Here is a 56,327-nt window from a genome sequence, read left to right as displayed (position 1 = left end):
CTGCGTGCCGAGTGGGCGCAACTTCTGCTCACGCTTCCCGAACCCCCCCTCTCCGACATCCTGACGGCCCTCTGGCGGGCGCCTCGGGAAGACCTCCTCGAGAAGGTCCTGAAGGCCCAGCCTCTGGAGGCCTACCGCGAGAATTCTTTCTGGAAGGAATGGCTCCTCGCCCGCCCGAGGAACGAGGAGGGACCCGCTTCCGAGGCCCGGAACCTCATGACCCTCAAGGCCATTCGGGTGCTGACTCCCTATCTTGACCGCCACACGCTGGAAAGCCTGCGGGATGAGTTGTGGGCGGGCATCACCGAACACCATCGCCGCTCACGGGAGAAACCTTCCCAGAGGGAGTACGAGCTGACCCCCTTCGTCGAGGGGCGCAGGTACACCGTGTCCTACGCTGTCGACGCCCTGGTCGCGGTCGCCGAGTGGGAGGCCCTGACCGCCGAGCAGGTGCGTGGTCTGGTCGAGGTTCTCGCGGGCACGCCCTTCGACCGCATGGGGGGCTGGAAGGTGCTTGCACGGCATGGCTGGCGTCCTGAGGACCTCCCCGCCGCACAAAGGCTTCTTGACAATCTCGATCTTCCCGCCACACGCTGGGACCTGGACGACGTGGTTGATTTGCTGGGCGATCTTGCCCGGGTCTACGCAGAGGAACCTGCCTTCGGGAATTACCTGCTCGCCGCTCTTCAGAACGAGGAGTTGAGGCAACTCGACCCGCGAACGCGCTGGCTGGCCCTGCTTCAGACCTCCCGCGCACAGGCGACCACCTACGTGCGGGAAAAGGCGTTTTCCTACTTTGCGGGCATCGTCGACGATCTCAAATGCACGTCCGGGGAAGAGGCCATCACCCTGAACTGGACGCACCCTGTGCGCTTCCTTCCCCTGCTGCTGGAGAACTATCCCGAAGCGCTCGGCGAGGAGCAGCGGCGCGACCTCGTGGAGGGACTGTTCGACGCGCTCCCGAACGAGAACATCTATGTCACCCACAAGGTCGCCATGCTCACCGCCCTGCGCCTCTCCTGGAAGGACCTCAGCCCGGAGCTTCGCGAGTCCGCGACCGGGCGGCTGCGGCAGTTGCCTGAGGCCGCCGCCCTGGTTCGTGTGATCGACCGGGAGGGCCCCGGGTATGCCCCGACTCCCGCACCCGTGCAGTTGCAGCGTCTCCTGCTCCACGCGGAACTGGGACTGCTGCTGCTCCCCGGGGATGAGCTGACCCTGAGCTCGACCCTGGTGACAGGCCACGATCCCGACCTCACCAGCGCCCTCGAGGCCCTGGGCCTCCTGCTCCAGAAGGGCCACGTGGGGCTGGACCGCTACCTGCCCGGGCTTATCGCAGCCAGCCAGGGAGAGGGCCGTCCGGCAGGCCACGCGCTCTATCTGCTCATCCGCTTCATTCCAGAACACGGTCACCCGTGGCGAAGCGTGATCGAACAGCTCATGTCTGCGGCAGCGCAAGCTGTGGACGAGCACCTCGCGTTGGCCGTGATCAGCGGCCTGAACGCGTTGCCCGGGGATCATGACCTGCGCCGCAGTTCGGCCGGTCTCGTGCAGAGGCTGAAGGCTCACGCCCACCGGGTCATCCGTGAGGGCGCGGAAGCCTTGGACCTCTCCCCTGCTCCCGGATGACGGGATGGGTGGTCGGGTCGGCCCTTAAACGAATTAATAAAATTGAAGACTGAGGGATCGGGTGACCTGCCCGCCTTTTTCTTCCTCCCCCCGTAGTCTGCTTCTGCTGAGGCTCCCGCTTCCGTTGCTCACGCCCGTGCTTTGTGAGTGATGCTTGGTCTTAGGTGCACCGGTTTTCGTGGCAGGGGGAACTCGGTGGCCCGGCTCTCCCAGCGTCCTCCCGGTTTCGTGCCGGGGAGGGGAGAGGCGCTGTCCTTGTTTTTGGTGTGGAGTGTGTGGCAGGGGTAGCTCTGGGGGCGGCGGAGCCTCGCGCTGGTGCCCCTGCTTCTGGTGTTCTCCTGGGCACGGAGCAGGTCTGGGAGGCGCCTGTGGGGACCGGGCGCGTGGGGTTTGCCGCTTCTGCGTGCCCCGCTGGCGGTATGGGTGAGGAGGGGAGCGTGGCGGTGCCCGGGCGGGGGCGGATGCCGGAGGCGAGGCTTTTCGCTTGAAGAGGCAGGGGTTTCCGTGACGCTTTTGTTCTCTTTTTTTGTATTAATCGGCTACCCGGGGACAGAGGATCGGCTTGCGCGCGGCGAAGCCAGTCGAAAAGAGGGGGCGTTGCAATGTGCAGTGGTCCGGTTGCGGCCCGTCACCGGCGAGCCGTCGCCAGCGATCAAAGAACCGTGGGCCCTCCCCAGCCTGTTCGGGGCGCGGCGTGGGGGCACCGCCGAGAGCGAACCGGAACCCTGTTCGGACCGCCATCGTCACCGGATCGTCGCGCGGCCCGAGGCAGGGGGACGGTGGCGGGTCGGCCTGGAGCCGGCGCGACTTGCGGTTTCACGCTGCCCAGGGGAACAAGGGCGGGAGGAGACCCGGGTCTTCTCCCGCCCCCGGGCAAGGCGGGCGCCACGGGCTGAGCACTGTCCCGAAGTAGAGTGAGCTGGTGAGCACGCTCGAAACGATGCGAACGCTGGACCACCAGGGGTGCCTGCTGGAAGTCGTCAAGGAACAGCACGGCGGATCGCAGTTCTTTTTCTTGCGGATCGACGGCGTCCAGCTCATGCCCGAGGACTTCCCGCGGGACTTCGTGGACCACCGCGCCTCTGATCCGGTCGATGCCCAGCGGATCACGGACGCGCTGCTGGAACATGGACAGAGGGAGGTGGACGACATCGCGTCTTCGCGGAGCACCCGGCTTCCGGGGGACACCTGGCCCGTTTACAGTCAATTCTCGTCCCTCGATCATCCTCTCGGTGCGAGAGTGGAAGCCCAGCGTGCCCTGAACAACCGGGAGCGCTTCTCAACGGATTGGCTCAGCGGTGAGGAGGGGCAGGTCTGGGTACGCTCACGGCTGCGCGTGGAGGGCGGCCAGGTGTATCTCGATGTCAGTGCCAATCCGGACTACCTCGACCCTGCCGAGTTGTTCGAGCGCGTCACCGAGTTCGTTGATAGGGAAGAACTCGCGTTTGAAAACGACGAGTGGCCAACGTATGACCAGATGATCGAATCTGGCAGGGTTGGCGCCGACCGCGCAGCGGCGGTCAGGCAGGCGATTGAGGGGGCGCTCACGGCAGCGGCCACCGGGACACAACCATTGACTGCCGATTACGTCAACGAGTTGCAGTGGCTGATCCCCCGCCAGGAGCACAGACTGCTGCGGCTCCTGAGGTTCCAACTCCAACCCGTTGAGGACGCGTTGGCCGCCTTCATGGACGAAGCACTTGGCCTTCCGGACGGCACCGTCGCGCCGCTCATCAACCTGTTCTCCCTCCAGAGCTAGTCGGGCAGGCAGGCTCCGTCCAACAGACGGCCCCCTGATTATCCTCGGCTCAAGGTGAACGGCCTGCAGGTTCAGGCGTTCAGGGTCGCGCGGGACGGCCTAGACGTCCAGGACGAAAGACGACGTGACCTCAACCCGCATCACCAAAGGCGCGGCAGACCCCGTGCCCGGTGGTCCTTCGTCCTTGCCGGGCGCGTGGTTGACCGGCTCGTCATGATGTGGCACCCTCATAACGGTTCATTCGCCACCCGCCTCCCGCACCTGACTTCAGGCCGGCAAAGCGCGAATCCAATTCGAAGCGAGATCGTCGTTCTTGTCCCTTCAGAACAGCACAGGGCGGACGAGCGGGAGCTCCTGCCTGGGTGCTATCTGATTGGAGACCAGAATGAAGCGTTTTTCGGACGACCCTGTCAAGAAGCTGGCGAACCGCCTCCGCACCTCTCTTGGAGAGAAGCACAGCCTGGACATCACCCACTGCCAGGCGCTCAACCTGGCCTCCGCCAGCCTGGGATACCGCGACTGGCATGACCTGCGAACCCGGCGGCTTGCCGACACGCCCAGCGGGCAAGCTGTTCCTGTTCATTCAGCGCTGACCGACCGACTTGATCCCCTCTTGCTGCCGCTGTTGGCAGAGCTGCGGCATCCACGCTCACCGCGGAGCCCCGCACTCCCGGAGGCCTCCTTGCCTCTGCTGGTGTGGCCGCCTGACGGCACGCTTCAACTCATCTCACCCGCCGAGTGGCGGATACGGCAGCGTGGTGGAGCGACGCTTAGCCCCTGGCCGCTCTTGCCCCCTGCCGCTCACCCGTATGCGCGAGCGCCGTTGTTGGAGGCCACCAGTTTCTACTGGGAGCGGGGGGAGGCCCTGATGGCGGACGGGTTGCCCATCACGCTCGACGACGCGAACCTGCGCGACGACGGCGACGGGACGCAACTGCTGGAATGGTACGCGAGTCTGAGGGAGGCGACGAGGGGGACAAGTCACTCGGTCCACTTCTTTCACGGTGAGGACGGCTCTCCGAAAGCGGTGCGCCTGCAACGTGGGGTTCAGCGTGTTCCCCGGAAGCTGAAGGTGCCAGATACCCCGTTGACGGTGGTGTACGGCAAGCCGGTGGCGGACCGCGCCACACTGGTGCTCGCCCTGGCGCACGCTCTGCGGCGTCAACGGCGGGTGGTGATCGTCGACGACCCCCTCCTGGTTGGTGATGCGGGGCAAGCCCTTAGCGGAGCATGCGAACTGCTCCAGGTGAGGCCGGGCGCATTCCTCTGGGATGAGGTGCGGAGGCGTCTGAGACCCGACGGCGTTCTGGTCCTCCACGCAAGCGATCCTGGGGATGAAGCCTTTGATGCCATTCGTTTGGCCCTGACGATGAAGGTTCGTGTCATCGCTTCGACGTTCGCCTTATCCTGGCGTGATGCCGAATCGAGGCTTGCGGCAGCGGGAGTGTCCGTCGAGCCCACGACGTATCTTTACGTTAACTGGCGTCACGCCAAGGAACGGGTGGGGCGAGACCGCGACGCCTGGTTTGCAGACCCGGCGGGGGCCAGGCACCAGTAACGCCCCTATGCACCTTGGTCCGCGCGGCGCTGGGGGTTTATAAAGGGAGGCCGCCACGGGCAACTCTTCCGCTGCCCGTGGCGATCATCAGCGTGGCCGAATCAAAATTCCTCGACCTCGCTTTGAACGTCGTTTTCCTCCAGGGCCACGTAGCGGCGGGTGGTGTCGCTGGAGGCGTGCCCCAGGAAAAGGCTGACCCGGGTGAAGTCCTTGGTGGCACGGTAGAGCCGCGTCCCGGAGTGCTTCCTCGCCGCGTGGAAGCCCCGCCAGGCGTCCCCGTGCCCCGCCGCCCGGAAGGCCGTGGACATCCGGTACTTCGCCTGGTGATAGGTCCAGTCGAACAGCGAGCCGCCCGACCGAACGGGGGAGAGGCCCGCCAGGGCCGCCCGGACGCGTTTCCCGAGCGGTACCCGCCGGACCTTCCCGCCCTTCCCGTGCACGGTCAGCCGGGTCCCCTGGATGTCGCCCATCCTCACACCCAGCGCCTCACTCACCCGCAACCCGGCGTGCGCACACAGCAGCAGCAGGGCCGCCAGCCGGGGCTCGCAGTGCGCCAGCACCGCGTCGATCTCTCCCATGTACGGCGGGTTCCTGACGATCCCCGGCGTGGGGTCGGGGGGCACGTGGGCGTCCTCGAAGGGCTGCGCGTCGGTCGCTCCCGCCCAGCGCAGCGCGCGGTAGAGCGCCCTCGCCCCGGCCACGTACTGGGACACGGTCGAGGCGGAGAGCGTGCCCGTCCGCCCACGCCCGTTCGAGGGCCGGGTCTGGAGCTGCGCGACGTACCGCCCCCCATCCCGCCGCCCCGGGCGCAGGAGCTGCACCCCGTGGTCCCGCGCCCACGGCACGAAGTCCCGCACGGCGAGGCTGTAGGCCGCCAGCGTTTTTGGGCTGGTGCGCGCCCCCTTGCGGCTCCCGGCGGTCATGTACGCTCGCGTCACCCCCACCAGCGTCTCCACGTCGTAGGTGCTCGCGGCCTCGACCGCCCGCACCCGCAGCGCCTGGTCGGTGAGGTCGGTCAGCGCGAGGGGGTCACGGGAACGAACCAGGGTCACCCGGGGACCTCCACCATGCGCAAGGCGAGCACGAGATGGTCCTCTTCGCTCACTGCCTCGACGATCACGCCCCGGCAGACGTACAGCTCACCCTCGGTGAAAAAGAGGTCCCCGGGCTCCGGCACCTCGAACAGCCCGGGGTAGGCCACGGCTTCCAGCTCGGCGCCCCCCACGCGGGGGCAGCACGCGTACCGATCCGCCCGTTCCCGCGCCGCGCGCTCGGCGGCCTGCACCCGGAGGCTCACCTGACGCGGGGCGGGCAGGCCCACCGGCTGACCCGCCAGCGCCTGCACCTCTAGCCGGGCGATCTGGGTCCGCTCGCGTTCCGGCAGGTCCCGGGTGTCGGCAAGGGGCTGGAAGAGGTCGCGGGCGGTGGGCATCTGCCCGTAGCCTACACGATTTCTCTCATTTTTGACACTAAAGCGTTTTAGCGTCGTCAGCGGCAGGGGGCAGGGGAGGGTCCCCACCCTGAACCCCATCCTCTCAGCCCTGCTGCCCGCAGGTACCGCCCCGGGCTCCCCCCATGTTTTGTTCCGAAGTCGAGCACCGCGACTGGCTCACCCCGCTGGTCGAAGCCGGGCACCGCGAGGCGCTTATCTTCTCCACCATGCCCGTCCCCGGACGCGGCCTGCGCCCCCGGCGTTCCCCGCAACCGCCAGGGCGAGCACCCCGAGGGGGCGGACAGGTCTGGCACCGATCGGCCGTCGCGTCGCTCGCAGCCGCGGCCTCGGGCCTGATCGGGGACCTGCCCGGCAGCGCCTGAGCGTTCCCACCCCTGCCCTCGCGGCGGCAGCACCCCCGCGTCAGCCTGCTCACCTCTTTCGTCAGTCGACCCACCTGTACCCCTCGAAACAGGTTCGAGGGCCCTTCCTGGCCCTCCTGTCAGGATGCATGAAAAATACCGTCTGGCACGACAAAAATTTTAGCCATATTCTTCTGATGAGGAATTTATTTCTCTTGATTCTGTTTATAGCATAAATTGGAGGCTCTTCCCCAGGGAGGGGCGTCATGTGCAACCGCGTCGAGGATCAATTTACCCCACCTGCCCAGCAGGACCTGGGGCGCCTGTTCAGCGACATCTTGCTCTAGCTTGAGCCCTGGGAGCAGATCAACCTGACGGACCCACCACTGGCCGTCCGGCCTCAGGAGGGCACCTACACCGTTGCCTAGCTGCGCCAGCGGCTGGTGCCCGCCGAAAGACCCCCCAACTCCTGCCCCCGCATGTAGGGACATCGGTGGTCACCACCAGATCGTCGTGGACCGCAAGGTCACAGCGACCGGCGGATCAACACTGTTCTCACCTTGACAAACCCGGCTGCTGCGGGGTTGCGTTGACGGGCCTCAGCCTGCCAAGGCGATTGGTTTCTCTGGGGAGACCAGCACTTCGACATCCTTGCCCTGCGGGCCAGGCTCCCCATCCCGTATCTCCAGCCTATGTCGCTGCCCGGACGGGTGCGCGCGTTCATCACGTCTTGCCGTCTGAGTGCCAGAACTGGTCTGGGCGCGCGTTTCCGTGCGGCGCCGCCGCTGCCCGCGGCGAGGAACCGCGCCAGGACTGGACAGAAACGTAGCCGGGCGTTACCCTCTTGGCAGAGGGGGCGCCGGTTGAACGGCGCTCTCACTCATTTGTCGCAAGGTGTCCAACGTAACGGCTCGTGCGAAGGAGCGTAACTTCTGGCCGAGGTCGCCCTCGCCCCCAGCCCTGCGCAAAGCCAGCTCTGTTGTCACCACACTCCAGATGCCCGGTGTACTCGGCATATCTGACCCGTATTGATACAGCCTCGGGGATATGTATCTGCGGTACCACTGCCCGATGATCTCATCTGCCGCTGTCTGTCGTACAGGACCTGCTCTCCCTCTCTGAAGTTGTGGATACAAATAACGACCTAAGACATAAGAGACAACGTCCGCCGCTTGCAGGAGGGGTTCTGTGTGGCTGTCCGAGAACTGTGGAGGGGTGACCGCTGTAAAATAACCGCGCTCCCTCATAATCTCGTAACAATCAAGGATGGAAAGTCCTTTACAATCTTCGTAATGGTCGCATATTAAACTGCCCTCGACTTTGTTGGAGCGCAGCATCTGCTCGATAGAGTCTAAAACATATGGAAACATGGTAGCATACGGTGAAGAACGTAATCTTAAAAGTTCCCTCTTTATGCTGTGGGGTAGGGACGTGCCAATGAAATCTTCTATCTCCGCGACACTTTCCTCAATTTTCTTCGTCTTTATGTCGACTTGTCCCTTTACATGTATTGTATCTATCGGTGTTACATAAATGTCCGCTTCAAAATGTCTTACGATTTTGAGGGCTTCCTCCAGCCACGCATACTGTCGGAGATAGTATTTATCTCCACTTGGCCTCCGCAATCGGTAGTAGTGGTCGCTTTGAAACATTGAGACGGCATGTATCTCTGGCAGACCGTCCTTCGGCCAGTGTTTGTGACCGGTAACGCCGGGGTCATCCTTAATGAGTTGTTCCTTTATAGAAAGACGTAGCTTGTTCCATTTGCGCACAAAGCCTGCATACTGCTTCGATTTGAGAATAACGGTGCCGAAGAGAAAGAGGTCGCCTCGCTCGAACTCATCGAGCGCAAAGATATATTGACGTGGAGTCATGCGGTCAATGTAGCCTGTGCGAGCGGCACAGACGCCTGCAAGTCTACGGGTGCAGATCAGTCAGTTGGGAATCGTCTGTCCGGACCTCAGAGGAACCTGGTCCAGCTTGGCTGCCGTTTAGATGAGCAGACGACAGGCGTATACAAGCCCGGTCAGTGCCTGTTGAAATCCATGTTCTCGTCCGCGCACAAACTGATGGACGCTCGCGCCCAGACACGACCTCCTCAGAATGAAGAGGAGCCGATCCTCTTCACCGGGCGACGGAGTCTCCCTCCCCAGCCAGTGCCCCCTTCAAGGGGTTGGCGACTTTGAAGGCAACTTTGCGTCCAGCGGGGATCTGAATCCTCTCGCTGGTGCCGGGGCGCACGCCGGTGCGGGCGGCGGTCGCTCGCACACTCAGGGTGCCCAGGCCCGGCAAGCCGACACTCTTCCCGCTCCGAATCGCCTCCACGATGACTTCCATCACCGCGTTCACAGCCTGGTCGGCCTGCTTCCTCGTCAGGCCCGCCTGGTCGGCCACCTGCTCCACCAGCTGCGTCTTGGCGACCTTGCCGCCGCCCCGCCCGCCGGTCGCCTCGGGGGCAGGCGCGGATTGCTCGGCCTCAGCCGCATCCTGTTTGGGAGCCCTGGTCGCGGCGGGCTTCCTGGCCGGGGCCTTCGTCGACTTTTTCGTCATGCTGCGCATCGTGCCTGCCCGGCGGCCAAAAGGCAAGCGGACGCCAGGCCCTCCCCCATGCCAGAGCGCCCGCGCGCCCAGAGGGGAGGGGTCGCCGCTTCCCTCACACGGCCGCCCACGGGCGCAGAGGCGCCCGGACAGCTTCAGGGTGGACCGCAGGGCTTTACCGAAGTTGAACACACGTTTTCTAGCATGGTCCCGATGAAGCTCCTGCGCATCAACGAAAAGGCGCTGATCGGGCGTGGGCCTGGTCGCCGCCGGGGTGGACCTCGCTCTGTTCCCCGTGACGTTCGAGGGCGTGCTGCCCTGGGGGCTGGCCGCCGCGTACGCGGCGGCTCTCCTGCTGCTGCGTCCGGGCCGGTCCTCCCGGAACCTCGGGTCCCAGCCCGGACCGGCCCCTCGACCCGCATGGGTCCCGGTCGCTGCCGTCGTCCCGGGCAGGCCGGTGAGGCGCTGACGTGACGACGAAGGCACGCCCACCCCGACGGGCCGCAGCGCTGCTTACGGCGGCCCTCCTGAGCACGGCACCCATCAGCGCCGGGCTGTGGTGGTCCACGCGCGGGGACGCCACGGGTGCGGCAGAACGTCTGGGCGGGGACTTCCACGTCCTGCGGGCCCTCCCGGACGGGCGCCTGCTGTACGGCCAGCACGCGGGCGTCTCGGCGAGCCTGGACGGGGGCCGGACCTGGGGTCCCCCCGGTGGGGGCGGGGACGCGATGGCCCTCGCCGCGTCGCCGCGGGCGCCGGGCGTTCTCGTCATGGCCGGGCATGACGTCCTGAAGGTCAGCCGTGACGGCGGGCAGACCTGGCAGGACCAGGGCTTCGGGAACCTGCCGGGTACCGACATCCACGGGTTCGCCGTGGCGCCCGACACGCCGAACGTCTGGTACGCGAACCTGGCCGGTCGAGGCCTGTACCGGACTGAGAACGGCGCGGACTGGAGCCCCGTGTCCCCGGCCACGGCGGGCGCGATGACTCTCGCCGCGGGTCCAGGTTCGCCTCCGCGCCTCTACGCCCTCACGCTGGAGGCCGGGCTGATGGTCTCGGACGACGGCGCGACCTGGCAACGCGCCGGTGCGGCGCCGCAGGCGGCCGGTTCGGGCCTGGACGTTCATCCGGTCAGCGGTCACGTGTACGTGGCTGGTCCCGCCGGGGTGGCACGTTCGGAGGATCAGGGGGCCAGCTGGACGAACCTGAACCTGCCGGAAGGTGCGCTGCTGGTCACGGCGGACCCGCAGGACGAGACGAGGCTGTACGCCGCGGGTGAGAGCGGCACCGTGCACCGCTCGGCGGACGGGGGACGGTCTTGGAACCGCTGAGGGTCCCCCGCTGGACGGGCCCGCTGGCGCTGGGCCTGGCGTTCCTGGGGCTCGTCCTCGGGTGGCCCGCCCTGGCCCCGACCTTGCGGGAGGCCGCCGGGGACCTCTACCGGCTGAGCGGCACGCTCAACGCCGTCCTGGCCGAGCCCATCGGCCGCCTGCGGGCCCAGACGGGCGCCTCGCTCCTCACGCCGTTCCTGCTGGGCCTGCTCGCCGCCACTGCTCCCTGCCAGCTCTCGACCGGCGCGGCGACCCTAGCATACGTCGCGCGGGACGGGCACGCCGGGGGGCATGGCCGCGCAGCCTGGCCTTCGTGCTCGCGCGCGTGCTGGTGTACCTGTTGCTTGGGAGCGTGGCCGTCTACGCCCTGGGCGGGGCAATGCAGGCCCCGGGCCCGTTTTTCATGGGGGTCCGGCGGGTGCTGGGCCCGCTGATGCTGCTCGTCGGCCTGGTGCTCATCGGCGTGATTCGCCCGCGCCTCGCGGTGGGTGGCCGTCTCGCCGGTCAGGTGGAGGCCCGCGCCCGGCTGCGGCGGGGAACGCTGGGTGCCTTCGTGCTGGGCCTGGCGTTCAGCCTCGCGTTCTGCCCGACGCTCTTCCTGCTCTTCTTCGGCATGACCGTCCCGCTCGCGGTGACCGCGCCGCTCGGCGCGCTCTACCCGGTCGCGTTCGCGCTGGGCATGACCCTTCCCCTGCTCGTGCTCGTCGCGTTCCTGCCGGGTGCGGGGGGTGGACGGGCGTACGTGGGCGGGCTGCGCCGCGCCTCGCGGCTGGGCACGCCCTTGGCGGGGGCAGTGTTCATCGCCGTGGGACTGTACGACACCCTGGTGTACTGGTTGCTGTGAACCGCGACCTGCTCGGGAGGAGACCTTGAACGCAGGGCGCCACACCTCCCGCTTCGCGTGGTTGAGAACCGTACAAGACTCAGGAGTTTCGATGCGTTGGGCAAGAAAGAACGACTGAGACGCGGCTTTCCAGCCCAGTGAGGAGGACCCGCTCCCTTACACTGAAGGTGCGTGAACCGCACCGACCGTCTGCTCGCCATCGTCCTCGAACTGCAAGGACGTGATCGGGCGCGCGCCGAGGACCTCGCCCGGCAACTCGACGTGTCCAGGCGGACCATCTACCGCGACGTGCTCGCCCTGAACGAGGCCGGGGTGCCCATCGTCAGCCTCCCCGGACAGGGCTACACCCTGATGCCCGGCTACTTCCTGCCGCCGCTGCGCTTCAGCGTGGAGGAGGCCGTCATGCTTCTCTTGGGCAGCGACGTGGTGGCCCAGGCCTTCGACGCGGGCCTGGCGGGCGCGGCCGGAAGTGCCGCCCGCAAGATCGGCGCGGTGCTCGGCGAGGACGTGCGGCGGGAAGTCCAGTTCCTGCGCGACAACCTCCGGCTGGTGCAGCGGGACCCCGGCGGGGAAGCAACGCTGCCCCTGTTACGGGTGCTGCGGCAGGCCACCCTCGAGCGGCGGGCGGTCGAGTTCCGGTACCACAAGCCCCAGGCCGGGGAGGAGACGCGGCAGGTCGATCCGCACGGGCTCTTCCGCCTGAACACGGTCTGGCTCCTCGCCGCCTTCGATCACGCCCGGGCCGAGTTCCGCACCTTCCGCCTCGACCGCATCGAGGGCCTCCGGGTGCTGCCCGGGCAGTTCGAGCGGCAGCCGCACTTCAGGTTGGAACGCGACGAGACGCGTGAGGGGCGCGAGCTGGTCGTGCGTGCCCTCTTCGACCCGGAGGTGACCCGCCTGGTGGGGCAGAACCTCTCGTACTACGTGACCCGGACGCAGGACACCCCGGACGGGCTGCTGGTGACCCTGCGCGCACGTGCTGCCGAGGAGGTGCTGCCCTGGCTGCTGTCCTGGGGTGGCCGGGTGCGCGTCCTGGAACCGACCTTCGTGCGGGCCCGGCTGCGTGAGGCGGCCCAGGAGATTCTGGCCCGGTCCCCCTGACGGCGGCTGACAGGACGGTGTCACTCCTCCCCTTCAAGCTGGAGGTGGAGGTGGACGGGATGCAGACTCGTTTGGATTTCGCTTCGGTGCAGGTGCGGGACCTGGGGGCTTCGCGGGAGTTTTACAGCCAGGTGATCGGATTTGAGACGGCCGAGCATTCCCCGCCGGGCGCCGTGGTGTTCAAAGGCGGGCAGGGCGCCATCTTCGCCATTCGTGTGCCGCTGCCCGGGACGGACACCAGCCAGGACTTGGGGTTGGGCGTGGGGCTCTGGTTCGCCGTGGGGGATGCCGACGCGCTGCACGCCCGCATCGTCTCGGGCGGTGGGCAGGTCGTCTCGCCCCCGCAGCCCGGCCCCTTCGGACGAATGTTCGTGGTGCGCGACCCGGACGGCTACGGGCTCACCTTCCACCAGAGATGAGGGAGAACGACGTGACCACGCTCACTACCCACCTTCTGCGGCCCGTGCCCCCCTTCGACTTCGCGCAAACGCTGGGATTTCTGGGAGGCTTTCCGCCCACTCACGGCGAGCAGCAGCTTGGAGCACGGTCGCTGACCAAGGCGGTGCGAATCTACGGGCAGACCGTGGGGTTCGACCTGCACCCGGTCGGCACGGTGGAGGCGCCCGAGTTGACGTGCGAACTCTTCGCCGATGGGCCCCTCAGGCCGGGAGTTGAGGAAGCCGCCCTGGAGCGGGTGCGCTTTTTCCTGAGCCTGGACGAGGACCTGAACCCGTTCTACGCCCTGGCGCAGCGGGATGCGCCGTTCCAGAAGGTTCTGCGCCACTTGTACGGCTACCATCAGGTGAAGTTCCTGACCCCATTCGAGAACGCCTGCTGGGCGGTGCTGACCCAGCGCACCCCGGGTGAGGTGGCCCGGGCCATGAAGCGGCGCCTGGTCGAAACCTACGGCGGGTCGGTGCAGACCCCGAGCGGCCCGCTGTGGGCGTTCCCCGAGCCCGCCGACCTCGCGGACATCACCGCTGCGCAACTGGCCGCGCTGCTGGGCAATCCGCGCAAGGGCGAGTACCTGAACGCAGTCGTGCGGGCGTCCTTGCAGGTCGAGGAGAACTGGCTGCGTCAGGGGCCGTATGACGAGGTGAAGGCCTGGCTGCGCGGCATCCGTGGCCTTGGCGAGTGGTCCACGACGTTCGTGCTGCTGCGGGGCTTAGGGCGGATGGAGGGCGCCGTGCTGGACAGCCAAGGCAGCCTGTTCACGCGGGAGATGATGCGGTCGGCCGCCAGAGTGTATGGCCCCCTGGGCTTCGAGGCCCTGAGGGCCCATGCGCACTACTATGGGGACTGGCAGGGGTACTGGGCACACTACCTGCGCGCGGCAGGATGAACTTGCGGCTGATCTGTGAGCAGGTGAGGGGGGTGCCCGCAGAGGGCACTTCCAGAAGGTTGCGCGAGGAAAGTGTGTCCTGCATGGGTTCTTCCCTTAACGACCAACACTTCTTGATCCTGCCCTCTCCCCTGGTCAGGCCTGACGGCCTTCTCCGGATGCGCGGCTGTCCCTGATCCGCCGGGACCCCTTCCAGGTGGTGTGGCGGGGAACCGCCGACGTGGTGGTGGTCCTGGGGGCGAGGACCGCCTTCGCGTTCGTCGCCGAGTCGTTCGCGCGTGGGCTGGGCTGGTGGGCGTACGGACCACGCATGCCGCGCGTGCGGGGGCCAGTCTCACGCCCCTCGTGCAACGCGCCGTGCTGTCGCTGCTGACCTTCGAGCTTACCCGCGCCCGGGCACGGCACCGGGCGTGAGCCCGCCCTCCCCGGGGACGGCCCGCAACGCGACGAGAATGCCCGCGAGGCGCCGCTCGACCACCTGCACCGTGAAGCCGGAGGCGAGGAGCCACTCGGCGGTAGGCCGGTTCGGGTGGCACCCGACCAGGTGGTCGAACACCGGGTCGATCAGGTCGGCCGCCGCGCCGAGCCAGCGGTTGGGGGGCCGGACATGTTCGAGCGCGAGGAGCTGACCGCCCGGACGCAGCACCCGCCGCACCTCCGTAAACAGCCGTGCCGGATCGGGAATACCGCACAGCCCCAGCGAACTGACCACGGTGTCGAACCGCCCGTCCTCGAACGGTAGGGTCTGGAAGTCACGCCGCACGAGCTGCACGGGGAACGGCAGGGTCATGGCCTTGAGGCATGCCACCCGCAGCATCTCGTCACTCAGATCGAGGGCGGTGAGGCTGGTGAGGCCGGGCGGATAGTGCGCGAACGTCGCGCCGGTGCCCACGCCCAGTTCCAGCACGTCCCCCGCCGCCCGCGACAACAAGTGGGCACGCAACTCGTCCAGCCGGTGGCTGCGTGTCCATGCGTCGTACCGGGCGGCGGCGCGGTCGTAGAGGCGCCGCACGCGCCGGGCGTCAGCCATGTCGGTCCTCCGGAACCCCGTATGGGGAACGGGGGTTCGGTGTTCCCCAGGAGGCCGGCACGACCTCGGCCGTCCTTTCCGTCGTGGGAGCCCCTCGGGCCTCCCCGGTGCCCCACCAGGTCCGGCGGTTGATCGCCTTCCATAAGGATGACGACCGTCCCTGTGCAGGCAGGATCAAGACCGCACTCCCTACAGCGCGCCCATCTCCCATCTGGTCCGGCCTGTCCTCGGGAGTCGCCCATCACCCATCGTTGAGGGGTTCCGCCGGGGGAGGGTCCTCCGGTTCTCCCGCTGCCCCGGGAGTCGCGTCGCCGAGCAGGGCGCCCGGTCCGGGTCCGCCCCCGATCCCTCCACCGTCGTAGTCCTGGTCCACGACGACGTCCTGGTGTTCCGTACGGTTGGGGTGGTCCTGTTCCGGCTTCGTCATGGGTGCCGTCCTGTCCGCGCGCCCTGGTGCTGCGGTTGGTGATGAGTGGATGGCGGCGCTGGTCCACCGTCCTGCCTTCCCAGTTTGCGACGTTCATGAAGAGCGGGATAGCCAGTCAACCTTAACGGGGATGAGCACCGCGTGATCAGGTTGCCTCGGCATAGCCAGTGAGGCGACCGGTCGGGTGGGTCCACGGGAGTCCGCCCTGCGTGCCCGTAAGCAGCGTCCCTTTGGCTTCGATCCGCCGTGGACAGCGGGCACCTGGCCGGACTTCACTGCCACAACCGCGCCGACGAGGAACTTCACCAATGAGACTCCTCTCACGCTTTCCGTAGGAGAAGTGTAAGACCCGCACCTTAGAGTGAAGGGCCGATGAAAATTCGCACGCTGCTGATCCTGTTCAGTCTCGGGGGTGCCGGTGCCCAAACGACCTACACCGTCCAAGCGGGTGACACCTTGAGCAGCGTCGCACGGAGGTACCAGACCACCCCGGCGGCCTTGCTGACCCTGAATGCCCTCCCCAGCACGACGATCCAGGTGGGGCAGACGTTACACCTCCCCCCTCCCCCCCAGCACACGGTTCAGGCGGGCGAGACGCTGTACAGCATCGCGCGGCAGTCCGGCACCACCCCCGAGGCGCTCATCGCGCTCAATGGCCTGGCGAGCAGCACCCTGCGGGTAGGCCAGACCCTGCAACTGACGGATGGCCCACTGCCCTCGGACGGTTCCCCCTCTGTCCCGGCCCCACCGCCCGTGGTCACGACGGCGACCCCGCCCGGGCCGTCCCTCCCGTCCCTCACCGTGCCGGTCGCGGGACGGCTCGAACGCGGCCTCTTCACCCCCGGGCGGCTCCCGGCGTTCACCGACGTGCTGCTGCGCACGGCCAGCCTGGGCGGACCCCGCCCGGCAAGCGCGTACCTGCCAGAAGTCGGGTTCGGGTACCAGACCCTTAACAACTGCGGGCCTGCGGCGGTTGCTGCCGCACTGAATGCTTACGGGATAGAGGCGGACCAGCGGACCTGGCAGGCGCGGCTGCGTCCCACCGGCAGCAACATGTACACCGAGGATGCGGGGGCGCTGCTGACCGAACTCGGCTTCGAGGCCCCGGCCCTGCGCGGCGGCACCATCGAGAACGTGAAGCGTCACGTGGCCGACGGGCACCCGGTCATGGTCCTGCAATACCACAGCGTTCTCGGCAAGACCCCGCACTTCCGCGTGGTGCGAGGCTACGACGACGCCCAGGGCATCCTGATCATGAGCGACTCCCTGAGCGGACCCAACGTCGCCCTGACCGAGCACGACTTCGACCTGCTGTGGAACACCCAGGGCCGTCAGTACCTTCCGGTGGAGCCACCGCAAGGCTGACCGGGGCATCCAAACGCCCACGCAGGTGTCCTTGACCTGTTCAGGTCGCAGAGGGCCGTGGGACGAGGATGAACAGACTCAGCCGGACGGTTCTAAAGGAAAGCTCCACCTGAGGATCGTCTCGACCTCTCCCGCTGATATAACCGGGACATCTTCAGCCACGGTCCCACGTACCCTGAGCAGCAGGGATCCCTGCCCGCTGACCCCTTTCGCCCCGGAGGCCCCATGAGTACCTCGAACCACGTTCTCGCGCTTGTAAAAAGCCATGTCGACCGGGACGACCAGCAGTTCCTGTCGGTGGCCTTGCAGGTCGCGGCACGCGAGGCCAGGCAGGGGCACGGCAACGTGGCGCAGGAACTCCGGAAGCTGATGGACCTCGCCCGCTCGCGGGAGGGCCTCCCGCCGCCGGCTTCCCCCTCCCCGCTGGTGTTCCAACCGCTGCCGCCCAAGGGGGAACTCGCCTCCCTGCTGTCGGTGTCGCACCCGCGCCAGCGGCTCAAGGACCTGGTCCTGCCCGACGAGACGGCCGGACGCCTGGAGCGGGTGATTCACGAGTACGTGCAGCAGGAACGGCTGCGGGCCTTCGGGCTGACCCCGCGGCGCAAGATCCTGATGATCGGCCCGCCCGGCAGCGGCAAGACGCTGACCGCGCACGCCCTGGCCGGCGAGCTGGGACTGCCGCTCATGACCCTGCTGCTCGAGGGGGTCATCACGAAGTTCATGGGGGAGACGGCGGCGAAACTGCGGACGGTCTTCGAGGCGATGGGCACGATGAGGGGCGTCTACTTCTTCGACGAGTTCGACGCCATCGGCGCGAGGCGCAGCGCGGGCAACGACGTGGGGGAGATTCGGCGCGTCCTGAACTCGTTCCTCCAGTTCCTCGAGCAGGACACCTCCACGAGTCTGATCGTCGCGGCCACGAACCACCCGGAGCTCCTCGACCCGGCCCTCTTCCGCCGCTTCGACGACGTGATCGAGTACCAGTTGCCCACCCCGGCGGTCATTACCCGCATCCTGAAGAACAAACTGGCCCGGTTCGCGCCGCCGAAATTCTCCTGGTCGAAGGCGGCCGCCGCCGCCGAGGGGCTGAGCCACGCCGAGGTGGCCCGGGCGGCGGAGGAGGCCGCGAAGACGGCCATTCTGGGTGGGCGCGAGCAGATCGGGGCCCTGGAACTGCTCGCGGCGCTGGAGGAACGCAAACTCGCTCGCCGCTGACGCGCCGAGCCGCTAAGATGCGGGTCATCCCGCATGACTGAACCGCGACGCGATCTGAACCACCTCTACCTGGAGGGCCCTGGACAGGCCACACGGTACGAGGTGCAGGGCAACGTCCCGGCGCACATCACGCCGCGCGACGACCGCGCCGCGCACGCGGCGGCCCTGGCGGGTCAGCTCGCGCTGGCCAAGCAGGCACTCTCGGGCCTGCCCCGGGACCCCGTGTTCCCCGAGGGGCCGCAGGGGCAGTACCTCGACTTCGAACTGACGGGACGAGACGCGGACAAAGCCCTCCTGCAACGGCTGGAGGGTCGGCAACAGGGCATTGAGGTGGCCTCGGTCCGGCGGGACCCGGCGACGAACCGCGTGATCGCGACGGTGGTCGTGCCGGAAACGGCGGCCGAGGCCTACGACCGGCGAATCCACGAGTACGCCAGCGTGGACACTCCCGGGGGCCAGCCCAAACGCGCGTCCCTGGTGACGAACATCGAGGGGATCCGGCACGCCGCCCTGCGCTCCATCTTCGTCGGGGACGCCGCGTCGCTGCCCGGGCCGGGGGCGGCCGTGTGGTGGGAGGTCTGAGTCCGGCAGGGCGCGGCCGAGGAGTTCCGGCAGGTCGCCCGGCGGGTGGAACTCACCGTGGCCGAGGAGCGCCTGACCTTCCCCGACCGGGAAGTGCTGCTCGTTCACGGGTCCTTCGACGCGCTCAGCCGGATCTTCCTCCACACGGTCGTGATGGCGGAGTTGCGCCTGTCGCGCGACACGCCCGACGTGTTCGTGCGCATGAACAATGCCGAGCAGGCCCAGTGGGTGGACGAGGCCGCCACGCGTCTTCTGCCTCCCGACGCGTCGGTGCAGACGTCCGTCCTGCTGCTCGACAGCGGGGTCACGCGGCCCCACCCCCTGATCGCCACGCACCTGCATCCGAACGACTGGCAGACCTGGCACCCCCACTGGGGACCGGATGACTCCGGGTGGGAGGGGCACGGCACCGCCATGTCGGGGCTGATCCTGCACGGGGACGTCCTCGGGTTCCTACTGTCGAGCGCGGCGGTGAGGCTCAGCCACCGGCTGGAGTCCGTGAAGATCCTGCCCCCGGCCGGGCACAACCCCTATCACCTCTACGGGCGCATCACCCAGGACGCGGTGCGGCAGATGGAGGGGACCAACCCCGAGCGGCAGCGCGTCATCTGTCTGGCCGTGACGGCGACCCTCGACGTGAACCGGGGCCGGCCCACGGCCTGGTCCGCCGCCCTCGACCAGCTGACGTCCGGGGGAGGTGACGAGCCCCAGCGCCTCGCGGTGGTGGCGGCCGGGAACAATACGCCGGCGGTCCCCGACCTGCTGAGCGACTACCTGGGGTCGGCCGACACGGCGCAGGTGCACAGCCCCGCGCAGGCGTGGAACGTCCTGACCGTGGGGGCGTACACCGACAAGACCAACCTGCTCGATCCGCGGTACACGGGGTGGTGGCCGGTGGCGCCCGGGGGGGACCTGTCCCCGACCAGCAGCACGTCCGTGCTCTGGCAGGAACAATGGCCCATCAAGCCGGAGATCGTGATGGAGGGGGGCAACCTGATCGTGAACGGGGGCACCTTCGATGCCAAACACCCGGACGTCCGGTTGCTCACGGCGGATTTCGACCTCACGACGGGGCACCTGCGGGACTTCGGGGACACGAGCGCGGCGGCGGCACTGGGGGCGCGGATGGCGGCCCAACTCGCGGCTGAGTTCCCGCACTACTGGCCGGAGACGATCCGGGCGCTGATGGTGCACTCCGCCGAGTGGACGCCCGCCATGCAGGCGCGCCTGGCCGGGTCCCGTCGTCTGGACGTCCGGAATCTCCTGCGGCGGTACGGGTACGGCGTCCCCCAGCTGGAGCGGGCCCGCCGCAGCGCGCGGAACGACCTGACGCTGGTCATCCAGGACGCCCTGCGCCCGTTCGAGACGGTGGGCAGCCGAACCCGGATGAACGAGATGCACCTGCACCGCTTCCCCTGGTCGGCCATCGACACGGCGGCGCTGGAGGGCCTGGACCTCGAGATGCGCGTCACCCTGTCGTACTTCGTGGAACCCAACCCGAGTGAGCGCGGCTACGCCCAGCGGTTCCGCTACGCCTCGCACGGCCTGAGGTTCGCGGTGAAAGGCCCGCTGGAGACCGAGGCGGACTTCAAGGCCCGCATTCAGCGTGAGAGCCTGCCCAACGAGGGGAGCAGCATCCGGGACGCGGGCAACGACCACTGGGAGTTTGGCCCGAAGCTCCGGACCTCCGGTTCGGTTCACTCGGACCGCTGGCGTGGGGACATCGCGACCCTGCAGGCCTGCGAGGCGGTGCTGGTCTACCCCGTCAGCGGGTGGTGGCGCGAGAAACGGGGCGGCACCCCGCCGTACGTGGACCGCGACGCGCGGTACGCCCTGATCGTGAGCCTGCGGGCCCTGGAGGCGGACGTCGACATCTACACGCCCATCGCCACGGCCCTGAGCATCCCCGTGGAAACCACCGTGTGACGGCTGGGGGGCCCCCGCCGTGAGGCCGAGGTGGAGCGGGACCGGTGGTCTCCCCGGTCGCACCAGGGCCGCCGGGGTCAACCCGTCTCCTCCGCTGGTCCCGTCGGGAGCGGCCTGAGGCGAGCGCCCGGATTCCCGCTGGGGTCCTGCCCGTTGGAGAAGGGCTCACGAGGTCGGCGCGGCCTTTGCCCCACCGCTACAGGTCTTCGCTTCGTCACGCCCGGAGCGCCGAAGGAAGCGGGGAGAGGGCCTTCCCGGTTCAGGCTGCCCCTCCACGTGGAACTCCATGCTGGCCACCCCTTCGCGCGGTGTTCTCCGCCGGGCCAGGGCGCACCTGCTGCGGGGCTCAGCCCTCGATCAGGCCGTTCTCGATGGCGAACTGGTAATCCTGCTCGTCCAGTTCCGCTTCCCGGCCCTCGTTCACCAGGCGTTGAATGCGGGCGGCGCGGTCTTCCTGGGCCGTCTGTTCGGCGGGGTCGGGTTCGGTCATCGTTCCATTGCAGCAGGCCTGCATGAAGGCCACCGGCCAGCGGTCTCAAGGGCGGCTGAAGTTGGCCAATGACGCCCGTCTGGGAGCGTGCCCCCGGACGGACGCCGGGCCGGGCGTCTCCTTTCAATCGGTCGAGGAACTCGGCTTGGCCGCAGGACTCGGCGTGCCGCGGGAGAGGAGGGACACGGCGGCCAGGATCACCAGCGCCAGCAGGCCGCCGTACAGGAAGGCGTGGTCGGAGAACCGGGCGCTCAGGAGGCTCGCCACCGGGTACGAAAAGGCCCACCACAGGTGACTCCACGCGAAGTGCGCCCCGTACACCCGCCCCTGCGCCGCCTCCTCGGTGCGCTCGGCCAGCAGCGTCTCGGTCGGCAGGTTCACCCAGTTCTGCCCCACCCCCGCCACCAGCCACAGGATCATCAGCGGTGCCAGGCCCACCCCGTCCCCCGGCAGGATTGCCAGCGAGGTCAGCAGCGCCCCCGCCAGGATGAAGGTCGTCCTCGGCACGCGCCTTCCCACTGCCCCCACCGCGAGCGAGGCGACCGTCGCCCCCAGGCCGTAGAGCGCCATCACCCAGCCGTACTGCGCCTCGCCGAGATTCAGCCCTCCCTGCACCCGCACCACCGTCACGACCAGGATCAGCGCGCCCGCGACCGCCGCCACCAGTTCCATCAGGAGCGCGAAGCGGACCGGCGCGTCCCGCCACAGCCGGGCCGTCCCGTCCCGCACGTCCGCGAGGGTGCTGCGCCCCACCTCCCCCCGCCGTGCCCGCAGGCTGGGCAGGGTGAGCACCAGCAGGCCCGCCAGCACAAAGGACGCCGCGTCGAAGAAGAACAGACTGCGCCCCCCCACGAAGGCGGCCAGGACCCCGGCCAGCCCGGGGCCGACGATGCCCAGCAACTCGGTCGTCGCGCTGGAGAGGGCGAAGGCGGGGCCCGCGTCCTCGCGCCCGACCACCAGCGGCACGGTGGCCTGGTTGGTGGGGGTGAAGAAGGCGGTCAGGCTGTTGAGCAGGAACATCAGGACGTAGACCTGCCACACCTCCCCCACGAAGGGCATCAGGCCGATCACGACCGCGCGGGCGAAGTGGCAGCCCACCAGGATGGTCCGGCGCTCCAGGCGGTCGGCGAGCACCCCGGCAAGCGGGGAGAACAGCACGAAGGCGGTCACGCGCAGGGTGAGGGCCGTGCCCAGCACGACGGCGGCGTTCTTCTCGGCGAGCTGGTAGGCCAGCAGGGCGAGCGCGACCCAGGTCAGGGCGTCGCCGATCTGGCTGATCGTCTGGGCGGCGTAGAGCCGGGCGAAGCGGGCGTTGCGCAGCGCGGAGAACGGGGCCAGAGCGTTCACTGGACGCTTCCATTCACCGTCTCGGTGCCGGGGTGGTCGGGGAGGCCGAGGCGTTCGTGCTGGGCGTGGGAGAAGGCCTCCTGCAAGAGCCGGGCGACGTGCCCGTCGGCGAGGTGGTAGTACACGCTGGTCGTCTCGCGGCGGGTCCTGACCAGCTCGGCGCTCCGCAAGAGGGCGAGGTGGCGGCTGACGGTGCTCTGGGGGACGCCCAGGGCCTCGACAAGCTGGCCGACATTGCGCTCGCCGTCCCTGAGCAGCAGCAGCAGTTGGACCCGCAGGGGTTCGGACAGGGCCTTGAAGACTTCGGTGACCCGGCTCAGGTCCTCCGGGTGGGCCCGGCTGGGAATGGCATGGCGGTGCATGGTGCTATCCTAGCATCCGTGCTTCCGAATATCCGAAAATTAGAAACCTATTCCGTGACCGTTCGCGTTCCCCCCGCCCAGATCGTGGGGCAGGTCACCCGCAGCGATGACCTGCGCCTGCCGGTCGGCACGTCCGTGGGTCTGCGGCTGGCCGACTTCGAGGGCATCTCCGAGCCTAGCGCGACGGTGGGCGGGGTGATCCTCCCCATCGTGATGCTCGCCCTCGACCGCCTTCCTGACGGGAGCCAGGACGTGACCTTCGAGCTGTTGGAGGCGTCCTCTTCCTCCCCAGAGCCGGGCGGGAACGGTCCCGACGACCCAGGACCGTGACCAGTCTCCCCCCGATCGTCGGGGCCGGTCCGTTCAAGTCGGCGTGTGGCTCCAAACCTCATGGACCAGCGCCCTGGCCCACCCGGTCAGCCGGGGTGGACACCCCGGCTGGTGAAGCGTGGAGAATGGCCTGCCCCGGCTGGTGGACTCCCCTGCTCGATGACCAGGAGCCGCGCGGGTCGAAGGGTTGACCCTGGGGAACGCCGGGAGTGTGGGAGCGAACTTCCAGGCAACCCCGGCCGGGTTACACGAACTTAACACCTCGCGCCTAGCCTTGCGCCAGGAGGTGGAGATGAACTGCCGACGACCCATCCCCGCGCCCGCGACCACCCAGAGTGCGGCCGTGACCCATCCCGGTGCCGCGACACGCCGCGTCCCCGCTGGTGCCCACTGGCGGCGGGCGGCCCGGACGCTCCAGGCCCGGCCCGCCCGCCAGGAGTTCGCCCTGACCCACTCCCCCATCCGGGATGAGGGCGAGACGCCAGGCCCCCGACACTTCGTGCCCGGACACCGGACCCCCGGCGATCCCATCCTGCCGCCGGGCAGCCATGCCGCGCGCGGGACGTCCTGCCGCCCCGCGCGGGCGCTCGCCCGCTTCGGGGGCGCCCCTCTCCGCAGGCAGTCTGGCGGCAGGAACCCCTGGATGATCGCGGGCGACACCTTCGAGCACCGGATGGAGGGGGTGAAGGGCCGGTGCGTTCCACGGGCCCGCGTCTTCTCCACGTCCAAGTTCCGGGGGCGGGCATGACTCCCGCCGCGACCGGTTGGGCGACCATCGACGTCATCCTCGCGGTGTGGTTTGGCCTGACCGCGCTGTCGGCGGCCTATGTTGCCTGGGACGCCTTCACCCGCAACCCGGAGATGAAGGTCATGAAGTGGGGCTGGCTGCTCGTCACCTTCTACACCGGCCCGGTGGGCGCGGCGCTCTACATCCTGTCGTGCCAGGAACCGGCTCCTGGCACCCACGAGACCTTCGTCCAGCCCCTGTGGAAGCAGAGTGTAGGCTCGAGCATCCACTGCCTAGCGGGGGACGCGACCGGCATCATCGTGGCCGCCGCGATCACGATGACCCTGGGCCTGCCGATGTGGCTGGACGTGATCAGCGAGTACGTGTTCGGCTTCCTGTTTGGGCTGCTGATCTTCCAGGCGCTCTTTATGCGGGACATGCTGGGCGGCTCGTACCTGCGGGCGATGCGGCGCTCGTTCCTGCCGGAGTGGGTCTCGATGAACGCGGTGATGGCGGGCATGGTGCCGGTGATGGTGATCCTGATGAGCCGCGACATGACGGCGATGGAACCCACCTCGCTGCGCTTCTGGGGGGTGATGTCCCTGGCGACCCTGGTGGGCTTCGCCGTGGCCTACCCGGTCAACGTCTGGCTGGTGGCGAGCGGCCTCAAGCACGGCATGGGCACGGTGCGGGCCCTGGGTCGGGGCGGACACGACCTCGCCGCCGAGGAGCGCCTGATTGAGCGCACCACCGGTGAGGTGCCCGCGCCCAACGCCTCCACCGCCCACCATTCCATGAAAGGCATGTGACATGAACGACCAGCCAGATCCTCGGAAGTCCACTCCGTCCCCGGACCACGGCGGTATGGACATGACGCCCAAGGTGTCGCGTCCCCAGATTGCGGCCGTGACCATCCTGAGCGTGCTCGCCCTGGCGGCAGGCGTCGGTCTGGCGGCCGCCTTCGGCGACCTGAGCATGAGCGCCCGCGAGATGAACATGCCGGGCCAGAACATGCCCGGGATGGACATGAGCGGGAACACCTCCGGAATGCCGGGCATGCCTGGGATGAACATGGGCGGGGGCAACGCGAACACGGGCCCGGCCGCCCAGACGCCCACCCCCGTGGGCGAGTTGCCCGCCACGCCCCTCCAGACGCCCACCCGGATGGGTGACCTGGTGATGCCGCCCGGCATGATCATGACGAAGACGATGAACATGGAGGCGATGCGGGACATGGCCGCGGTGGACCTTACCCAGGTCCGGTTCACGGCCCCCGCGAACGCCCGGGGAGACCGGACCCTCACGCCGCAGGTGGTGGGCGGGGTGAAGGTGTTCAACTTCGAGACCTCGCTGATCCGCTGGAACATCCTGCCGAACGTGCAGGTGGCGGCCTACGCCGTGAACCGCCAGGTGCCGGGACCGCGCCTCCAGCTCACCCAGGGGGACCGGGTGCGGATCAACGTGAAGAACAGCCTGCCGGAGAGCACGACGATCCACTGGCACGGCCTGATCGTGCCGAACAGCATGGACGGCCCGGCGGACGTGACCCAGCAGCCCATCGCGCCCGGCGAGACCTTCACGTACGAGTTCACCGTGCGGCAGGCGGGGACGTACTTCTACCACTCGCACAAGAACCCCGACCGGCAGCAGGGCCTGGGCCTGTACGGGGCGCTGCTCGTGAAGCAGAGAAGCGCGGCGGGCGAGCCGAAGGCGGACCTCGACTCCACGGTGCAACTCCAGGAGTGGCTCCAGCGCGAGGGCTACACCTTCCCGGCGATGATCATGGAGGGCGCGCTGCCCAACTTCTTCACCATCAACGGCAAGGCGTACCCGGAAACGGACACCATCCCCATGAAGGTCGGCCAGACGGTGAGGCTGCGCTTTGTCGGCAGCAACAACAACTTCGTGCACCCCATGCATGTGCACGGCGGCCCCTTCGAGGTCGTGGCGCGCGACGGGGAGACCTTGAAGGAAAGCGCGCGCTACCTCGCAGACACGGTGAACGTCGGCCCCGGGCAGCGCTATGACGTGATCTGGCAGGCGCGGGAGAAGGGCACTTGGCTGATCCACTGCCACATCCCGCACCACACCACCAACGACAACGTCGAGGAGCAGGGGGGCGGGGGGCTCACCATGCGCATCCAGGTCTCCTGAGACGGCGGTCGGAGCGGGAGGATGAGAGCGACTGTGCCTTCCCGAAGAAGGTCAGCGAAGCGAGCGTGTGGCCGGGCGATCCCCGGCGGTCAAGGTCGGTCAGTCAATGGCACCTCCGCGCCACGGGCTGGGGGGGCGGGATGGGAAGCCTGTTCGAGGAAGAGGTGGATATGCCCGGGCACCTGCTGATCGTCGAGGACCAGCCGAACGACGTCGAGTTGGCGCGCGCCGCCCTGGCCTTGAGTCAGGTGGGGTGTGAGGTCAGCGTGGCCCGGGATGGGACCGAGGCGCTGGACCTGTTGCGGCAGCCGGGTCCCTGCCCGAACCTGATCCTGCTGGACCTGAACCTGCCAGGCGTCGGTGGGCAGGAGGTGCTGACGGCGGTGAGGGCGAATCCGGCGTGGCGGCACGTGCCGGTGGTGATTTTCACCACGTCAGACGAGCCACAAGACCGGGCTGCCTGTGCCGCCGCCGGGGCCGACGAGTATGTGCTCAAGCCGGGCGGGTTCGGAGAACTGATCGACCTCTTTAACAGCCTGGGCCAGCGCTGGCTCACGGCCGAGCACCGCACCTGAGGGGAGAGTGGTTGGCGCGGGTGCCAGCAAGGGAGGCCATCACGGTCGAGCTCGTCAGGCGACAGGACTTTGGGTGTGGACCAACAGGGAACGCTGTTGCGCCTTCAGCGCAGGATGGCCACCAAGCGTTCTCCCTCGTCGTCCAGCCAGGGCATGACCCAACGCGGTAGACCCTGAGGGTGTGGGGTCGGATGCAAGCGTGCGGCAGCCCCAGTCCGAGCGGCAGGCGCAATCCGATCTATTCTGGCCTCGTTCCGGAAGGCGCACAATGAGTTCAGCGGTGCGCTCCCCCTTCGTCTTCACCATCGTCGCACCCGAGGGGGTCTTCCAGGCCCGCTTCACGCTGGAGGCTGGCCGCCACTACTGGCCCGGCGAGGTGCAGGTGGAACGGCGGGAAGATCAAGGCCCTCACGACCACACCCTGACCGTCACGGCCACCCGTCTGCCCTCCGAGGATGACTTTCGTGAGCTGGCGGCCCGGGCGGCGACGCGCAGCGCAAATCCACCTCTCGACCCGCTCGGGCGGGTGTTGTTCCTGCTCATCCCCTTCTGAAAGGCCACGCGCGCCGGAAATCCTGTGGATGGCAGGCGCGGGGTGGAGAGCAGCGCTGCCCGGGCAGGCAGCCTGCTCCCAGGGACGTCCGGGTGGGCGGGCAGAAGATCGTTCCTTGGGCAAACCTCCGTCCTCCTCGGTACGGTCTCACAGGGGAGGTCCGCTGGAAAGCAACAACCTCAGCGGAAGATCGGGCGTTATGAGGAGCGGAGCCGTAAGCCGAAACCCAGACCTACACTCCGGGGCCCTTCTTGTCGTGACGGCCTTCCTTCCAGACCCACCTGGGCCTTCCAGGCGATCCTCCTCAGGTCAGAGCCAGCGGCGCACGCGGCGGCGGTACCCCTCGTAGGCGTTGCCATGCACCCGGGACAGGTACGCCTCCTCCAGCCGCACCTGCACGCCCATCACCACCTCCCCGGCCACCAGCACCGCCAGCGTCACCGCGTTCGGCACCACCAGGAAGAGCCCCAGCAGGTTCACCCGCATCCCCAGGAAGATCGGGTTACGGGAATAGGCGAATAGCCCCTGCTGCACCAGTGCGGTTCGGGCGCCCTCGTCCACCCCGATCCGCCAGGAGACCCCCATCCCCGCCTGCGCGGCGGCGATCCAGCCCAGGGAGGCCAGCAGCAACACCCACCCCAGGAACGCCAGACGTGGGTCCAGCAGGGCGGGGACCGGGCCGAGCCAGGTCTCCAGCCCGGGCACCAGGTTCAGTCCCAGCACCAGGGCCAGCACCGTGAGCAGCAGGACCCGCATCGCGCGCCCGACGTACCCGTGCGCGGAGTCGTCCGCCCGCAGCACGTAGGGATTCACCCCCGTGCGCCGCCACACCAGCAGCGAGCGCCACACAAAGGCGATCAGCAGGTATGCCAGCGTGTAGACCAGCAGGGCCAGGGCTTCCACCGGGTCTCGTGTCATCGTCGATCACCTCACACCTATATCTGAACATACATTCAGACATTAGGGAAGGCTGTGGCTGACCTCGGGTCGGGGGTCTCCCACTTCCTTCTCTCCTTGACTTCTTTTTAGGCGAGCCTAAATAATGACCTATGACGGACCGAACTCTCTCGCACGCGGCGGAGGATTATCTCAAGCAGCTCTACCTGCTGGGCCAGGGAGGGACCGTGGGCACCCAGGCGCTGGCCGACGCCCTGAACGTCACCCCGGCCAGCACCACCGGCATGCTGCGCAAACTCACCGACCTCGGCCTGGTCGATCACGCGGCCTACCGGGGCGCGAGGCTCACGCCCGCCGGGGAGAAGGTCGCGCTGGAGGTGCTGCGCCACCACCGCCTGCTGGAGCTGTACCTGCACCGCGCGCTGGGCTACCCCCTCGACGAGGTGCACGACGAGGCCGAGCGCCTGGAGCACGTGATCAGCGAGGCCTTCGAGGCCCGCATCGCCGCCTGGCTGGGCGACCCGGCCTTCGACCCGCACGGCGATCCCATCCCCGGGCTGAACGGGGAACTGCCCGCCCAGGGCGAACGCCCGCTGGGGAGTCTCCGGGAGGGAGAGCGGGCCCAGGTCACCCGGGTTCCGGAGGACCCGGCGGTGCTGCGCGGCCTGATGGAGGCGGGGCTGACGCCTGGCGTGGAGGTGAAGGTCCTGGCTCACGACCCGGCGCTGGGCACCCTGACCCTGGAGGTGGGCGGAGTCCCGCTGACCCTGGCCCTCCTCGTCGCTGAACGCGTTCGGGTTTCCGAGGGGGTGACGGCGTGAGCCGCGTGTCCCCCAGCCTGGACGAGCGGATGAACGCCCGGGCGGTCGCCATCCTCGAGCGGACCTCAAATCGCCGGGGGATCGGCCGGGTCCTACCCTTCCTGGGCCCGGCCTTCGTCGCGTCGGTCGCGTACATGGACCCCGGCAACTTCGCCACCAACATCCAGGGCGGCGCGCAGTTCGGCTACCTCCTGCTGTGGGTGGTGCTGAGTGCCAGCCTGATGGCGATGCTGATCCAGACCCTCTCGTCCAAGCTCGGCATCGTCACCGGGAAGAACCTGCCCGAGCACGTCCGAGAACGCTGGCCCCGGCCGGTGGTGTGGTTCTACTGGGTACAGGCGGAACTCGTGGCGATGGCGACCGACCTCGCGGAGTTCCTGGGCGCGTCGCTGGCCTTCGCCCTGCTGTTCAATCTGCCGCTGCTGTGGGGCGCGGTGATCACGGGCGTCATCACCTTCACGATCCTGGCCTTGCAGAACCGGGGCTTCCGGCCCATCGAGATCGCCATCACCGCGTTCGTCGGCGTGATCGCGCTGGCGTACGTGGTGCAGGTGATTCTCAGCCGCCCGGGACTGGAGGCGCTGGGCGGGTTCGTGCCCCGCTTCGAGGGCCCGGAGAGCCTGTACCTGGCGGTGGGGATCATCGGGGCGACGGTGATGCCGCACGTGATCTACCTGCACTCGGCGCTGACCCAGAACCGCATCCCGGCCGGAACGGAGGAGCAGAAACGGAGACTGGTGCGGTACAACCAGCTCGACGTCCTGCTCGCCATGACCATCGCGGCCTTGATCAACATGAGCATGCTGGCCTCGGCGGCGGCGGCCTTCCACTTCAGCGGCCAGGCGGAGGTGGCGGACCTGACGGTGGCGTACCGGACCCTGACGCCCCTGCTGGGTGGGGCGGCGGCGGTGGCGTTCGCGCTCGCGCTGCTCTCCTCGGGGTTGTCCAGTTCGGCGGTGGGCACGATGGCCGGGCAGGTGGTGATGCAGGGCTTCGTGGGCTTCCGGATTCCGCTGCTCGTGCGGCGATTGATCACCATGCTGCCCGCCTTCGCGGTGATCCTGGCGGGGCTCAACCCCACCGACACGCTCGTCCTCTCGCAGGTGGTGCTCTCCTTCGGCATCCCCTTCGCGCTGGTCCCGCTGCTGCTGTTCACCGCCCGGCGGGACATCATGGGACCGCTCGTCAACACCCGGCTGGTCACGGTGACCGGCTGGCTGATCGCGGCGCTGATCATCAGCCTGAACGTGTACCTGCTCGCGCAGACCTTCCTGGGGTAGCGCGGGGCCCTGTCCCGCGCCGGAGGTTCCCTATGCTGCTGGAATTCGTGGCCGCCCCCGTTCTGGCGAGCGCCGGGTTCGCCCTCTTCCACCACTTCGAGGAGGGCACCCGCCCGTCCCGGCGCCTGGCGAAGTGGGCCGTCTACTTCGCGGGGGTGGGGCTGACGGCGCGCACGGTCGGCCGCCCGTGGTCGCTGGTGTGGACCTTCGGCCCCTTCGCCCTGGGGACCGTTTTCCACCTGTCCTGGTGCGCCCGGCACGGCATCCACCCGCTCACCGCCGAGCCGAGGGCGCGCTACCGCGCGTTGCGCGGCTGGCCCCGGCAGCCCTGACCGCCGGCCGGGAGGCGCCGGGTGTGCCGCACTTGGGTTCGTCGCGGTGGCCCGGGGTTGATCGCGGCACGGCCCGGGCCGGGTCTCCCCTGCTCAGGGGCGAATCCACCCGCGGCCTCCTGTTCGTGGCGCGGGAGGCCGCTATGCTCGTCCCATGTCCGTGCTGACGCCCCCCGCGCCGGGCCTGCTGGAAGCAAAGGCCAAGCTGTTCCGGGGTTTTTCCGACCGCTCGCGGCTGAGCCTGCTGGAGGCCCTGCGCGAGGAGCCCCGCAGCGTGTCCGAACTGGTGGCCCTCACCGGCCTGACCCAGCCCAACGTCAGCAACCACCTGGCCTGTCTGCGGGACTGCGGCCTGGTCCAGGCCGAGCGCGTGGGGCGCTTCCAGCGCTACCGGTTGAGCGACGCGCGGGTGGGACAGATGCTGGCCCTGATCGACGACCTGCTGGCCGAGGTGGCGACTGGCGTGGCCGCGTGCTGCAACTCCCGGGGGGAGTCCCCTTCCTCCTGATCTTCCAGTTCCCCGCACGTATCAGCCCTGACTGATATGCTTGGCGGGATGATCCGCCCTTCTCAAGAGCCGACTGGGCCGGGGTATGGCTGAACTCCTCCCGGCCGCCCTGGTGCAGGGCTTTGGGGTGAGTGCGGCGCACCTGATGGGCGTGAGTGCCCTGAACGCCTTCGTGCTGCGCCAGGCCCTGCACCGCCACCATCCGCTCGTCGCGGGGACGGCGGGCGCCTTGTCGGACGCGCTGTTCATCCTCCTCGGCGCGACCGGCATCGGGGCGCTGCTCACCGGGCTCCCCGCGCTGGCGCCCCTGGCCGCCTGGGGCGGGGCCGCGTTCCTCTTCTGGCACGGCGGGAAGGCCTTCCGGGCCGCCCGGCACCCCAGGGTCATCGACGCCCGGGCCAGGCCACAGGACGCCGGTCCGGCCCGGCAGGTCGCGGCCACCGCCCTGGGCCTGACCCTGCTCAACCCGCACCCGTACCTGGACAGCGTGGTGCTGTTCGGGGCCGTCGCCGCGCCCTTCCCGGCGGGGGGCCGGACGCTCTTCGCCCTCGGCGCCATCACGGCGTCCTGTGCCTGGTACGCGCTGCTGGCCCTGGGCGGGGCCCGCCTCGCGCCGCTGTTCCGCTCGCCTGGGGCGTGGCGTGTGCTCGACGTCCTGGTGGGGGCCTTGATGTGGACGTTCGCCCTGTCCCTGGTGTGGCGGGCCCTGCACGGCGGGGTGGGGGAACACCACGGATGACGCCGACGTTCCGGGATGAACTCCGGGAGCGGTGGCCCACGGCTATCCTGTGATCAGGACTTCGGCAGGTGACATGGGCTCCAAGCAGACCAGACTGCAACTCGACCAACTGACCGACTACCGGGCGTTCGAACGTCTTTGCAACGCCCTGATGGTGAAGTACGGCTACACCGAGTTCGAGCCCCTGGGAGGCACCAACGACAAAGGGCGCGACGCCGTGCACTACTGCGCGCAGAAGAACGAGCACACCGTGTTCTCGTACAGCGTTCGTCAGGACTGGGAACGGAAACTCTTCGAGGACCTCGAAAAGATTCGGCGGCACGACCACCCCTGCCAAGTGGTCGTGTACGTTACCACCCAGGAGATCAGCGCCGCGGATCAGGACCGGGTCAAGGCCCGCGTTCGGGACACCTACGGCTGGCGGCTGCGGGTCTGCGACCTGGAGTGGCTCTCGACCCTGGTGGACAAGCACGCCGATCTCAAACGGATGTACCCCGAGATCTTCTTCCTTCCCGAGCCGGGCGAGTCCCCGTACGTTCCTCTTGACCTCCAGGGGTATGTCGCCTCGGTGAGGGAGCGGCACCACGAGTGGCGGGAGCGGTACACCCCGCTGTTCGCCGACCACTTCGAGTTCGACCTGCTCGTCGCGGAGAAGCGGCCCCTCGGGACGGGAGAGCCCCTGCCCGTGACCCGGCTGCCGCAGGAGGCGCCCCTCACGGTGCTGTTGGGTGAATCGGGCGCGGGCAAGACGACGACCCTCTGGAAGCTGGCCCTGGACTGCGCCCTGGGGTGGGAGGAGGGCCACCGACCGCCCGTGCCCATCCTGGTTCCTCTCCGCAACTGGGCCCCCGGAACACCCGTCGAGGACCTGGCGGTGCAGGCTTTCGCCCCCGTGCAGGGGCATCCGGCCGCCGTTCGGGGGCTGTTGGCGCGCGGGGAGGCCCTGGTCCTGCTCGACGGTCTCAACGAACTGCCCGCCGATCCCCGGGTGCGTGCCGACGCGGGGCGCGACCTCCGGACGTTCCTGGACCGCTACCCGGGGGCACGCCATGTGGTGACGTGCCGCACCTCGGACTACGACGAGGCTCTGCTGGACAACGGGCGGGGCGCCCTCCCGCGAACGTACGAGGCCCAGCGGCTCACGGCCACCCAGGTGGGGGACTACGTGGGGCGTTCCCTCCCCCCGGAGCGGGCGGCCGAGTTCAACCACCAGCTCCGGCTGCACGACGAGCGCGCCTGGGAGGACACGAGTTCAATCCTGCACCTGGCGCAGATTCCCTTCCACCTGCGCCTGATGATCAAACAGTTCGAGGTCACGGGTGCACTCCCGGCCGGTACCGCCCCGCTGGTGCAGGGCCTCGTCCGCCGGATGGGTGCCCCGAAGGCGGGCTGCCGTGCACCGGGCGTGGACGCCTATCGCAAGGAGCGCATCCTGGCGACCCTGGCCGGCGCCGGGCTCCGCGACGGGGCGACCATGAGCCTGGCCGTGCCCGTGGCGCGGGGCACGGTCGAGGAGGTGGTGCGGACGTTGCGCGGAGAAGGCGTGATCGCCGGGGAGGTCACGGCCGACGGGGTCTGGTCCGACCTCCTGTCCGAGAACTACCTGAATTACGAGCGGCACCGGACGGGGGCGGTCACCACCCGGCGATGGGACACGGTGGAATGGCTGCATCAGTTGTTTCAGGATTACTTCCTGGCCCTCTACCTGACGGCGGTCTTGCTTCAGGGCGACCAGCCGAGTCGGCAACTCGTCCGCCGATGGCTGTGGAACGCGCCACGGACCTTCCAGCAGGCCTGCCTGATGGCGCTGGAACTGCTGACCTTGCCACGCAAGCGGCTGGTGTTCGACGAGTTCCGGTGGGTGCCCGGGCCGCTGGCAGAGAACCTGCTCGGACAGCTCCCCCAGCGGGAGATCGAGACCATGCTCCTCGACGGCGTTCGGGCTTGTCTGGCGCAGGAAGCCTGTTCGGCCCAGGCCCTGGAGGACGCGGCGCTGTACCACTACACCGGCGGCCTGCCCGGTCTGTTCGTGGAGGCGTTTCGGTCTGTGCCTCTCCCCCACAAGCAGGCCATCGCGGCCACCAACTGTGCCTACGCCATCAAGTTTCAAACCCGGCCAGGAGCACAGCGCGCTCAGCAGAATGCGGAAGCGTGGATCGGGCATCAGGATGAGCTGGTACGGTTTTACGCGGCCAAGACCCTGTGGGCCAAAGATCGTGGGCTGGCCGCCAGGGCCCTCGAAACGCTGGCCCAGAGGGGCACGGGCCGGGCCCGCACCCTGGCTGCCGAACTCATCGCGGCCTGGCAGCCTGAATAAGGGTCGTCTCGTGGGAGAGGGTCGTGCGCCGTTCTATTCGTGCTTGTTTGCTTGGGTTCCTGGCGTCACCCCCGAAGGGTGTGACGAATCCACGCCCGCGCTCCTCCTGCACCCGGCCGCTTCCCCCGCCTCATGTGAGGGAACGCCTTCCCGAAGGGTGACGTAACGTACAGCGATGGAAACACCAGGAGTATGGACACGGGTCCGGGCCTTCGCCCGAGGTGAGCGGGACGCCGAGACGCTGTACGCCTACCGCCAGGCGGGCGCGCAGGTCCACCCGCTGCTCGACGCCGCCGAGCGCCGCCGCTTCGACCTCACCCTCAGCGGCACCAGTCCCTTCGCGGTGAAGCGTCACGTCGGGCTCGAACTCGCCTGCGCCTGGAACGCCTTCGCCCTGCAAACCCTGGCCGACAAGATGCTGGAGGCGGACGAGGCCGCCGACCCCGGCACGGTGGGCTTCGTGCCGCCCGTGACCTTTGACCAGGTGAACGCCTACTACACCGAGGTGGGGCGCTGGCTGGGGTACGCGAGCGAGGCGGGGCACGACCCGGAGTTCGAGCTGCCCGCCAGGACGTTGCCCGCCAGGCTTCCCCAGTGGTCGCCCGTCGAGCCCTGCCCCAGGCCGCACCTCGACGCCATGATCGCGGCCCTGGACGCCATGCGGGTCCACGCCGAGGCCGCCATGCACAATCTGGAGAAAGCCACGCCCGAGGCCGACGCCCCGAAGTTGGCCCGGTTGCGCGGTCAGTTCGAGGGGGCGCTGTCGAAAGCGACCTACGTCTCGGGCATGTACCGGCCGGGCGCGTCGCTGGCCCTGCACGAGCAGGTCGAGGAGCACGCGAAGGGGGCCATCGAGGGGCTGTACAGGGTGGGGCAACTGATCAGCTACCCGGCCCTGCTGACCGAGGGGGGGCGCGGCGCCTCCCCCCGCAAGGCCAGGGGCAAGGCTCCCCTCCCCCGCACGTCCCTCCCCGGGGAACCGGGCTTCGACCGGTGGGCGATGACGGACCCGAACAGCGTGCGGCACCTGCGGAACGACCCGAACGCCGGGCGGGTGATCGACGAGATGTGGGCGCTCGATCCGGACCCGGCGGCCAGCGTGGCCCTGTGGGACGAGATCTGCCGCGCCGTGGAGACGGGCGGGGCCGTGGTGGCGAGGAACGGGCAGGGGCAGCCCCTGGGCTTTTACTTCTGCACGCCGTACTGCGCGATCTACGAGGCGAGGCGGCCCCTGGTGCTCGGGGACACGCCGGTGCGCAAGGGCCAACGGTTCACGTTCGAGCGGGCGGCGGAAGGGGTGCGCCTCGGGTACCCCTACAAACGGGAGATCGTGGTCGGGAACTTCCAGACCGGGGCGGCCATCGACTACTGCGATCCCGACCAGCCCCCGCCGCACGACGAGTGAGGGAGGCGGTACCCCGAAGACTCTTCCTCAGCCCCCCGACCTCCTGTGGAGGTAAAAAAGAGGTGAAGTGGAGCGCCTGTGGTAGATTGGACTCAGGAGGCGCTGATGACCACGGAAGGCCTGACCGACCACCTGCTGACGGACGCCCGTGACCCACGCAGCGGCAAGCTGGACGCCCGGCGGGTGGCGGGTACCTTCGGGCTGACGATGCGCGAACTCGCCCAGGCGCTGGAGCGTGACCCCAGCGGGCTGAGCAAGCATCCGACCAGCGATTCGCTCCAGGAACCGCTGCACGAGCTGGAGGAGATCGGGCTGCACCTCAGGGAGGTGTTCGGGGACCTGGGGGTGGGGCGGATGTGGCTGCGCGCCCCGAATCCGGTGCTGGGGGGCCGGGCGCCGCTCTCGTACCTGCTGGAACGGCGGCCGGTGGCCGTGCAGCGTCTGTTGCTGCTGGCGGAGACGGGCACGCCGACCTGATGCGGCAGGGCGAGGACCTGGGGCGCGCCCTGCTTGGCGCTCCCGTGTGGACGCCAACCAGCGTCATTGACGCCTACCGCACCGTGCCGCTGCTCGCGCTGCGCAAGTACAGCCCCGACCCCCTGAACACCGCCGGTTCGGTGGTCACGGGGGGGCGGTACAACGCGCCGAAGGAGTTCCCGGAGGCGCACGAGTTGCTGTACCTGGCGGAGAACACCACCGTCGCCCACGCCGAGGCGCAGGTGATCACGGCCGTCATGGGCCCGCCGGGCGTCGTCATCGGGCCCGGACCGGACCGGCGCCCCCGGCTGGACATCGCCGTCCACCTGCGGCTGCGCTCGGTCCTCGACCTCACCGACCCCGGGGTGCAGACCCACCTCGACGTGGGGGCGGGTGACCTCTTCCAGGAGTGGTTGCCACTGAACTTGGACGGGCGACTCGCCCTGACGCAGCTCCTCGGGCGGGCGGTCCTGGACAGCGCGCGGTACGACGCCATCCGTTATCCCAGCGCCCGCTATCCCGGCGGGCGCAACTACGCCGTGTTTCCCCAGCGGGTGGTGCCGGGCGACCGGGCCGTTCACGACCCGGAGGGAGAATTGGAGGTCTTCCGAACGCGCAGGTGAAGCTCTGGGGAATCTGGAGGGCACGCGAACAACATGGGGACGTCAGCCGCACCGCAACAACCCACACTCGGCTTCCAACAGCTCACTCGCTTAATCGGGCTGGGTCCGCAGAAGCAGGGCGTCGTGCGTGAGCTAGGACGACCGCTCCGATTTGTGCATGCGCCCGGCCGCTGTCTGAATGGATGGTCAAGAGAGACGGATGAACAAATGAGCAACTGTGGGCACGTCGTCCGACAAGATAGGGAATGGCGCTTTCCCCGCTTCTGTGCTGCGGCCTGGCCCTCTCCGTCCTGGGAGGCGTGGCCTCGGCCCTCCCCGCGAGCGTCACCCTGAAGAACATCCGCCACGAGTACCAGGGGCCGGACAACTGCGCGCCCGTCACCTCCCTGACGGTGTTGGGGTACTACGGCATCCGCGTCACTCAGGCCCAGGCGGCGAGTGCCATGAAGGATTATCCCGGCGACCCGCAGGTCACCAGCCTGGAACTCGCCGCCTACCTGGGCCGCTTCGGGTTGCGCAGCGTGATCCGGTACGCGGGGGACGCGGAGGTATTGCGTGAACTGCTCTCCCGGGGTTTCCCGGTCGTGCTGCAACAGCGCCTCAGGGCGGGTAGCAACGTCGCCCACTTCCGCACGGTCTACGGGTACGGCCCAGGCTATTTTCTGGTGAGCGACCCGCTGCGGGGTCCCTCCCTGCGCCTGAGCACCGCCGAGCTGCTGGAATTGTGGCGCTTCTACAACGGGGAGTACCTGGTGGCCTATCCACCCGGCCAGGAGGGACAGGTGCGCGCGGTGCTGGGCGACGACTTCAGCGCGAAGGCCAACTGGCGGCACCTGAAGCTGCACGGGGACCAGGACACCCGGGCCCGACCGAACGACCCGTACGTCTGGTGGGGGCTGGGCAAGGCGAACCTCCGGCTGGGCAACGTTCATGCCGCCGCGTCCAACTTCGACCGGGCGGTGGCGCTGGGCGTGCCCACCCTGTACTTCCTGTACCGCCAAGAGGCCTTCGAGGCGTGGACCCGGGCGGGCGAGCACCGCAAGACGCTGCGGTGGGCCACACGCGCCCTCCAGGCCTTCCCGAACAGCAAGGAGCTCCAGCAGTTCTGGCGGCGGGCCAGCACAGCGCTGGGAATCTAACGTTCGCCCTGGAAGTGGGGAGCGTCTGGTCCAATGGTCGGCGGGGACAGGATCGCCACCATGCGCACGGAGCTGACCGGATGTCCCCGGTCGCCGGGTGATGCCTTCCTCTCCGTCCGCTGCACGTCGATCGGGTTCCAGCGGTGTCTTTGCGGGAGGGCGGCGTCGGTGGTGGGGGAACTTCAGAGCAACCCTTGCAGTGCCCGCACGAGCTGCCCCTCGTCGAGGCGTCCACGGCGCACCTCCCGGACGAACCCGTCACGGTCGATGAGGACCGTGGTGGGGATGGGCAGGGCCGCATACTGGCGGGCGATCTGCTGCCGTCGGTCAAGCCCCGTCAGGGTGCTGAACGTGAACCCCGCGTCGTACTGCTGGAGTTCCTCCAGGGTCGCCCGCCCGTGCAGGCTGACCACCACCAGGTCATGCGTGAGGTACTGGAGCTGGTACTCGCGCAACAGGCGGTCATTTTCCCGGCAGGGGGCGCACCCCAGGTCACCGAACAGCACGATGACGACCTGACCCCGCAACTCGGCCAGGCTCACCCGTTCGCCCCCCAGGTCGGTGAACGTGAAGTTGGGGGCCGCCCGCCGCGTGGTGCCCGCCCCACCTCCCGCGTGGACCGGCGAGGCGGCAAGCGTGGCGAGGGCCAGCAGGACGAGCAGACGCTTCATGGGGTCCTCCAACAGGAAAGATTTTCCCTTCAGCATAGACGGTCCCTCCACCTCCGGGACGCGGGCCAGTCATCCGACCTTCTCCCCGCGTCTCCATCAGGGGTAGTGGAGCTCACCGCACGGGTTACGGTTGTGGGGCCACTACGTACGCCAGGCCGCCCGCGTGCCCCAGCCACAACCGCTCGAAGGTGCCCCGGGGGTACGTGCGGCCCACGGTCGCGTTATTGGGGGCCGCCGGGTCATTGACCACCGGATTGCCCTGCGCGTCGAACCCGGTGAGGACCAGCAGGTGCCCGTCCGACCAGGAGAGCGGCGCGCCGGGCAGCTCGCCCGCCCGGAAGCGCAGGCTAACGGCCAGCGGGAGGCCTTGCAGGAGGTAGGCCTCCGCGTCCCGCAGGCTGCCCAGCCGCGTGACGAACGCCTGAAGACCGTGCGTCGCCGCGTACGCCGTGTTGAACGGCCAGTTCCCGAAGCCGTCGTAGGTCGCGTCGAAGGTGGCCCTCGCCGCGTCGGGCACCCGCACCGGGCGGTTCCAGAACCCCAGCAGCATGCTCACGCTCGTCGGGCTGCACCACACCGGCCCCCCGTCCGGATAGATCATCTGCGAGAGGCCCGGCACCTTCAGCACCCGGTTCCAGGCCGCCGCCTGACCCGGCTGGCCCTGATCCCGGAAGCGCAGGGCGGTGTCGGAGGTGTTGAAGGACAGCAGCCCCACCCGCGTGCCCGCCCCGGGCGTCACCCGGTACTGGAAGGTGTCCGCGCGGAAGGGCAGCGTCAGGGTGTCGGTGTTCAGCGTGCCGTCCGGCGTGCGCGTGACCGGGGCACTGGCCCGGGGGCCGGACGCCCGCCACTGCCCGAAACTGAAGTACCGGGTCCAGCGTCCGTCCGGACGGCGCACCCGCACCTCGACCGTGAGGGGGCTGGTCGCGGTCCCGGTCACGTTCCAGCTCGGGATCAGCTCGTTGAAGGGCGCCACGGTCACGGCCGCGCTCTCCAGGCGGCCCGCCTGAAGCGGCGGGAGGGCCTGCCAGGTCGCGGGGACGCCCGCCCGCGCCTGCGCGGCGCGGACGGCGGGTGAGGGCGTGCCGAAGCTGGTTTGCTGGGCGTAGGGGGCGGCGGCGGCCAGGCCGGAGAGCAGCAGGCCGGGGAGAAGAGTCCGGGAGCACTTCACCCCGAGAGGCTAGCGGGCGGGTGGTGTCGCCGGGTGAACGCCGAGCGGACGTGAGGCGCAGTGCGTAGAGTGGGCCTATGCGCAGAAGGCTGCTGGTCCTGTTCACGGTTGCCCTGCCCCTGACCGCCTTCCCCACGGCACAGGCCGTCACGTACCGCTTCGCGGACCTGGACTGGGGAACGCCCCGGGGGGAGGCCCACCAGCGCCTCACGCGCTCGGGCTGGCGGTTCGTGAGGCAGGGCGGCTACGGGGATGGCGTCTACCAGGGCACCAGCGCGGGGCACCCGGCGCAGGTCATCCTCAAGTACGACCCCCTGGGCCGCCTGGTGGCCGTGGACGCGCGAGTGAGGCCCACCGAGGACCGTCTCCTGGGGACCTACGAGGCCGTCAGGGCGTCGCTCACGCGGCGCTACGGGCCACCGGTCTACAGCCAGGTCTCCTTCCGCGAGCCGTACCGGGAAGGCGACGGCCGGGAACTGGAAGCCCTGAAGCGCGACCACGCCCTGTACGACACGGTGTGGTTCGACGAGCACGAGCTGAACACGGCGCAGAGGAGCGGCGTGCAACTGGAGGTGGTGAGCACGCCCTTCTCGCGGCTGGAGATCCGGCAGTTCTACCTCAGTGACGACTGGACGGAGGAGTACCGGCGCAGGGCAGGTCCATCAACACAGGTCTTCTGAAGGGAGCCCTCCCAGCGGTTCCAGACCCGGCATAGTGCTGCCCACGACGGCAGGGGCCAATCAGAACCCGTCCGGGAAGCAGGGCGCGCTGCGCCAGCCGGTCCGGGTGCCGCCCGGTCGGGCTCGCAAGGTGGCCTGATTCCGGGTGTGACGCGTCCTGCACGGGGGTTGCTGGGACACGCCGGAAGGGCACCCCTTTCGGGGAGCGCCGAGCCGGAACCGACTTCCCGGATCGCCCAAGCTGAGGTCCAGGTGAACCTCGCGCTCGTCCCGCCCCTCGGGGCACGGGATAGGGTGAGGCATGGACGTGTGGTTGTGGGTGCCCCGGCACCTGCTCGTAGCGGTGGGGCTGGGGGCATCCGTGGGCTTCTCCACGCTCGTTCGGCCCAGGCGGCACGGCATGTTCGGTACCGGGGGAGGGTGATGGGCCCCTGGGGCACACGGGCCCTGCTGGGGGCGCTGGCGACTTACGGCTGGGCCTTCCGCCGGGTGCGGCGCGAGTTCGTTGAGGACAGGCACCTGTCGCCAGTGACCTCGGGGGCGGTGTACGTCGCCTACAGCCTGCACGCGCTGGCCTTCCTGGTGGCGGTCCGGCGGCCGGAGCCGCCCGCCCTTCTGCGGGCCGCCGCGATCACTTTGGGTCTACCCCTCGCGCTGACGGGGGCGACCCTATTCGTCTGGGGCTGGCGGGGCCTGCCCGTGGCGGACGACTCGGGCCTGGCGACGGGCGGCCTGGTCACCGGGGGGGCGTACCGCCTCAGCCGCAACCCGCAGAACGTGGGGTGGGCCTTGCTGTTGACGGGTGTGGCCCTCGCGCGCCGCTCCGGGCTGGGCCTGGGCCTGACCACGCTGTTCTGGGGAGCGTTTCGCGCCTCTGTCCCCCTGGAGGAGGCGTTTCTGGAGCGCACCTACGGGGAGGCGTACCGGCGCTACCGGGCCCGCACGCCACGTTTCCTAGGACAACCGCCACATGATTCGTGAGGGGAGTCGAGACGGGAGCCCTGGAATGGCCGGGATGAATCCACTGGAGATGCACGTATCTTCGGCGCTCCTGGCCAGGCTGTGGGACCCGTTTGAACGGGCGAGAAGTTGCGGCTGGCTGCTCTGCGCAAGACGTCCGGCTGGTCGATGGTGCCGAACCGTTGGGGGTGGTGACGCGCTGGAGCGCCCGTATCGACCGCTTGAGGGGTCGCCGTGACCCGAGGAACACCGTTCCCCGCTTCTGGCTGGAGGCAGGCATGAATGAACTGCTGACCGTGCTGGCCCTGGCGGCGCTTCCGGCGCTGGGGAACTTCGTGGGTGGCCTGCTCACCGAGTTCGTGAGCGTCTCGTCCCGCGTCCTCAGCCTCGCCCTGCACCTGGCGGCGGGGATCATCCTCGCGGTGGTCGCGCTCGAACTGCTGCCCGAGGCCCTGGCCGCCGATCCCCCCTGGCTGCCGCTCGGCGCGTTCGTGCTGGGCGGAGGGTTTTTCATCCTCCTGGAAAAGGTCACCAGCTTCGTGAAAGCGCGGGCGGGCGGCAACCAGGCCAACGGACAGCCCATCGAGACGGCCGGGGCTTCCGCCATCCTGGCCGGGGTCATGGTCGACCTCTTCAGCGACGGCATCCTGGTCGGGACGGGCTCGACCCTCTCGCTCAGCCTGGGTCTGCTGCTGGCCCTCGCGCAGGTGCCGGCCGACATCCCTGAAGGCTTCGCGACCCTGGCGAAGTTCAAGCGCCAGGGCACCCCCCGTGCCCGGCGCCTGCTGATCTCCGCCTTGCTGATCGTTCCGGTGCTCCTGGGCGCCCTGCTCGGGTACCTGGTGATGCGCGGCCAGCCGGAAATCTACAAGCTCACCCTGCTCGCCTTCACCGCCGGGGTCCTCGTGACGCTCGCGGTCGAGGAAATCATCCCCGAAGCCCACGAGGAGGCCAAGAGCGGGTACGAGAGCCTGGTGCTCGTCGGCGGCTTCGCGCTGTTCGCCCTGCTCACCCTGCTGTTCGAACGAGGTTCCGCATGACCCTGGATGAGCCCCAGCACCACTACGAACTCGACCGCATGGCCGAGGACGCCTGGCGGATGTTCCGTATTCTGGGTGAGTACACCATCGGCTTCGACCGCATGGCGCATGTGCGCCCACCCCTGGTCACCGTGTTCGGCAGCGCCCGCACCGAGATCAAGGACCGCTACTACGGCCAGGCCGAGCAACTCGGGCGCGAACTGGTCCAGGCGGGCTTCGGGGTGATGACCGGGGGCGGTCCCGGCATCATGCAGGCGGCCAACAAGGGCGCCTTTGAGGCGGGAGGAGTCAGCGTGGGCCTGAACATCATCCTGCCCTTCGAGCAGAAACCCAACCCGTACCAGACCCTGACCCTGAACTTCGAGTACTTCCACGCCCGCAAGGTGATGCTCGCCAAGTACGCCGCGGCCTTCGTGGTCTTCCCGGGGGGCTTCGGCACCCTCGATGAACTCGGGGAGATCCTGACCCTGGTGCAGACGCGCAAGATGCACCCGCTACCGATCTACCTCGTCGGCGAGCGGCACTGGCGCGGCCTGGTGGACTGGTTCACGCACACCCTGGTGGAGAGCGGCGCGATTGCCCCGGACGACCTGCACCTGTTCAAGGTGGTGGACGACGTGAGGGCGATCCCCGGGGACGTGCGCCGGTACCACGACCCGGCGGCACCGGACGGCTTCAAGCGGCCCACAGCGGAAGACCGCCAGCGCGCCCGGGGGGAGGCGACGTGAGGGCGCGTCTCTTCCCCAGCCTGCTCGCGGCCGACTTCGCCAACCTGGGGGACGCCATCCAGGAAGCCGAGGCCGGCGGCGCGGACGGCTTTCACCTCGACGTGATGGACGGCCAGTTCGTCCCCAACTTCAACTTCGGTCCCCGGACGGTGGAAGCCTGCCGCCGGGTGACGGCCCTGCCGCTCGAAGCGCACCTGATGATCGTGCAGCCGGAGCGCTTCGTATCCGACTTCGTTCAGGCGGGGGCGAACCGGGTCATCGTCCACGCTGAGGCCACGCCCCACCTGCACCGCGCCGTCGGCCTGACTCGTGAACTGGGCGCGCAGGCCGGCGTCTCTGTGAACCCGGGCACTCCGCTGGAAGTGCTGCGGCCGGTCCTGGGTGATCTCGACCTGGTGCTGGTGATGAGCGTGAATCCGGGGTTGGGCGGGCAACGGTTCATCCCGGGCAGCGTGGAGCGGGTCCGCACCGTGCGCCGCTGGCTGGACGAGGTGAGCAGCGGGGCGGAACTGGAGGTGGACGGCGGCATCACGCCCGCTACGGCGACCGGTGTGCTCGCGGCGGGGGCGAGCGTCCTGGTGGCGGGGAGCGCAGTGTTCGGCGGTGAGGTCGCGCGTAACCTGGAGGTGTTGCGCGCCGTCATGGCGGGTGGGCAGCCCGAGGAGGCCTCATGAATGACGATCAGAACCAGACGGACAGCCAGCCCCAGGGAGAGATCGTGCCCACGACCCTGCCGGACGCGGCCCTGGGGGAGAGGCACAACGAAACCCCGACCGACCGCAAGGCGAGGTTGCAGCGGCAGGAGCACCCGCGCCACGGCCCCGACGACGAGGACAGTTGCCGCGCATGATTGGGGGAGATTCCATGAACGACGATCAGAACACGCCCGACGGCCAGCCCCAGGGAGAGATCGTGCTGACCACCGTGCCGGACACGGTGCAAGACCAGGCCCCGAACGAGACGCCCACCGACCTGCTGGCGCGGTTGCATCGGCAGGAGGATTCGCGGATCGAGCCCGACAACGAGGACGGCTAGACCTTCAGGGGGCCCCCGCCGCATCCTCGGTCGCGTCCTCCAGCGGGGCTTGCACCGCGTCCCGGGCCGTCTCCGCCGCCACCCGGGCGGCGGTCGTGCTGGGGTCTTCCTGCCGTCCGGCGCTGAAGCTGGCGTGGGAGGCGGCGATGGCACGGGCGACGACGCTGACCTCATCCTCCCCGGTGCCTTGGCACAGCTCGTCGAGAAAGTGACGGGTGAGGGGGTCGAGGGTCAGCACGAGCGTGTTCTTCGTGTTGGTCATTTGTCGAGCATCGCATGTGGGACGAAGACATGGAGTCGACTCCAGACATTCTTCGGGAGCGTGCTTCTCTTGCCGTGCCCCCCCTTTCTGGTCTGACCTGCCGCTTCAGGTCCACCTGCGTGCTCCCGGCCCGCCAGGGCACGGCGGGCGCCAGGGCTGACTGCCGAGCGCGGTCAGGGCCAGGGCCAGAATCGCGACGTTGAATCAGAAGGCAGTGATGCCGTGTCCCAGGGTCAAACGGCGGATGACTGGGCTGGAGATGGACACGTCCGAGACCTGAAAGGTTACTCCCGGTCACGAAGGCGAAGGGAACGAGTCGGGGTGGAGGGTGCCTTTGACCCGGGGAACTCCAGACCACCGTCCGGCCCCGCCTCCTCATCCCCGTCACCGGAGGAGAGGTGGGCGGAGCGCAGGGTGGAGATGGGGCAGGTCAGGAACCAGCCGCTCAGCGTGGCGACGACCGCCACGGCGATGGCCAGCGGCGGCCCCCCCGGCTTCAGGCGTTTGGCGCGCTCGATGACGCTCGCCGAGACAGCCAGACTCACGAGGCTGGAGATCAGCACCACCCGCACTGCCGCGCGTCCCGGCTCTGCAGCGGCGGCCGCTTGCTGGGTGCGCTCGGGTGGCGAACGCAGGATGAACCCCCAGGTCAAGGCCGGCAGGGTCAGCGCGCCGCTGTCCCAGTCCACCCTGATCCGCACCAACGCGGAGGAGGGAGCCGGGAGGACGAGGGCCGCCGTGGAACCGGCAGCGCTGGCGAGAAGCCGGGACCAGGATCACGGCCACCGAGCGTGCGTCTGTCGCAGAGGGGAGAACTCAGCCACACCCCGCGCTCCACAGCGGCTTCCAGGAGCTCACCAAGCGACGTCGCACCCGGGCACGGTGGACACCCCCGCTGGCGGGAGGGAGGGCAGGACCTGGGTTGAGGTGAGGCGTTGGTCATGGGCATCTCCGATCTTGAGCAGAGGGCTAGCGGCCCTTCACCCGTCCACGGGGTCCCACGCTTCCCTGCCGCCGCCCTCGCCTCACTGGTGGCGGGGGCCTGGCGGTGAAGTGCGCCGGCGACGGACGGGGAACAGTGGTGAGCGCCGGAGCGTGAGGAGCATTCCCACCACACCCACCAGCAAGAGCGCGTCGGGAAGGTGGGCCCCAGCCAGGCGTGGCCCCTCCAGCCGGCGAACCAGGGGAGCCAGCGACCGGACAGTCAGCAGCACGTTGGCCGCCCTGTCCAGCAGCAGAGCCAGGGCATCACCGAACACCCCTGCCGCCAGCCAGGTGAGTGCCCGGCGCAGGTCGCGTGACAGCCACCCGCTCAGCAGGAGGGCCACGACCACCAGGCCAACCGTCACCCGCAGCGCGATGGCTGCCGTCAGCCACGTCGCGAGGAACCCGGTGTGGTCCGCAGGGGACGACAAGTGCCTGAGCGGCGGGGGCACGTCTGCCCCGTGGGCCAGGGCCCACCCGCCCCAGAGGGTCAGGGCCACGGCCAGCACCAGCAGGACGAGCAGAAGGACCCGGGAAGAGCGCCGCCCCCGCTCCCCGGTGTCGATCCCCGGGCGGAGGGACGCCTCATCGCTGGTGTGGACGGCAGGCCTGCCCAAGAACGGCTCGATCCCCCCGGCCTCGGCGGGGGCGTCCGAAGAGGGCTCGCCCGGCAGGCCGTGGGTCTGCTCCAGGCTCGCTGGGTGGCCTGCCCCAGGGCTTGAAGAGCTGGGAAAGGGGTGGGCCTCGTACGCCAGCAGGAGCAGATTGTTTTCCAGGATGTACCGGGGCGTCTGCGTCTCATCCAGTTCCAGGTGCAGGTGCTGCGTCTGAACGTCGACCTTGATGTGACGTGCTCCCGGCAGTCTGGCCACAATCCGAACCACATCCTGGGCACGCGATTCGCTGTCCATCCGGGCCACGTGATAGTCGAGGAGGGTCGGGGGCAAGGTCACATTTCTAGTATATCTGTGAGTCTGCTCAGATGTACGTTGTTCAAGGTACCTATCCTCCCAGGGAGCTCACTCGACCGCTGCATAGAATCAACGGAAGAACCGCACAGTTGGGGCAGGTCCCGTTGCATTCTCCATCAGCTCAGGCACAGCCGTGCCCCGAATGTGTGAACGGCGGGTCAGTCCGGCGACGACCTGCGGACGGCTGAGGCACCAGCACATGCCGACCCCCCTGCGCTCCGCAGAGATCAGTGACGGCGCCGCCGGTAACGGCAAGCGAACCCATCAGGATGAGCCAAACTCCAATTCATCCCTCACACTGACCCGGCATACTGCCCTGGCCGCGGGTGCGGTGTCCCGTCTGAGTGACGCCCCCGACGATAACTGGAGTTTCCGGCGCTGCGTGTTCGCAGCCCTGCCACCGCACGCGGGCTCACCCGTCGGCGGCTCTCCGGTGATCACGGCACGCCCCGAGGTGCAGATGAACGTTACGCAGTCATTCCCCCTCTCCCGCCCCCGCCCCCGGGCTTCCGGTCGGTGGGCGCAGACGGCCCGGCCAGGGCAGGGTCACGCGCCTGCGGTACCTCACGTCTCAGGCCCACGACCCTCGGCAGACGCACTCGTGGCAAGGCGAGCCGTGTCCGTCTGCCCGCCCGCCCGAGGAGAGGCCCGATGCTGACCCCACCCCGTCTTCCGAGTCCGAACCTCATGACCGTCGCCGCCGTCCTCACGCTGGGCCTGCTGTCCACCGGGTGCGCCGAGCCCGAGGGGAGGACGGCGAGCCTGGCGCAGGCGGCCAGCCCCTCCGCCCCCGCCCGCGCGCTGAGGATGATGCCGCTGGGGGACTCGATCACGGACGGGTACAACGTGCCGGGGGGTTACCGCATCGAGCTGCTGGGTAGGCTCTCGGCGCGCGCTCCCGGGGTGAACCTCGTCGGCTCGCTGCAAAATGGCCCCTCGTCCCTGGCCGACCGCGACCACGAGGGGCACAGCGGCTGGCGCATCGACGAACTCGCCGCCCAGGTGGACGGCTGGCTCGACCGCGCCCAGCCCGACGTCGTGCTGCTGATGATCGGCACCAACGACATCATCCAGAACCGTGACCTGACAAGGGCCCCTGCGCGCCTGGGTGCCCTGCTCGACCAGATCAGCGCCCGGCGCCCGAGCGCACGCGTCCTCGTCTCCTCGCTGCCCCCGCTGCAAAATCCTGACGAGAACCGCCGGGTGGCGGCTTACAACGCCGCGCTGCCCGCCCTGGTGGCAAGCCGGGCGGCGCAGGGGAAGAAGATCAGCTTCGTGAACGTGGGGGCCACCCTCACCCTCGCCGACCTGGCCGACGGGGTGCACCCCACCGCGGGGGGCTACGGCAAGCTCGCCGCCCGGTGGGACGAGGCCCTGCGGCGGACGCCGGGCGCCCTTCAGGTGCCCAAAGCTTCCGGCCAGCTCACCCTGGAACCCCTCCCAGGCGGGAACACGGTCGGAGAGCAGGCGGCCTCGGGCAGGCAGGCGGTGGGGCTGTGGTCCTCCGGTCAAACGGTCCGCTTCGTGGTGCCCGGGAACCTCCCCGCCGGGTCCTACACCCTGCGCCTCACCGCCCGCGCCGACGAGTACCAGGGCTGGCCCAGCGTCGCGTTGAGGCGGGGCGGGACCCAGCTCGGCACCGCCACCGTCACCTCCAGGACCTACGCTCCCTTCGACCTCGCCACCACCTCGCTCGCGCCCGGGCAGACCCTGGAGCTGGAATTCACCAACGACGCCCTCGGGAGCAAGGCAGGCGAGGACCGCAACGTGATCATCGACCACCTCACCCTGGTCCCGGCGCAACCTCGGACTGCACAGGGAACGCCCCGGGCGGTCGTGCCCACCACGTCCGGGTCCCGCCTGACGGTCTCGCCCGACGGGCGGCGGCTGCAATACGCGGACGGGCGGCCGTTCCTGTACTGGGCGGACACCGGCTGGGAGCTGTTCCACCGCCTGAACCGCGACGACGCCCGCCTGTACCTCCAGACTCGCGCCTCACAGGGCTTCACGGTGATCCAGGCCGTGGCCCTCGCGGAGATGGACGGCCTGACGGTGCCCAACGCGCAGGGTGACCTGCCCCTCGTCGGTAAAGACCCCGGCCGACCCCTCACCACCCCCGGGAACGACCCGGGCAACGCCGGGGCCTACGACTACTGGGACCACGTGGACTACGTGGTGAATCAGGCGGCCTCGCTGGGCTTGACGGTCGCGCTGCTGCCGAGCTGGGGCCGCTGGGTCAACGACGAGCCCATCTTCACCCCTGCCTCTGCCCGCTCGTACGGCGCTTTTCTTGGGCAGCGTTACAAGGACAAGCCGGTCATCTGGGTGTTGGGCGGCGACCGCAACCCGGAGACGGAAGAGCAACGCGCCGTCTGGCGGGCGCTGGCCGAGGGCATCGAGCAGGGGGTGGGGGGGCGTGACCGGGCCCTGATCACCTATCACCCACGCGGAGGCAAGACCTCGGCGGAGTACTTCCAGGCCGACCCCTGGTTGGATTTCAACCTGTGGCAGACCGGGCATTGCCGGGGGGAGCGGGAGGCCCAGAAGGTGCTCAGCACGTTCAAGCGCACGCCGATCAAGCCGGTGGTCAATGCCGAGCCGATCTACGAACAGCACGCGGTCTGCAATGACAAGAACAACGGCTACGCCGACGAGGTGGACGTGCGAAACGTGGCGTACTGGAGCACCTTCGCGGGGGCAGCAGGCCACAGCTACGGCCACCGGGTGATCTGGGGCTTCGATGTGTACGATGGCAAAAAGGCGTGGCAGGAGGCGCTTTCGGCACCAGGAGCCCGGCAGTTGCAGATTATCAAGGGGCTGCTGGAGTCCCGGCCGGCCCGGGAGCGGGTGCCCGACGAGACCCTGGTGAAGGGGAGCTTTACAGGAACCCGCCCGGTGGTGGCCCTGCGGGGCCAGGACTATGCCTGGGTGTATTTGCCCGACGGGGGCAGCGTCAACGTCACCCTGGGACGGCTGGAGGGCGGCCAGGTTCGCGCCGCGTGGCTCGATCCACGCACGGGGAAGACGACGGAGATCGGCACCTATGCGAACTCCGGCGAGCGCACCTTCTCCGCTCCCTCCCAGGGCCGCGCCAACGACTGGCTCCTGCGGATCGAGAGCCCCTGATGCGGGACTCTCTCCCCGGCGGCTCGCACCAAGTCCAGGGCGTGCGCCGCATGCAAGACGTGGATAGGTCTTGACAGACTGACTGCCCTGATCGTCCGCCAGGCGGTGTGGTGGAATTTGGAAGCACCGCAGGCGACCAACGGATGAACGGGCAGGTGCCCGTGGACCTGAAGGCTGCAAGACCCGGGTGCCGAGACGCTTCTGCTCCCTGGGGACGCCATGACGGCTCTGCGGCAGGAGAGGAGGTCGGCCTCCGTTGCGGCAAGCGGCGGAACCACCACACGGCAAGGGCATAACCTCGAGTTGACCGACCTGTTGGTCTTCCCGGAGCCTGAGCACAGCGGGTAACACGACCCGTCTCGCACAGAACGGGCGCAGTCCGGGTGGGAGACGTGGTCCCGGAGGTGGGGCACGGACGAGGCCAGAGCCGTGCGGGAGATCAAGGCGGGCTTATGGGTGGTGGAGCACCTCCGGTGGCTGACACTTCCGGGGCGCGAGCTCCCGCAGGTGAGGGGAATGAAGAGATGGTCGACCCACCCCCGGTGAGACATTCCGGGAAGCCGACACCGATCACGTGGGATTCATCCCCCGCAACGAGACCTCGCGTGGAGTACCTCGCACGTCATGAATGCTGAGTCCTTGCTCCCTGAGCATCCAGTCCGTCCCATCCCTGAGAGGGTGCCCACCACACCTTGTCCTCCCCGGCGCTGTTTCAGCACCTGACGGTCTCACAGAAGGACATCTCATCTGCGCGCCTGATCATTCATCAACCTTTTAAGTCTGCTTGGTAAGGTGCCGCACGTTTATGCGACGCTTCCTGCTCACGGCGCTGGCCCTCACGGCCGTCAGCTTCTCCGCCGCCACCACCGTCACCGTGCAGCCGGGCGACACGCTGACCCGACTCGCCGTCCGGTCCGGCACCACGGCGGCAGCGCTGCGACGCGCGAATCCCGGGGTCCGCCTGGACGTTCTGCCGGCCGGCACTGTTCTCCGGCTGCCGGATGCTCGCGGCGAGACGCGGGCCTGGACCGTGCGCCCCGGCGACACCCTGTCCCGGATCGCCCAGCGTCAGGGCCTCACCCTCCAGGCCCTGCTGAAGGCCAACCCTGCGCTGGACCCCCGGCGCCCCCTGCGGGTGGGGCAGCGGCTCAGTCTGCCCCCTGCGCCGCTGGCCCGCGCGCGCACGACGGTCACCCTGCGTCCCGCCTCGGTGCGTGGCGCCGCCGGGCGGCCCTTGCAGGGCCGGCTCACGACGCCGTTCCAGGCCACCCACCCGGGTCTGGACCTGGCGGCTCCCAGCGGCACGCCGATCCGTGCCGTCCTGCCCGGCACCGTCACCGAGTCCCGCTTCGACGGCCAGGGCGGCTGGGGCTGGACGGTGGTTCTCGACCACGGGGGCGGGCTCACCTCCCGCTACAGCCACAACAGCGCCAACCTCGTCCGGGTCGGCGCACGGGTGAACGCCGGCGAGGTGATCGCCCGGGTCGGCAGCACCGGGAACAGCAGCGGCGCCCACGTGGACTACCGCCTCTACCAGGGCGGCAGGTCCATCGACCCTTCCAGCCTCCAGTGAGTCCCCAGCCGGGCGGTCAGCGCCGGGTGCCGATCAGGAAGATGTTGGGCCAGGGCCGGTAGGTGCTTCTGAGGGTGTCCTGCTTGAAGGTCTGCCCGCCCCGCACGAAGCGCCGCGTCACCTCGATCACGGCGCCGGGGGCGGCCCAGTCCACCTGCCTGCGCTCCCCGGCGGGCAGCGTGGCGTCCCGGATCAGGCGGTCCGGGGGAGCAGGGGTGCTCTTGAGGGTGCGCGGCGTCCCGACTTCCACGGTGAAGTGGCGCGCCCGGCCGAACATACTCACCGTCAGGCGGGCCTCCTCGTCGTTCCACTCGCTCTGGAACCACAAAGGCCCGCCCGTGTCGTTGGCGAACTTCAGGTCGAGGTTGGGCTGGTAGATGGTGCCGTCCAGACCCTGCGGGTCGTAGTACCGCACCTGGTACGAGTGGTTGCGCCGCTCGAGGATCGGCAGGCCCGCGCTGTAAAGGGTGCGGAACACGGTCGTGCTCACCTGACAGATGCCGCCGCCAACCCCATTGGCCGTGCGGTCACCGGCGATGACGAGACCCGTGACGAAGCCCGTGCGCGTACTGATGGGTCCCACCATCCGGTTGAAGGAAAACGTCTTGCCTTCCAGCAACCGGTCCTGAAAGCGGCTGGCCCCCACGTGGATGTTCGTCACGCGCTCGGGGCTGCTGCCGTAGTAGTTCGTCTCGCCCGTGCCCAGGTGGGCCGTGATCCCGCGCGACACGAAGTAGTCGAGCGTGCGCTTCGGGGCGGTCTGCCCGGTCACGACGACGTTCGCCTTCACTCCCCGGGGGTCCTTGAGGGCGGCCAGCACGTTGGCCCGGGTCCTCGCCTCGTCCACCGTCAGCCCGTTGCGCTGCACGATCGCCCAGCCGTCCCACTGGTTCTCGAAGCGGGCGTCCTGGGGCTGCCGGGGCAGGTCGGCCAGGAACTGCCGCGGGTCGGCGTCCAGGCTGGCCGTGATCACACCCCGCGCCCGCAACTCCGCCACGCGCGGGCCGGGCAGGGTCAGGGTGCGGTTGAAGGGCACCGTCGTCTTCCGGCCGTCCACGAGGGCGGGCCACTGCGCCTGCACCGTGATCAGCAGCGGCGCCGCCCGGGCAGGCCGGGTCGGCGCCGCCGTCGGCTCTGGTGCGGGTGCCGGAACAGGCGGTGGGGCCGGGGCGGGTGCGGGAGGCTGCGCCGGGGCCACGGGCGCGGGCGTCGGCTCGGTGGGGGCCGGGACCGGAGTGGGCGCAGGAACAGGCACCGGAGCGGTCGTCTGTGCGGAAGGCGGGGCAGACGGGAGGGGCAGCGCAGGAATGTCCAGGCCTGTTTGCGCGACCGCACCTCCCAGCCAGGCACTGACAAGCAGGGCGGCACACGCACGGCTCGGGATCATGCCCGCAGTATCCCACGGGCTCAACTTCACCTGTCACCGTCCTCCGGGGGTGAGAACCTCACCTCCCGGCGAGCCGGGCCCCCCGGAAAGGCGGTTCAACACCCCGGTCGGGTGAGTCCTTCCCCGGTTCCTGCTCTGGTGACCCCGGCGTCACGTTCCGCATCCACCACTCCTGCGGAATGGGGCGACTCCGGTTCTTCCACACGTCCTCGAAGCTCGCCTGCTGCTCGGACACGGCCCCCGCGTCGCTCGTGGCGAGCATCGCCTCGTTCAAGCCGAGTGGCCCCCACGAGGAGAAATGGAAGTTCATGCTGCCCGCCAGCACCATCCGGCCGTCCACCGTCAGGGCCTTGGTATGCATGGGGAAGGTGACGTAGCGCGCGTCGAAGCGGTCCTCGATCCCGCGCCGCCGGGCCTCCAGGCGCAGGAGGGCGACCCCGCTGCGATTGGGGGCGCGGTCGATGCCGTAATCGACCATCAGCGCGCGAACCTTCACGCCACGTTCCATCGCGTCCAGCACGGCGCCCAGGTACACAGGCCAGCGGCTGACCGGGCAGTCTTGCGGTTGGAGGTAGGCGGACCAGCAGCCCAGGGAGGGGCTGAACTGGGCCTGCATCAGGTCGAGGCTCTGCCTGGCCGCCCCGAGGAGGGCGACCTGCGCCCGGTCGGCCTGATCGAAGCCGGAGCGGCGGTACAGCAGGAAGGCCCGGGCCGGGCCGACCGTGTTCAGGCGGCGGGCGGCGTCCGGGTGCGTGGGGGGGTCGGGTTCCCGGAGGGTGCAGACCCTGGCCACGTCCCCCGCCCGCGTGCCCTGCGGACAACTCACCTGACGTGACTTGCGCCACAGGTCGTCGAACACCGCCACGCCGTCCTGCGCGACCGGACCGCGCACCCGCAGGCCGAGGTCGTGAAGGTTCCGCCCGCCCGGCGACGTGTCCGGCAGGTGCCAGTCGGTGTAGTTGTATCCGGACACCGTGAGGTCCTGGCCGTCGATTACGTGCAGCTTCACGTGGCTGTGCGGGAAGTAGCGGTAGTTCGCGACGCCGAGCTGCCAGCCCACCCGCGCGTCGTTCAGGGGCACACCGAGGCGGGTCAGGTCCCGTACGAGTTCGAGGGCCTGGGTGGCGCCGTCCTCGCGTTTCAGGTCGGGGAAGCCGCCCAGCACCACCCGCACGGTCATGCCCTGCGGGTAGGCGGCGGGATCAGCCCGCACCCGCCCGTACAGGTCGCGCGCGGCAAGGGCGAAGGTCCAGCCGGGGTGTCCCTCCCCTGCGTGCCACTCCATCGTGGTAAGCAGGACTTCCGAGCGCGCCTGCCGGACCTGCTGGGCGGTCACGTCGAAAGCGTCCGGCTGCTCGGGCGTGCGAAGGTAGCTTAGGAATGTGTTGCCGCACGAGTGATCGACCCGGCCCCCCTCGGTCGTGACCCGCCAGAGGGCGGATTCGAGGGGGTCGGAGGGAATGGGGCACGTCAGCGCGGACGGGTTGAGCGGTGAGGGCGGCGTCACGGTGCCCAGCCACAGTGGAAACTCCACCCCCACCGCTCCAGCCCGCCCGCACAGGCCGAGCCCGGCGAGCGTCAGGATACCGGCCACCTGCCGCAGGACCCTCTGCCCCTGCGCTGGGAGGGTGGGGTGGCTTGAAGGCACCCCTTGCCCACACCTGCCCCGAGTCCACGCCCACGCCATCTAGTCCCGTCCCCGGCGGTCGCCCGGTTCCGGCTCAGGGCGGGGTGAAGGACGGAAGTCGGCGGGCAGCCACCAGGGCGCCTGGATCGTCCGGGCGCGGGCCCACTCGAAGGCGAACATGCGCCGGTACTCGTCGATGGCGCCGGCGTCGCTCGTGGCGAGCGTGTACTCGCCCAGGCCGAGCGGCCCGAACGAGGAATGGTGCAGGTTCTGGCTCCCGACCGTGAGCATCTGCCCGTCGATCAGGGCGGCCTTGGTGTGCAGCCCGCCCGCCGTGCCGTACCAGCGGGCCTGCACGTGGTCTTGCAGTCCCAGCGGCGCGAGTTCGGCCTGGAGGCCACGCAGCAGGGCCAGCGTCTCGGCCTGGAGCAGGGGATCGTAGTCCAGCAGCAGCCGCAGCGTGACGCCCCGCTCGCGGATCGCGCGCACGGCGGCGCGCCACACCGGCAGTTGAAAGGCGGGGTCGCAACCGCCCGGCTCGGACAGCTTGCCCACGCAGCCGAGGGTGCCGCTCACCTGGGACTGCATCACGTCGATGCTCGTGCCCGCCGCCGCGAAGAGGGCGCTCACCGTGTCGTCGGCATCCGGGTAGCCGCGGCGGCGGTAGAGGGGGTACACCCGGGCGGTCCCGGCGGCGGGGGGCGGGGCCGCCCAGTCCAGCGGCAGCAGCGCTGCCCGAACCTCAAAGGGACAGTCGCGCCGCAGGGTCACTGACGACGGCGGGGTTCGGCACGTGAGCAGCCGGCTCAGGGCCCACCCGTCGCGGAAGGCCGCCCGCGCGTTTCGGGCGACCGGGCCGCGCACCCACAGGGCGAGGTCCGTCAGGTCGAGGCCGCGCCCGCTCGGTGCCGTCTGCGGCTCGTGGAAGAAGCTGATGTTGTACCCGCCGGCCAGCACCCGCTCGCCGTCCTGCACGACGAGCTTGACGTGGTTGTGGGGCAGGGCGTAGGCGTAGTTGGCGATCTCCAGCCGCCAGCCAGGCACACGGTCCCCGCTCAGCGGCACGCCCGCTTCCAGCAGGTGCCGGGCGGCGCTGTAGGCGTTGGCTGCCGGATCGAGGAGGTCGCCCAGCCGGATGGAGTTGCCCAGCATGACGCGCACGGTCACGCCGTCCGGGTAGCGGTCGGGGAACGCAGCCACGTCCCGCCGCAGGGCAGCGATGGCCTGGGCGACCCGCGCCCCCGGCGCATCCGGGCCGTCGTCCCAGATCATGTTGGCGATCAGCAGTTCACGGCGTGTCTGGCGCAGTTGGCCGACCAGCAGGTCAAAGGCTCCCCCCGGCCGGCGTGGCTGAGCGCTGTAGGTGGGGTCCGCGTTCGGGAAGTGCAACAGCCCTTCCACCTGGTTCCCGCAGCTCAGCGCCGCGCCCTGCCCCTGCGTCCGTTCGAACAGCAGGCGGTCAAGCGGCGCTTGAGGAGCCGGACAGGTGTTCAGGCCCAGCCCGTCGAGGGCGGCGGTGTCGGGCACGGGGAGCGGGCCGGCCACCTCGAACCCGGCCGCCACGGCGAGCCCCCACCCCCCAGACCAGGAGTCAGGGACCAGCAGGAACACCAGCCAGACCAGCCTCCAGGCGATGGAACGGGGAAGGAGAACAGGAGACCCCTTCCGGGGCGAACTCGACCTCAACGGGTGAACGGAACCGGGATTCAAGCGTGGAAACTCCTCGCGGCTGCCGGGCGGCCGCATGGATCTTCTTCACGGCAGCACCGGAGGCCTGGTCAGGTCAAGCAAGGCTGCGGTTGAGCAAGGGTGGGACGGGTGCCCCTGAACCCAGCCTGAGTTTCCCATACACTGTACGCATGAACAAGTGCTCATACGTATGGTTACAGGGGGAGGGTGGTTGACGCGGGGGTCCGTTTTCCCGCTGCAAGGCGTTCATGCAGGAGCAGTATGGAATTCAGGGTCGAGCTGCGTCGTGGGAGAGGCGAGCAATGGATGAATACGTCGGGGACGTGATCAAGGCCCTGTTCCGGCAGGGCGAGTGAGGACTTGCGCCAGATGTTGAATCTGATTTCCTTCCAATCGAGCGCGCTCGGGGCGCTGGGGCAGCTCTCGCTCCTGGCGGCCCTCGCCTTCACGCTGGGCGGCACCTGGCTCGCGGTCGTGGGCGGGCTGAAGGCCGACACCCGGGCGACCGAGGCGGCGCGGCGGGCAGTGTGGGCGGTCTTCGCCCTCGTGAGCCTCGCCACGCTGACGCTGATGGTGGCCCTGCTGGGCGACGACTTCTCGGTGCGCTACGTGGCCGAACACTCCATGCGGGCCTCGCCGACCTGGGTGAAGGTGACGAGCCTGTGGGGGGCGCTGGAGGGCTCGATCCTGCTGTGGGCGTGGCTGCTCGCGGGCTTCGCCTTCGTGCTGAGCCTGACCCTGCGGCGGGACGCCCTGCGGCCCTGGGCCCTGGGCGCGATGTTCGTCAGCCTGCTCTTCTTCGTGGGCGTGTGCGCGACGGTCGCCAGCCCCTTCACGCCCGTTTCGCAGGTGCTGACCGACGGGCGCGGCCCCAACCCGGCCCTGCAAAACCACTGGATGATGGCCGTC

56 protein-coding genes and 1 pseudogene are annotated in these 56,327 nt (G+C 69.2%); 38 read left to right on the top strand and 19 right to left on the bottom strand.

The genetic code is table 11. The annotated features are described in order from the left end of the window. Positions 1-216: 216 nt before the first annotated feature. The 3 genes from IC605_RS21975 (at position 217) to IC605_RS21965 (ending at position 4,943) form a co-directional block, all read left to right on the top strand. Positions 217-1,626, top strand: coding sequence for a hypothetical protein (locus IC605_RS21975; protein ID WP_216328994.1), 1,410 nt, complete (start codon positions 217-219; stop codon positions 1,624-1,626). A gap of 922 nt (positions 1,627-2,548) precedes the next feature. Beyond that, positions 2,549-3,385 carry a hypothetical protein gene (locus IC605_RS21970; RefSeq protein ID WP_216328992.1) on the top strand — a complete coding sequence of 279 codons (837 nt, stop codon included), beginning with the start codon at positions 2,549-2,551 and terminating at the stop codon, positions 3,383-3,385. A 385-nt stretch (positions 3,386-3,770) separates the two neighbouring features. Then, complete coding sequence (locus IC605_RS21965) at positions 3,771-4,943, top strand: glyoxalase superfamily protein (RefSeq protein WP_216328990.1); 1,173 nt, start codon at positions 3,771-3,773, stop codon at positions 4,941-4,943. A gap of 101 nt (positions 4,944-5,044) precedes the next feature. On the opposite strand, the gene IC605_RS21960 is transcribed toward IC605_RS21965, so the two are convergent. The 4 genes from IC605_RS21960 to IC605_RS21945 all read right to left on the bottom strand — a co-directional run bounded on the left by IC605_RS21960 (position 5,045) and on the right by IC605_RS21945 (position 9,296). Then, entirely contained in the window at positions 5,045-5,995 is a 951-nt protein-coding gene (locus tag IC605_RS21960; protein WP_216328988.1) for a tyrosine-type recombinase/integrase, read from the bottom strand. Beyond that, the gene (locus IC605_RS21955) at positions 5,992-6,375 is read right to left on the bottom strand and encodes a hypothetical protein (RefSeq protein WP_216328986.1); all 384 of its coding nucleotides are present in this window, start codon (positions 6,373-6,375) and stop codon (positions 5,992-5,994) included. Before IC605_RS21955 ends, IC605_RS21960 begins: the two co-directional genes overlap by 4 nt. Before the next feature lie 1,198 nt (positions 6,376-7,573). Then, positions 7,574-8,611 carry a DUF3800 domain-containing protein gene (locus IC605_RS21950; RefSeq protein WP_216328984.1) on the bottom strand — a complete coding sequence of 346 codons (1,038 nt, stop codon included), beginning with the start codon at positions 8,609-8,611 and terminating at the stop codon, positions 7,574-7,576. A gap of 250 nt (positions 8,612-8,861) precedes the next feature. Then, positions 8,862-9,296, bottom strand: coding sequence for an HU family DNA-binding protein (locus IC605_RS21945; protein ID WP_484840032.1), 435 nt, complete (start codon positions 9,294-9,296; stop codon positions 8,862-8,864). A 449-nt stretch (positions 9,297-9,745) separates the two neighbouring features. On the opposite strand from IC605_RS21945, the gene IC605_RS21940 reads away from it, so the two are divergent. The 5 genes from IC605_RS21940 to IC605_RS25295 all read left to right on the top strand — a co-directional run bounded on the left by IC605_RS21940 (position 9,746) and on the right by IC605_RS25295 (position 13,893). Beyond that, positions 9,746-10,606: a WD40/YVTN/BNR-like repeat-containing protein gene (locus IC605_RS21940; RefSeq protein WP_216328981.1), complete on the top strand. Its 861-nt coding sequence runs from the start codon at positions 9,746-9,748 to the stop codon at positions 10,604-10,606. A gap of 313 nt (positions 10,607-10,919) precedes the next feature. Continuing rightward, on the top strand, positions 10,920-11,450 hold the full coding sequence (locus IC605_RS21935) for an urease accessory protein UreH domain-containing protein (RefSeq protein ID WP_343216691.1): 531 nt from the start codon (positions 10,920-10,922) through the stop codon (positions 11,448-11,450). Between the two features lie 171 nt (positions 11,451-11,621). Beyond that, a complete protein-coding gene (locus tag IC605_RS21930; RefSeq protein WP_216328978.1) occupies positions 11,622-12,551 on the top strand; it encodes a helix-turn-helix transcriptional regulator in 930 nt (309 codons plus the stop codon). Positions 12,552-12,568: 17 nt separating this feature from the next. Further along, positions 12,569-12,970: a VOC family protein gene (locus IC605_RS21925; RefSeq protein ID WP_343216690.1), complete on the top strand. Its 402-nt coding sequence runs from the start codon at positions 12,569-12,571 to the stop codon at positions 12,968-12,970. An 11-nt stretch (positions 12,971-12,981) separates the two neighbouring features. Further along, positions 12,982-13,893 carry a DNA-3-methyladenine glycosylase family protein gene (locus IC605_RS25295; protein WP_216328977.1) on the top strand — a complete coding sequence of 304 codons (912 nt, stop codon included), beginning with the start codon at positions 12,982-12,984 and terminating at the stop codon, positions 13,891-13,893. Between the two features lie 382 nt (positions 13,894-14,275). Here IC605_RS25295 and IC605_RS21915 read toward each other — a convergent pair whose 3' ends face one another. After that, entirely contained in the window at positions 14,276-14,923 is a 648-nt protein-coding gene (locus tag IC605_RS21915; RefSeq protein ID WP_216328975.1) for a class I SAM-dependent methyltransferase, read from the bottom strand. A 241-nt stretch (positions 14,924-15,164) separates the two neighbouring features. Beyond that, positions 15,165-15,350, bottom strand: coding sequence for a hypothetical protein (locus IC605_RS21910; protein WP_216328973.1), 186 nt, complete (start codon positions 15,348-15,350; stop codon positions 15,165-15,167). A 372-nt stretch (positions 15,351-15,722) separates the two neighbouring features. On the opposite strand from IC605_RS21910, the gene IC605_RS21905 reads away from it, so the two are divergent. From IC605_RS21905 to IC605_RS21890, 4 genes are all read left to right on the top strand, one after another. Next, complete coding sequence (locus IC605_RS21905) at positions 15,723-16,715, top strand: LysM peptidoglycan-binding domain-containing protein (RefSeq protein ID WP_216328971.1); 993 nt, start codon at positions 15,723-15,725, stop codon at positions 16,713-16,715. Between the two features lie 225 nt (positions 16,716-16,940). Further along, entirely contained in the window at positions 16,941-17,930 is a 990-nt protein-coding gene (locus tag IC605_RS21900; protein ID WP_216328969.1) for an AAA family ATPase, read from the top strand. Between the two features lie 33 nt (positions 17,931-17,963). Continuing rightward, positions 17,964-18,512, top strand: a complete 549-nt coding sequence (locus IC605_RS21895) for a hypothetical protein (protein WP_216328967.1) — start codon at positions 17,964-17,966, stop codon at positions 18,510-18,512. Positions 18,513-18,557: 45 nt separating this feature from the next. Continuing rightward, positions 18,558-20,438 carry a S8 family peptidase gene (locus IC605_RS21890; RefSeq protein WP_216328965.1) on the top strand — a complete coding sequence of 627 codons (1,881 nt, stop codon included), beginning with the start codon at positions 18,558-18,560 and terminating at the stop codon, positions 20,436-20,438. Positions 20,439-20,784: 346 nt separating this feature from the next. On the opposite strand, the gene IC605_RS21885 is transcribed toward IC605_RS21890, so the two are convergent. From IC605_RS21885 to IC605_RS21875, 3 genes are all read right to left on the bottom strand, one after another. Then, positions 20,785-20,928: a hypothetical protein gene (locus IC605_RS21885; RefSeq protein ID WP_216328964.1), complete on the bottom strand. Its 144-nt coding sequence runs from the start codon at positions 20,926-20,928 to the stop codon at positions 20,785-20,787. Between the two features lie 123 nt (positions 20,929-21,051). Beyond that, positions 21,052-22,275: an MFS transporter gene (locus IC605_RS21880; protein WP_216328962.1), complete on the bottom strand. Its 1,224-nt coding sequence runs from the start codon at positions 22,273-22,275 to the stop codon at positions 21,052-21,054. After that, positions 22,272-22,637: an ArsR/SmtB family transcription factor gene (locus IC605_RS21875; RefSeq protein WP_216328960.1), complete on the bottom strand. Its 366-nt coding sequence runs from the start codon at positions 22,635-22,637 to the stop codon at positions 22,272-22,274. The genes IC605_RS21880 and IC605_RS21875 overlap by 4 nt, the downstream gene beginning before the upstream one ends. A gap of 18 nt (positions 22,638-22,655) precedes the next feature. Between IC605_RS21875 and IC605_RS21870 the strand changes: the two genes are divergently transcribed. From IC605_RS21870 to IC605_RS21845, 6 genes are all read left to right on the top strand, one after another. Then, positions 22,656-22,967, top strand: coding sequence for a hypothetical protein (locus IC605_RS21870; RefSeq protein WP_216328958.1), 312 nt, complete (start codon positions 22,656-22,658; stop codon positions 22,965-22,967). Positions 22,968-23,259: 292 nt separating this feature from the next. Beyond that, the gene (locus IC605_RS21865; RefSeq protein ID WP_216328954.1) at positions 23,260-23,715 is read left to right on the top strand and encodes a hypothetical protein; all 456 of its coding nucleotides are present in this window, start codon (positions 23,260-23,262) and stop codon (positions 23,713-23,715) included. Beyond that, positions 23,712-24,503 carry a DUF4396 domain-containing protein gene (locus IC605_RS21860; RefSeq protein ID WP_216328953.1) on the top strand — a complete coding sequence of 264 codons (792 nt, stop codon included), beginning with the start codon at positions 23,712-23,714 and terminating at the stop codon, positions 24,501-24,503. Before IC605_RS21865 ends, IC605_RS21860 begins: the two co-directional genes overlap by 4 nt. A gap of 61 nt (positions 24,504-24,564) precedes the next feature. Beyond that, positions 24,565-25,848 (top strand): multicopper oxidase domain-containing protein, encoded by a 1,284-nt coding sequence (locus IC605_RS21855; RefSeq protein ID WP_246581163.1) that lies wholly within the window; start codon positions 24,565-24,567, stop codon positions 25,846-25,848. Positions 25,849-25,988: 140 nt separating this feature from the next. Beyond that, positions 25,989-26,423 carry a response regulator gene (locus IC605_RS21850; protein WP_246581162.1) on the top strand — a complete coding sequence of 145 codons (435 nt, stop codon included), beginning with the start codon at positions 25,989-25,991 and terminating at the stop codon, positions 26,421-26,423. A gap of 280 nt (positions 26,424-26,703) precedes the next feature. Further along, on the top strand, positions 26,704-26,976 hold the full coding sequence (locus IC605_RS21845; RefSeq protein WP_216328949.1) for a hypothetical protein: 273 nt from the start codon (positions 26,704-26,706) through the stop codon (positions 26,974-26,976). A 309-nt stretch (positions 26,977-27,285) separates the two neighbouring features. On the opposite strand, the gene IC605_RS21840 is transcribed toward IC605_RS21845, so the two are convergent. After that, the gene (locus IC605_RS21840) at positions 27,286-27,894 is read right to left on the bottom strand and encodes a methyltransferase family protein (protein WP_216328947.1); all 609 of its coding nucleotides are present in this window, start codon (positions 27,892-27,894) and stop codon (positions 27,286-27,288) included. 131 nt (positions 27,895-28,025) lie between these two features. Between IC605_RS21840 and IC605_RS21835 the strand changes: the two genes are divergently transcribed. The 10 genes from IC605_RS21835 to IC605_RS21790 all read left to right on the top strand — a co-directional run bounded on the left by IC605_RS21835 (position 28,026) and on the right by IC605_RS21790 (position 37,514). Next, a complete protein-coding gene (locus IC605_RS21835; protein ID WP_216328945.1) occupies positions 28,026-28,694 on the top strand; it encodes a metal-dependent transcriptional regulator in 669 nt (222 codons plus the stop codon). Further along, positions 28,691-29,974 carry an Nramp family divalent metal transporter gene (locus tag IC605_RS21830; protein WP_425514237.1) on the top strand — a complete coding sequence of 428 codons (1,284 nt, stop codon included), beginning with the start codon at positions 28,691-28,693 and terminating at the stop codon, positions 29,972-29,974. The genes IC605_RS21835 and IC605_RS21830 overlap by 4 nt, the downstream gene beginning before the upstream one ends. 32 nt (positions 29,975-30,006) lie before the next feature. Continuing rightward, positions 30,007-30,306 carry a hypothetical protein gene (locus IC605_RS21825; protein WP_216328943.1) on the top strand — a complete coding sequence of 100 codons (300 nt, stop codon included), beginning with the start codon at positions 30,007-30,009 and terminating at the stop codon, positions 30,304-30,306. Positions 30,307-30,460: 154 nt separating this feature from the next. Beyond that, on the top strand, positions 30,461-30,814 hold the full coding sequence (locus IC605_RS21820) for an ArsR/SmtB family transcription factor (protein ID WP_216328941.1): 354 nt from the start codon (positions 30,461-30,463) through the stop codon (positions 30,812-30,814). A gap of 85 nt (positions 30,815-30,899) precedes the next feature. Next, positions 30,900-31,553 (top strand): LysE/ArgO family amino acid transporter, encoded by a 654-nt coding sequence (locus tag IC605_RS21815; protein WP_216328939.1) that lies wholly within the window; start codon positions 30,900-30,902, stop codon positions 31,551-31,553. Positions 31,554-31,626: 73 nt separating this feature from the next. Beyond that, complete coding sequence (locus IC605_RS21810; protein WP_216328937.1) at positions 31,627-33,870, top strand: NACHT domain-containing protein; 2,244 nt, start codon at positions 31,627-31,629, stop codon at positions 33,868-33,870. 175 nt (positions 33,871-34,045) lie between these two features. Next, on the top strand, positions 34,046-35,275 hold the full coding sequence (locus tag IC605_RS21805; protein WP_216328935.1) for a hypothetical protein: 1,230 nt from the start codon (positions 34,046-34,048) through the stop codon (positions 35,273-35,275). A 105-nt stretch (positions 35,276-35,380) separates the two neighbouring features. Then, entirely contained in the window at positions 35,381-35,752 is a 372-nt protein-coding gene (locus IC605_RS21800; RefSeq protein ID WP_216328933.1) for an MbcA/ParS/Xre antitoxin family protein, read from the top strand. Then, positions 35,752-36,375 (top strand): RES family NAD+ phosphorylase, encoded by a 624-nt coding sequence (locus IC605_RS21795; RefSeq protein ID WP_216328931.1) that lies wholly within the window; start codon positions 35,752-35,754, stop codon positions 36,373-36,375. The genes IC605_RS21800 and IC605_RS21795 overlap by 1 nt, the downstream gene beginning before the upstream one ends. 245 nt (positions 36,376-36,620) lie before the next feature. Beyond that, a complete protein-coding gene (locus IC605_RS21790; protein WP_216328929.1) occupies positions 36,621-37,514 on the top strand; it encodes a C39 family peptidase in 894 nt (297 codons plus the stop codon). 182 nt (positions 37,515-37,696) lie between these two features. Here IC605_RS21790 and IC605_RS21785 read toward each other — a convergent pair whose 3' ends face one another. Next, entirely contained in the window at positions 37,697-38,185 is a 489-nt protein-coding gene (locus tag IC605_RS21785; RefSeq protein ID WP_216328927.1) for a TlpA family protein disulfide reductase, read from the bottom strand. A 124-nt stretch (positions 38,186-38,309) separates the two neighbouring features. Next, positions 38,310-39,356, bottom strand: a complete 1,047-nt coding sequence (locus IC605_RS21780) for a C39 family peptidase (protein ID WP_216328925.1) — start codon at positions 39,354-39,356, stop codon at positions 38,310-38,312. Between the two features lie 77 nt (positions 39,357-39,433). On the opposite strand from IC605_RS21780, the gene IC605_RS21775 reads away from it, so the two are divergent. From IC605_RS21775 to IC605_RS21745, 7 genes are all read left to right on the top strand, one after another. Beyond that, positions 39,434-40,036 carry a hypothetical protein gene (locus tag IC605_RS21775; RefSeq protein ID WP_216328924.1) on the top strand — a complete coding sequence of 201 codons (603 nt, stop codon included), beginning with the start codon at positions 39,434-39,436 and terminating at the stop codon, positions 40,034-40,036. Positions 40,037-40,459: 423 nt separating this feature from the next. Then, positions 40,460-41,017, top strand: coding sequence for a methyltransferase family protein (locus IC605_RS21770; protein WP_216328923.1), 558 nt, complete (start codon positions 40,460-40,462; stop codon positions 41,015-41,017). A 257-nt stretch (positions 41,018-41,274) separates the two neighbouring features. Further along, a complete protein-coding gene (locus IC605_RS21765; protein WP_216328921.1) occupies positions 41,275-42,036 on the top strand; it encodes a ZIP family metal transporter in 762 nt (253 codons plus the stop codon). Then, positions 42,033-42,764, top strand: coding sequence for an LOG family protein (locus IC605_RS21760; RefSeq protein ID WP_216328918.1), 732 nt, complete (start codon positions 42,033-42,035; stop codon positions 42,762-42,764). Before IC605_RS21765 ends, IC605_RS21760 begins: the two co-directional genes overlap by 4 nt. Beyond that, the gene (rpe, locus tag IC605_RS21755; RefSeq protein ID WP_216328916.1) at positions 42,761-43,438 is read left to right on the top strand and encodes a ribulose-phosphate 3-epimerase; all 678 of its coding nucleotides are present in this window, start codon (positions 42,761-42,763) and stop codon (positions 43,436-43,438) included. The genes IC605_RS21760 and rpe overlap by 4 nt, the downstream gene beginning before the upstream one ends. After that, entirely contained in the window at positions 43,435-43,614 is a 180-nt protein-coding gene (locus tag IC605_RS21750) for a hypothetical protein (protein WP_216328914.1), read from the top strand. The genes rpe and IC605_RS21750 overlap by 4 nt, the downstream gene beginning before the upstream one ends. Before the next feature lie 14 nt (positions 43,615-43,628). Continuing rightward, on the top strand, positions 43,629-43,799 hold the full coding sequence (locus IC605_RS21745; RefSeq protein WP_216328912.1) for a hypothetical protein: 171 nt from the start codon (positions 43,629-43,631) through the stop codon (positions 43,797-43,799). Positions 43,800-43,803: 4 nt separating this feature from the next. On the opposite strand, the gene IC605_RS21740 is transcribed toward IC605_RS21745, so the two are convergent. The 4 genes from IC605_RS21740 to IC605_RS21730 all read right to left on the bottom strand — a co-directional run bounded on the left by IC605_RS21740 (position 43,804) and on the right by IC605_RS21730 (position 45,998). Continuing rightward, positions 43,804-44,061, bottom strand: coding sequence for a hypothetical protein (locus IC605_RS21740; protein ID WP_216328910.1), 258 nt, complete (start codon positions 44,059-44,061; stop codon positions 43,804-43,806). 204 nt (positions 44,062-44,265) lie between these two features. Continuing rightward, positions 44,266-44,328, bottom strand: coding sequence for a hypothetical protein (locus IC605_RS25630; protein ID WP_425514238.1), 63 nt, complete (start codon positions 44,326-44,328; stop codon positions 44,266-44,268). A 17-nt stretch (positions 44,329-44,345) separates the two neighbouring features. Beyond that, positions 44,346-44,750, bottom strand: a complete 405-nt coding sequence (locus IC605_RS21735; protein ID WP_216328909.1) for a DUF1345 domain-containing protein — start codon at positions 44,748-44,750, stop codon at positions 44,346-44,348. Between the two features lie 336 nt (positions 44,751-45,086). Beyond that, the gene (locus IC605_RS21730; protein ID WP_216328907.1) at positions 45,087-45,998 is read right to left on the bottom strand and encodes a heavy-metal-associated domain-containing protein; all 912 of its coding nucleotides are present in this window, start codon (positions 45,996-45,998) and stop codon (positions 45,087-45,089) included. Between the two features lie 669 nt (positions 45,999-46,667). Here IC605_RS21730 and IC605_RS21725 point away from each other — a divergent pair. Further along, positions 46,668-49,142, top strand: coding sequence for an apiosidase-like domain-containing protein (locus IC605_RS21725; protein WP_216328905.1), 2,475 nt, complete (start codon positions 46,668-46,670; stop codon positions 49,140-49,142). An 805-nt stretch (positions 49,143-49,947) separates the two neighbouring features. Next, on the top strand, positions 49,948-50,715 hold the full coding sequence (locus IC605_RS21720) for a LysM peptidoglycan-binding domain-containing M23 family metallopeptidase (protein WP_216328903.1): 768 nt from the start codon (positions 49,948-49,950) through the stop codon (positions 50,713-50,715). Positions 50,716-50,731: 16 nt separating this feature from the next. On the opposite strand, the gene IC605_RS21715 is transcribed toward IC605_RS21720, so the two are convergent. The 3 genes from IC605_RS21715 to IC605_RS21705 form a co-directional block, all read right to left on the bottom strand. Then, entirely contained in the window at positions 50,732-52,102 is a 1,371-nt protein-coding gene (locus IC605_RS21715) for a VanW family protein (protein WP_216328901.1), read from the bottom strand. Between the two features lie 58 nt (positions 52,103-52,160). Beyond that, a complete protein-coding gene (locus IC605_RS25290; protein ID WP_343216689.1) occupies positions 52,161-53,696 on the bottom strand; it encodes a phospholipase D-like domain-containing protein in 1,536 nt (511 codons plus the stop codon). 93 nt (positions 53,697-53,789) lie between these two features. Continuing rightward, a complete protein-coding gene (locus tag IC605_RS21705) occupies positions 53,790-55,256 on the bottom strand; it encodes a phospholipase D-like domain-containing protein (RefSeq protein ID WP_343216688.1) in 1,467 nt (488 codons plus the stop codon). 531 nt (positions 55,257-55,787) lie between these two features. Here IC605_RS21705 and IC605_RS21700 point away from each other — a divergent pair. Continuing rightward, positions 55,788-56,327 (top strand): annotated as a pseudogene (locus IC605_RS21700) (heme lyase CcmF/NrfE family subunit); the annotation flags it as partial.

Source organism: Deinococcus aestuarii, from assembly GCF_018863415.1.
Classification (GTDB): Bacteria; Deinococcota; Deinococci; order Deinococcales; family Deinococcaceae; genus Deinococcus; species Deinococcus aestuarii.
The sequence above is the reverse complement of the archived record's forward strand: the minus strand, read 5'-3'. Positions and strand labels throughout refer to the sequence as shown.

Coding starts and splice junctions, on each gene's coding strand:
- IC605_RS21800 (WP_216328933.1), top strand. CDS start 35,381: ATGACCACGGAAGGCCTGACCGACCACCTGCTGACGGACGCCCGTGAC.
- IC605_RS21715 (WP_216328901.1), bottom strand. CDS start 52,102: ATGATCCCGAGCCGTGCGTGTGCCGCCCTGCTTGTCAGTGCCTGGCTG.
- IC605_RS21950 (WP_216328984.1), bottom strand. CDS start 8,611: ATGACTCCACGTCAATATATCTTTGCGCTCGATGAGTTCGAGCGAGGC.
- IC605_RS21945 (WP_484840032.1), bottom strand. CDS start 9,296: ATGCGCAGCATGACGAAAAAGTCGACGAAGGCCCCGGCCAGGAAGCCC.
- IC605_RS21855 (WP_246581163.1), top strand. CDS start 24,565: ATGACGCCCAAGGTGTCGCGTCCCCAGATTGCGGCCGTGACCATCCTG.
- IC605_RS21815 (WP_216328939.1), top strand. CDS start 30,900: ATGGCTGAACTCCTCCCGGCCGCCCTGGTGCAGGGCTTTGGGGTGAGT.
- IC605_RS21895 (WP_216328967.1), top strand. CDS start 17,964: ATGACTGAACCGCGACGCGATCTGAACCACCTCTACCTGGAGGGCCCT.
- IC605_RS21900 (WP_216328969.1), top strand. CDS start 16,941: ATGAGTACCTCGAACCACGTTCTCGCGCTTGTAAAAAGCCATGTCGAC.
- IC605_RS21835 (WP_216328945.1), top strand. CDS start 28,026: ATGACGGACCGAACTCTCTCGCACGCGGCGGAGGATTATCTCAAGCAG.
- IC605_RS21955 (WP_216328986.1), bottom strand. CDS start 6,375: ATGCCCACCGCCCGCGACCTCTTCCAGCCCCTTGCCGACACCCGGGAC.
- IC605_RS21750 (WP_216328914.1), top strand. CDS start 43,435: ATGAATGACGATCAGAACCAGACGGACAGCCAGCCCCAGGGAGAGATC.
- IC605_RS21775 (WP_216328924.1), top strand. CDS start 39,434: ATGCGCAGAAGGCTGCTGGTCCTGTTCACGGTTGCCCTGCCCCTGACC.
- IC605_RS21975 (WP_216328994.1), top strand. CDS start 217: ATGACCCTCAAGGCCATTCGGGTGCTGACTCCCTATCTTGACCGCCAC.
- IC605_RS21905 (WP_216328971.1), top strand. CDS start 15,723: ATGAAAATTCGCACGCTGCTGATCCTGTTCAGTCTCGGGGGTGCCGGT.
- IC605_RS21795 (WP_216328931.1), top strand. CDS start 35,752: ATGCGGCAGGGCGAGGACCTGGGGCGCGCCCTGCTTGGCGCTCCCGTG.
- IC605_RS21760 (WP_216328918.1), top strand. CDS start 42,033: ATGACCCTGGATGAGCCCCAGCACCACTACGAACTCGACCGCATGGCC.
- IC605_RS21825 (WP_216328943.1), top strand. CDS start 30,007: ATGCTGCTGGAATTCGTGGCCGCCCCCGTTCTGGCGAGCGCCGGGTTC.
- IC605_RS21765 (WP_216328921.1), top strand. CDS start 41,275: ATGAATGAACTGCTGACCGTGCTGGCCCTGGCGGCGCTTCCGGCGCTG.
- IC605_RS21910 (WP_216328973.1), bottom strand. CDS start 15,350: ATGACGAAGCCGGAACAGGACCACCCCAACCGTACGGAACACCAGGAC.
- IC605_RS21790 (WP_216328929.1), top strand. CDS start 36,621: ATGGCGCTTTCCCCGCTTCTGTGCTGCGGCCTGGCCCTCTCCGTCCTG.
- IC605_RS21770 (WP_216328923.1), top strand. CDS start 40,460: ATGGGCCCCTGGGGCACACGGGCCCTGCTGGGGGCGCTGGCGACTTAC.
- IC605_RS21740 (WP_216328910.1), bottom strand. CDS start 44,061: ATGACCAACACGAAGAACACGCTCGTGCTGACCCTCGACCCCCTCACC.
- IC605_RS21805 (WP_216328935.1), top strand. CDS start 34,046: ATGGAAACACCAGGAGTATGGACACGGGTCCGGGCCTTCGCCCGAGGT.
- IC605_RS21965 (WP_216328990.1), top strand. CDS start 3,771: ATGAAGCGTTTTTCGGACGACCCTGTCAAGAAGCTGGCGAACCGCCTC.
- IC605_RS21865 (WP_216328954.1), top strand. CDS start 23,260: ATGAACTGCCGACGACCCATCCCCGCGCCCGCGACCACCCAGAGTGCG.
- IC605_RS21720 (WP_216328903.1), top strand. CDS start 49,948: ATGCGACGCTTCCTGCTCACGGCGCTGGCCCTCACGGCCGTCAGCTTC.
- IC605_RS21785 (WP_216328927.1), bottom strand. CDS start 38,185: ATGAAGCGTCTGCTCGTCCTGCTGGCCCTCGCCACGCTTGCCGCCTCG.
- IC605_RS21725 (WP_216328905.1), top strand. CDS start 46,668: ATGCTGACCCCACCCCGTCTTCCGAGTCCGAACCTCATGACCGTCGCC.
- IC605_RS21885 (WP_216328964.1), bottom strand. CDS start 20,928: ATGACCGAACCCGACCCCGCCGAACAGACGGCCCAGGAAGACCGCGCC.
- IC605_RS21860 (WP_216328953.1), top strand. CDS start 23,712: ATGACTCCCGCCGCGACCGGTTGGGCGACCATCGACGTCATCCTCGCG.
- IC605_RS21915 (WP_216328975.1), bottom strand. CDS start 14,923: ATGGCTGACGCCCGGCGCGTGCGGCGCCTCTACGACCGCGCCGCCGCC.
- IC605_RS21745 (WP_216328912.1), top strand. CDS start 43,629: ATGAACGACGATCAGAACACGCCCGACGGCCAGCCCCAGGGAGAGATC.
- IC605_RS21875 (WP_216328960.1), bottom strand. CDS start 22,637: ATGCACCGCCATGCCATTCCCAGCCGGGCCCACCCGGAGGACCTGAGC.
- IC605_RS21820 (WP_216328941.1), top strand. CDS start 30,461: ATGTCCGTGCTGACGCCCCCCGCGCCGGGCCTGCTGGAAGCAAAGGCC.
- IC605_RS21850 (WP_246581162.1), top strand. CDS start 25,989: ATGGGAAGCCTGTTCGAGGAAGAGGTGGATATGCCCGGGCACCTGCTG.
- IC605_RS21840 (WP_216328947.1), bottom strand. CDS start 27,894: ATGACACGAGACCCGGTGGAAGCCCTGGCCCTGCTGGTCTACACGCTG.
- IC605_RS21810 (WP_216328937.1), top strand. CDS start 31,627: ATGGGCTCCAAGCAGACCAGACTGCAACTCGACCAACTGACCGACTAC.